Here is a 55293-nt window from a genome sequence, read left to right on the forward strand (position 1 = left end):
GGGGTGTGGACGCCGGCACGGGCGTTCACCTCCAGGCCGACGTTGGCGGAGGGGCTGTTGGGCATGAGCATGGGCACGGTGTGCGGGGAGACGCGGCGGACGCCGGACTCCTTCAGCACGTCGTACTGGTCGAGCAGGGTGGTGACACCACCGATGCCGGAGGCGATGACGGAGCCGAGCCGCTCGGGAGCGATCTGGGCGTCCTCGCCGGCCGGGGCGGTGTAGCCCGCGTCGGCCCACGCCTCGCGGGCCGCGATCAGCGCGAACTGCGCCGAGCGGTCCAGCTTGCGGGCCTGCGGACGGGGGAGCACCTCGGACGGGTCGACGGCGATCTGCGCGGCGATCCGCACGGGCAGTTCCGCGAAGCGTTCGCCTTCGAGGGGCCGGACGCCGGAGCGTCCCGCGAGGAGGCCCTCCCAGGTGGAAGCGGAGTCGCCACCCAGCGGAGTGGTTGCGCCGATACCGGTGACGACCACGGTGCGATTGGTCGAGCTCACAGGAATTCTTTCTCCATGTGTGTGATGGTCGAAAAACGGCGCCACCGCTGGGTGGCGGACCGGGTCAGCCGGAGGCGAGTCCGGCTGGGGCCGAATCAGGCCTGGTGCTTGAGGATGTAGTCGGTCGCGTCGCCGACGGTCTTGAGGTTCTTGACGTCCTCGTCCGGGATCTTGACGTCGAAGCGCTCTTCGGCGGCCACGACGACCTCGACCATGGACAGGGAGTCGACGTCCAGGTCGTCGGTGAAGGACTTGTCGAGCTCGACGTCCTCGACCGGGATGCCGGCGATCTCGTTCACGATCTCGGCGAGACCCTTGACGATCTCTTCCTGGGTGGCGGCCATGCTGGCGCTCCTTCTTGTGTCTGTGCTGAGGTAACGGGCTTTCCGGAGAGATCCGGAGTGCCTAGGGGAGAGTAACGACCGTCGCGGCGAAGACGAGACCCGCCCCGAAGCCGATGATGAGCGCCGTGTCGCCGCTCTTCGCCTTCCCGGTCGCCAGGAGCCGCTCCATCGCGAGCGGAATCGAGGCGGCCGAGGTGTTGCCGGTGGTCTCCACGTCACGGGCGACCGTGACGTGCTCCGGCAGCTTGAGCGTCTTCACCATCGAGTCGATGATCCGCATGTTGGCCTGGTGCGGGATGAAGACGTCCAGGTCGTCCGCCGAGATGCCGGCGGCGTCCAGTGCCTGCTGGGCGACCTTCGCCATCTCGAAGACGGCCCAGCGGAACACCGCCTGGCCCTCCTGCGTGATGGCGGGGAACTTGACCTCGCCCTTGTCGTTGAGGGGAAGCTTCGAGACGTCGCCGAGCTGGAACTCGTTCCACGGCACGGTCTGCTTGATGGTCTCGGACTTGTCGCCCTCCGAACCCCACACCGTGGGGCCGATGTGCGGCTCGTCCGAGGGGCCGACGACCACGGCGCCGGCGCCGTCGCCGAACAGGAAGGCCGTCGCGCGGTCCTCCAGATCCGTCAGGTCGCTCAGCCGCTCCACGCCGATCACGAGGACGTACTCCGCGGAGCCCTCGACGATCATGCCCTTGGCGAGCGTGAGGCCGTAGCCGAAGCCGGCGCAGCCGGCGGAGATGTCGAACGCGGCCGGCTTGCCGGAGCCGATCTTGTCGGCGATCTCGGTCGCCACCGCCGGGGTCTGCTTGAAGTGCGACACCGTGGAGACGACGACCGCGCCGATCTGCTCGGGGTCGATCCCGGCGTCGGCGATGGCCTTGCCCGCGGCCTCCACGGACATCGCCGTGACCGTCTCCTCGGGGGACGCCCAGTGACGGGTCGCGATGCCGGAGCGCGAACGGATCCACTCGTCCGACGAGTCGATCTTCTCGAGGATCACCTCGTTGGGCACCACACGGGTCGGGCGGTAGCCGCCGACACCGAGGATGCGCGCGTACGGGGCACCCTTGCTGGGCTTGATCTTCGCCATGCTTGTCGACACTCCTTGTCAGGCCGAGGCCGTCTCCGCGACGAGCGTGCGGGCCGCGTCGAGGTCGTCCGGGGTCTTCAGGGCCACGGTGCGGACACCGGGCAGGGCGCGCTTGGCGATGCCGGTCAGGGTGCCGCCGGGGCACACCTCGATCAGGCCGGTCGCGCCGAGCTCCTGGAAGGTCTCCATGCACAGGTCCCAGCGGACCGGGTTGGCGACCTGGCCGACCAGGCGGGCGATGACGTCCGCGCCGCCGGTGACGACCTTGCCGTCCTTGTTGGAGACGTAGGCCGTGGTCGGGTCCGCCGGGGACAGACCCTGGGCGGCCTCCTCCAGCTTCGCCACGGCGGGCGCCATGTGGTGCGTGTGGAACGCGCCGGCGACCTTCAGCGGGACGACGCGGCGGACACCCTCGGGCTTGTCCTCGGCCAGGGCGGCCAGCTGCTCCAGGGTGCCGGCGGCCACGATCTGGCCGGCGCCGTTGACGTTCGCGGGGGTCAGGCCCAGCTTCTCCAGGTGCGGGACGGTCACCTCGGGGTCGCCGCCGAGCAGCGCCGACATGCCGGTCTCCGTGATCGCGGCGGCCTCGGCCATCGCCAGACCACGGGACCGTACGAGACGCAGCGCGGCGGTGTCGTCGAGGACGCCCGCGAACGCGGCGGCGGTGAACTCGCCGACGCTGTGACCCGCGACCGCGCCGGGAGCGAGGTCGAGGCCGTCGGCGAGGGCGGCGGCGGAGAGCAGGCCCGCGGCCACGAGCAGCGGCTGGGCCACGGCGGTGTCACGGATCTCGTCCGCGTCAGCCTTCGTGCCGTAGTGGGCAAGGTCGAGCCCGATGGCGTCGGACCAGGCCGCGACGCGGTCGGCGGCACCGGGGATTTCGAGCCAGGGAGTCAGGAAGCCGGGCGTCTGAGCGCCTTGGCCGGGAGCGACGAGTACGAGCACCCTCACACTCTCTCTTGGGGACGGTCCCGGACGCCCGTGGGGACAAGGACGAAGAACCGTCGGGGGAATTGTTGGTGTTCGACAAAAGTCTAGGACTGCGTATCCGCGTCGGCCAAGCGCCCGAGGATGAGCGCGATCCGCAGGGTGAAGGCCGACCGGACGTCGGAGGGTGACCATCCGGTGACGTCGGTCACACGTCGAAGCCGGTAGCGCACGGTGTTCGGGTGCACGAAGAGCATCCGGGCCGCGCCTTCCAGGCTGCTCGCCTGCTCCAGATAGACACTCAGTGTTTCGAGGAGCGCCGAGCCCGCTTCTTCCAGCGGTCTGTAGATCTCCTCCACCAACTGCTCACGCGCCGAAGGGTCCGAGGCGATCGCGCGCTCCGGCAGGAGATCGTCCGCGAGCACCGGGCGCGGGGCGTCCTGCCAGGCCGAACACGCCTTGAGGCCCGCCGCGGCGGCCTGCGCGGACCGGGTCGCCGCGAGCAGGTCGGGCACCACGGGCCCGGCGACGACGGGCCCGGCCGCGTAAGGCCCGATCAGCGCCTTGGCGACGGCCAGCGGGTTGTCGTTGCCGCCGGCGATCACCACGAGCCGGTCGCCGAGCACACCGGTCAGCACCTGGAGCTTGGCGTGCCGGGCGGCCCGCCGGATCGCCTCGACGGTCAGCTCGCTGTCGCCGTCGGGCGCGGTCCCGAGCACCACGCACACGTTCTCCGGCGAGTTCCAGCCGAGGGCGGCGGCGCGGGACACGGCCCCTTCGTCGGCCTCTCCCGAAAGGACCGCGTTGACGACGAGCGACTCGAGCCGCGCGTCCCAGGCGCCCCGGGCCTCCGCGGCCTGCGCGTACACCTGGGCGGTCGCGAAGGCGATCTCCCGCGCGTACACCAGCAGCGCCTCGCGCAGCACCGACTCGTCGCCGGGCGCGGCGACCTCCTCGATCGCCGACTCCATGACCTCGATCGTCGTACGGACCATCTCCACGGTCTGCCGCAGCGTGATGGCCCGGGTCAGCTCGCGCGGCGCGGTCCCGAAGACGTCGGTGGAGATCGCCTGAGGGGTCTCCGGGTGCCGGAACCACTCCGTGAACGCGGCGATGCCCGCCTGCGCGACCAGCCCGATCCACGACCGGTTCTCGGGCGGCATCGCCCGGTACCACGGCAGCGTCTCGTCCATACGGGCAATGGCGCTGGCGGCGAGCCGCCCGGAGGACTGCTCCAGGCGCTTCAGGGTCGCGGCATGCGGGTGAGCGGCGTTCACGGGTTCAGACACGGGGACAAGACTGCCTTATCGGGACGGCGACGTGCGGGGGCGGGGCGGTTTCGCCGCCGTCGCGGCGGTGGCCGCGGCTACCGTGATCCCGTGATACGCATCCAGCGCGGCGGGGAGCGGTACCCCGGAGGCGACCCGGAAACCGGCATCGACACCCGGCACGCCTTCTCCTTCGGCCGCTTCTACGACCCCGACAACCTCCGCTTCGGCGCGCTGCTCGCCTGCAACGAGGAACGCCTGGCCCCCGGCTCCGGCTTCGACGAGCACCCCCACAGCCACACGGAGATCGTCACCTGGGTCGTCGAGGGCGAGCTCACCCACCGCGACTCGACCGGCCACGCGACCGTCGTCCGCCCCGGCGACCTCCAGCACCTGAGCTCGGCGGCCGGCGTCCGGCACGTCGAACGGAACGACGGCCCCGACCCGCTGGTCTTCGTCCAGATGTGGCTGGCCCCGACGCGACCGGGCGGCGACCCGTCGTACGCCGTGGTCCGCGGCATCGCCGACGCCACCCCGTACGCCCTCCCGGCCGCCGGCGCCATGCTCCACGTCCGCCACCTGGAACTCGGCGAACGCGCGGCGATCCCGGACGCCGACTTCGTATACGTCCACGTGGTCCGCGGCACGGTCCGCCTGGCGGGCGAGGAACTGGCGGCGGGAGACGCGGCCCGGGCGACTGGGGAGGAGGGACTGGCGCTGCTGGCTACGGCGGACGCGGAGGTCCTGGTCTGGGAGATGCGGGGCGTCTAGCGGACGGCGTCCACGAACGCCTGCCACGCCTGGGCGCCGAGGATCAGGACCGGGCCCGTGGGGTTCTTGCTGTCGCGGACGGGGACGGCGCCGGGGTGGCCGTCGGCGACCTCGACGCATTCGCCGCCGTTGGTGCCGCTGTACGAGGACTTCCGCCAGGCCGCGCCGTCTATGACGGTGCACTCGATGCAGTCGCCGCCGGTGTTTCCGCTGAAGCTGGACTTACGCCACCGCGCGTTCCTCAGGTCGGGACGGGTCTCCATAGCGTTCCTCCATCACGCGGGTGATCAGTGCCGCCGATTCCTCCACGGAGAGGGAGGAGGCCTGCAAGTGAGCGTAACGGAGCGCGCCTTCCCTGATGGTGTCGGGGTTGGCCGTCATATGGCCGGAGATCAGGTCCTCCGTGTAGACGATGTCCGGGTCGTCTTCGAAGCGGAGGAGGTTGAACGAACCTGCCAGGCTTGCGTGTTCACCGGCCCCGAAGGGCAGCACCTGGATGCGCATCCAGCGGTGGCCCGCGAAGTCCAACAAGTGGGCCAGTTGCCTGCGCATCACCTCGCGGCCGCCGATCGGGCGGTGCAGCACCGCCTCGTCGAGCACCGCCCAGGCGAGCGGCGGACGCTCCCGGTCCAGGATGCGCTGGCGTTCCATCCGCCCGGCCAGCAGGCCGTCGAGGTCGTCCGGCATACCGGTGGCCAGCACCGCTCGTGCGTACTCCTCCGTCTGCAGGAGGCCGTACACCACCTGCGCCTGGTAGGTCGAGATGTACGTCGCCTTGGCCTCCAGCGCCGCGTACGGCTGGAACCACGACGGCAGCTGGCTGCGCAGCACCAGTCCGATCAGGCGGGAGAACAGGCCGCCCGTGCCCAGTGCGGCGTCCACCCGTTCCGAGAACTCGCGGGTGGGGAGTTTCCTCGTGGTCTCGATCTGGCCGACCAGGGAGCCCGTGCCACGGGGGATCCTCCGGCCTGCGACGCGGCGTAGCCGCACGGCGTCTCGTTCCGCTCTGTCGCCGAGCGTAGTCGGCGCGTCACGGGCCGGTGGTGTGAATCGGATAAACCACCCGCAGGGGTGTTCAGCTGCCCGTAGTGCCGTCGAGGAGCTCGCGGATGATGTCCAGGTGGCCGTTGTGGCGGGCGGTCTCCTCGATGAGGTGCAGGAGGATCCAGCGGAGGTCCACCTCGAGGCCGCCGCGGATCGGGCGCTTGGCCTTCGTGTCCAGGTCGTGGTCGGCGACCAGGCGGCGGAAGCGGGCGCTCTGCTCCTCGTACTCGGCGAGGAGTTGGGGCAGCGGGATGTCGACCGCCGTCCGCATCTCGGGGTCGGGGTCGTCGTCGGTCGCCCCGGCGAGCGGGCCTTCGAGTTCGCCGTCCAGGAACACCACGTCCAGCCACCAGTGCTCGACCCAGCGCAGATGGCTGATCAGCCCGCACAGCGTCATCAGCGGCGAGGCGGGGAGGGGGGACTTGCGGGCGTCCTCCGCGGACACGCCCTCGCACTTGGCGATCGCCGTGGCGCGGGCGTAGTCCAGGAAGGTGGTCAGCTGCGTGCGCTCGTCCCAGGAGGGCGGCGTGTCGGTGCGTTGAGTCTGAGTCATCGGCGGAAGTCTGCCGTCGGCCCGAGGCGGTGTCGAACGGTTAATGCGGGGCCAGGGTGGCGAGTTCGTCGTCGGACAGGCGCAGCGCGCCGGCGGCGACGTTCTCGGCGAGGTGGTCGGGGTCGCCGGTGCCGGGGATGGCCAGGACGTGCGGGCCGCGGTGCAGCGTCCAGGCCAGCCGGACCTGGGCGGGGCTCACCTCACGGGCGCGGGCGATGGCCCGCACCGCGTCGCCGTCGTCGGCGGTCGCACCGGCCGTGCGTCCCTCGCCGGCGATCGAGTAGAACGGCACGAACGCGATGCCCTGTTCTCCGCAGAGGCGCAGGAGTTCCTCCTGCTCGGGCGACGCGCCGATGCCGTACATGTTCTGGACGCACACGACCGGGGCGATCGCCTGCGCCTCGGCGAGGTGGTGGGGGCGGATGTTGGACAGGCCCAGGTGGCGGACGAGTCCGGCGTCGCGCAGTTCGGCGAGTGCGCCGAAGCGTTCGGCGACGGAGTCGGTGCCGACGATGCGCAGGTTCACCACGTCGAGGTGGTCGCGGCCGAGCTGCCGCAGGTTCTCCTCGACCTGGCCGCGCAGCTGTCCGGGGGTGGCATGGGGCAGCCAGGTGCCGGAGGGGTCGCGGCCCGGTCCGACCTTGGTGACGATGACGAGGTCGTCCGGGTACGGGGCCAGGGCGTGGTTGATCAGCTCGTTGGCGGAGCGCAGCGGCGAGAAGTAGAAGGCGGCGGTGTCGACGTGGTTCACGCCGAGTTCGACCGCGCGGCGCAGCACTCGGACCGCCTGGTCGCGGTCGCGCGGGACCGCGTCGGGTGTGAGCGCCTCGCCGTGCTGGGCGAGGCGCATCGTGCCGAAGCCGATCCGGTGGACCGTGCGGTCGCCGAGCTTCCAGGTGCCGGACGCCGCCGCGGTGATGGTCTGTGAGGTCATGGCGGGATGATCCGTGCGCGGTAGGCTGGCCCGCCATTGATTCGGACATGCCTGAATCCATCGAGGAGTGGTCGTCCTGGCAGAGCTGGCGTTCTCGGCGGGGGACCTGGCACAGGTGCGGTTCGCCGTCTCTCCGATGTGGGAGGTCGCGCCCAGTTTCCGGCTGCTGACGTCCCGCGCCGGGCATCCGGTCCACCGGCCCTGGGCCGAGCAGGTGCGGCCGCGCGTGGTGGCCGCCGGGCTGCACGAGGGGTGGCTCGCCGAGCTGGTCACGCCCGCCGGCTACGTGCCCGACTTCCTCAACCCGGCCCCCGCCGGACCGGCCCCCGCGCCGGCGGCGGAGCTGCGGGCGATCCTGGCCTCACCCGCCGACCGGGTACGCGAGGACCTCGACCACCTCGCCCGTCACCAAGGGCACCTCGGCCCCCGGCTGCGGGCTCTGCACGCCGACCCGCCAAGTCGCCTCGCCAAGGTCGTCCAGGAGATCGAGAGGTACTGGGATCTGGCCCTGGCTCCCTACTGGGGGCGGGTGAAGGCCGTCCTGGACGCCGACATCCACCACCGGGCCCGCACGGTCGCCGAGCACGGCGCGGGCCGGCTCTTCGACGACCTGCACGACTCGGTGAGCTGGCAGGGCAGTGCGCTGCGGCTGGCCCGCCGCAAGCGGAACATGCCGCGTGACTCCACCGGTGCGGGGCTGCTCCTGATTCCTTCGGCGTTCACCGGACCCGGGCTGCGGACCCGGGTGCGACCGCCGGACCCGCCGCAGCTCGCCTACCCGGCACGGGGCACCGGCAGGCTGTGGGAGAGACGGCCCGCCGCCGGAACCCGCGCCCTCGCACCCGTCCTCGGCCGCTCGCGAACCCTGCTGCTGACCGAGCTGGAGACGCCCGCCTCCACGACGGAACTGGCCCACCGCACCGGTCTGTCACCGGCCGCGGTGTCCCAGTACCTCACCGCGCTGCGGGACGCCGGCCTGGTCAGCGCCCACCGTGCCGGCCGCTTCGTCCTCTACGCCCGCACCGCCGCCGCCGAAACCCTCCTGGAGGCCGCCTCCACCTGAGGCCGACAGCCTGTCGAACGGTTATCGCAGCGCGCTCTTCGCCTGCCAGGCGGACCACGACACGTTCCACGCCCCGTAGCCGTTGCCCTCCGCCACCGTGCCCTTCGTGTCCTCGCCCTTGATCTCGAAGGGGTCGCCGGGGCGGACCAGGTCGTAGAAGGACCTCGCCTGTTCGGTGCTCATGCCGATGCAGCCGGAGCTCTTGTTCGCGCGGCCGAAGTACGCGGCGTTCCACGGGGCCGCGTGGGCGTACATGCCCGACCAGGTCAGGCGCATCGAGTAGTCGACCATCTTGTCGTACGCGTCGCCGAGGCCGACCGTCTCCGAGTTCATGTTGATCGTGCCCTCCTTCGCCATGAGCACGGCCGTGCCCCGCCAGGAGCGCTTGTCGCCGCCGGGCGTGCCGCCGGAGACCGGGATGGTGCGGACGGTGCGGCCGTCGCGCTGGACGGTGAGCTTCTTGGTGTCCAGGTCGACCTTGACCACCTGCGCCTGGTCGGAGACGGTGAAGCCGGTGCGGTAGTCGCGGACGAACCAGCCGCCGCTGCCGCCCGAGTCGGTGCCGTCGAGCGTCGCCTCCAGGGTCACCTTGGTGCCCGGCTTCCAGTACTCCCTGGGCCGCCAGTCGACCCGGTCCTTGCCGGAGTAGTCCGTCAGCCAGCCCCAGGAGCCCTCGGTGGCGTTGGAGGTCGTGACCTTCAACTGGCGTTCCACGTCCGCCTTGTTCTTCACCGGGCGGTCGAACACGATCGACAGCGGCTGCGCGATGCCCACCGTGGTGTTCTTGCCGGGCGCCAGCGTCAGCTTGTTGACCGTGTCCGCCTCCGGGACCGCGTGCGTCGACCGGGACGTCGTCTCCTTGCCGCCGGCGCTGCGCGCGGTCACCTCGACCGTGTACGAGGTGCCCGGCGCGGCCTTGCGGTCCGAGGTCCAGGTGCCCCCGCCGGCAGCGGTACGGCCCGCGAGCTCGCCGCCCTCCCCGTCGACCACCTTCACCCGGGCAAGGGTGCCGCCGCTCGCCGTCACGGTCATGGGCCGGCCGGCCGCCGGAGGAGCCACGGTGACCTTCGCCGGGGTGTCCGGCGAGGCGGTGGCCGGGGGCCTGGCGTCGTCCGCCGTCGCCGCCGAACAGGCGGTCAGCGACACCGCCGTGAGAACGAGCAGGGATATGCGTATACGTGTCCGCAGCACGGGACAGACCTCCGCGGGAGGAGCGGGAAAGGTGGGATGAACCGGACTGTAGGCCGCCCCGCGCCGCTCGCGCCCCGCCCCCGCGCCATGTGACGGCGGCTGAAGAGAAACGGTCATCGTCCGGTCACATTCCTCGCGCGGACCGGTCAACACCGGCTGTGAGCCTGCTGTGCGCCCCACCACCGAACGGGGCGGAACAAGGAGGCTCCCCGTTGTGTCAGCGCTGCTCGTGACGCCCGCGTCCACACCGGCTCCCGCTCGCGCGCCGCGGCTCGGACCGGTCACACCCGAGGCGTACCGCGCCTTCCTCGCGACCCGCTCCACCGGCCCGGACGGGCCCAGCTTCCTCCAGCTCCCCGCCTGGGCCCAGGTCAAGGACGGCTGGACGCACCAACTCGTCGGCTGGGGGCCCGAGTCGGGGCAGCTCACCGGTGTCGCCCTGGTCCTGCTCCGTGCCTTCCCCGGCACCCGCAAGTACTTCGCCTACCTGCCCGAAGGTCCCGTCGCCGACTGGGCCGACCCCGACGTCGACGGCTGGCTCGACCCGCTCCTGAAGCACCTGCGGGCCTCCGGCGTCTTCGCCGTACGCATCGGGCCGGGGCCCGCGTACCGGCGCTGGACCGCCGCCACCCTCAAGGCGCACACCGGACCCGGGCGGCGCCTCGGCGACGTCCTCGCCAGCGAGGTCGACCCCCTGGGCTCCGCCGTCGCCGAACGGCTGCGCGCCCGCGGCTGGCGCAAGTGCGGCGGCGACTCCGAGGACGGCGCCGACGCCCAGCCCCGGCACGTGTACCAGGTGCCGCTCACCGGCCGCAGCCCCGACGACCTGTGGAACGGGCTCAACCAGGAGTGGCGGCGCAACGTCCGCAAGGCCCGCAAGAGCGGCGTCGAGGTCGTCGTCGGCTCGGCCGCCGACCTGCCCGAGTTCCACCGGCTGCTGCGGATCACCGAGGAACGCGACGGTTTCCGGCTCGGCCGCTCCCTCGCGTACTACGAGCGGCAGTACGCCGTCCTCAACGCGGAGCAGCCCGGACGCATGAAGCTGTACCTCGCCCGGCACGAGGGCGAGGTCCTCGCCGCCCACACCATGATCACCGTCGGTCGGCGGGTCTGGTACCAGACCGGCGCCTCCGCCGACCACCGCCGCGAGGTCCGCCCGTCCAACGCCCTGCAGTGGCGGATGATGCTCGACGCCCACGCCGTCGGAGCCGACGTCTACGACCTGCGCGGGGTACCCTCCACCCTCGACCCGGACGACCGCGCCCACGGGCTGCTGCGCTGGAAGCTCGGCACCGGCGGACAGGTCGTCGAGACCCTGGGGGAGTGGGAGATTCCGTTGCCCGGCACGACCAACCACACGCTGTACCGCGCCTTCCAGGCGTACCTGGCCCGCCGATGACGGCGAGCACCACCGCAACGCCCACCGGGGAGCCGGCCGGGGACGCGAACGGAGACCCGAGCGGGGACGCGGGCGGAGGCCCGAGCGTAGACCCGAGCCGGGACGCGGCCGCGGCCGGGGAGAAGGCCGCTCCCTCCGTGGCCCGCAGCGGCGCCCTCATGGCGGCCGGCTCGCTGGTCTCCCGCGCCACCGGCTTCGTACGGTCCGCGGTCGTCGCCGCCGCCATCGGCACCGGCTTCGTCGCCGACGGGTACGCCGTCGGCAACTCGGTGCCGACCATCGTCTACATGCTGCTGCTCGGCGGCGCCCTCAACGCCGTCTTCGTACCCGAACTGGTCAAGGCGGCCAAGGAGCACGAGGACGGCGGCGTCGCCTACACCGACCGGCTGCTCACCGTCTGCGTGCTCGCCCTCACCGTCCTGACCGCCGTCGCCGTCCTCGCGGCCCCCGCGATCGTCGACGGCTACACCGACTACACCGGCGCGCAGCGCGACATGACGATCGCCTTCGCCCGCTCCTGCCTGCCGCAGATCTTCTTCCTGGGCCTCTTCACCCTGCTCGGGCAGGTGCTGAACGCGCGCGGCCGGTTCGGCGCGATGATGTGGACGCCCGTCCTCAACAACCTCGTCGTCATCGGCGTCTTCGCGCTCTTCCTCGCCGTGTCCGACGGCGGCGACCTGACCTCCGGAGAGACCGCGCTCCTCGGCTGGGGCACCACCGCGGGCATCGCGCTCCAGGCCCTCGCGCTCCTGCCCTCGCTGCGGGCGGCCCGCTTCCGCTGGCGGCCCCGGCTCGACTGGCGTGGCAGCGGGCTCGCCGCGCCGCTGCGCGCGGCCGGCTGGCTCGTGCTCCTCGTCCTCACCAACCAGGCCGCGTACTGGGTGACGACCAAGGTCGCCACGGCGGCCGGCCAGCGCGCCGAGGGCGCCGGGCTCAGCGCGTACAACAACGCCTATCTGCTGTGGGCCGTCCCGCACGGCATCGTCACCGTCGCCCTCGTCACCGCCCTCATGCCGCGGATGAGCGGCGCGGCGGCGGACGGCGACCTCGCCGCCGTACGCCGGGACGTCGCCTACGCGCAGCGCACCACCGCGGCCGCCGTCGTCCCCGCCGCCTGCGCCCTCTTCGCGCTCGCCGTCCCGCTGATGGCCACGGTCTTCCAGTACGGGCGGACCGACGCGGGCGCGGTCCGCTCGATGGCCTGGATCCTGATGGCCCTCGCGCCCGGCCTGATCGCGCTCTCCGGCCAGTACGTGTGCACCCGCGCCTTCTACGCGATGCGGGACACCCGCACCCCGTTCCTGCTCAACCTGGTCATCGCCGGGCTCAACGCGCTGCTCGCGGTCGGCTCCTCCGCCTTCCTGCCCGCGCGCTGGGCCGTCGCCGGCATGGCGGCCGGCTACTCGCTCGCGCTGTGGGCGGGCTGGGGACTGACGGCGTACGTCCTCGGCCGCCGCCTCAAGGGCGCGGGGGCGCCGGGGGCGCGGGCGACGGGTCCGGAGACGGCGGGTGCCGAGCCCGCAGGCTCGCGGGCCGCAGATACGAGTGCCGCAGGCGCCGAGCCCGCAGGCGCGGGGGCCGGTCTCGCGCTCGTGCGACTGCTCGCCGCGGCTGCGCCCGCCGCCGGGCTCGGCCTGCTGACCGCCGACCTGAGCGCCCCGGCGGGCCCCGTGGCGGCGGGACTGACCGGCGCCGTCGTCATCGTCGCCGTGTTCGCCCTGCTCGCCCGGCCGCTGCGGCTCACCGAAGTGCGCTCGCTGATCGGGAACGTCACCGGCCGCGCCCGCCGTCTCGTACGACGGGGCTGACGCCACCCTCCCTCCGACCCGTCCCCGCCGGGCCCCCTCCCCGGCGGGGGCACCGCTCCGACCTTGGGATACTCCACAGATGCCACGCGTGCTGCTGATCGAAGACGATCCCTCCGTCCGCGAAGGCGTCGAGCTCGGGCTCCGGCGCCGCGGGCACGAGGTGCGGACCGCCGCGACCGGCGAGGCGGGACTCGCCGCCCTCCGCGAGTTCCGGCCCGATCTGCTGCTGCTCGACCTGATGCTGCCGGGCATGAACGGCGTCCAGGTGTGCCGGCTGGTCCGGGAGGGCAGCCAGCTGCCGATCATCATGCTCACCGCCCGCGGCGACGACTTCGACGTGGTCGTCGGCCTGGAGGCCGGCGCCGACGACTACATCGTCAAACCCGCCCGCACCGAGGTCATCGAGGCCCGCATCCGCGCGGTGCTGCGCCGGATCGAGGAGCCCGGCGGCGGGCGGCCCGCCGTGGAGTTCCACGGCGAGCTGGCCGTCGACCGGGCCGGGCTCACCGTCGCCAAGAACGGCGAACGGGTCGCCCTCGCCCCCTCCGAGCTGAAGCTGCTGCTGCACCTGACCTCCGCGCCCGAGCAGGTCTTCAGCCGCCAGCAGCTCCTCGAACACGTCTGGGAGCACAGCTTCCACGGCGACGCCCGGCTCGTCGACGCCTGCGTACGGCGGCTCCGCAACAAGATCGAGGACACCCCCGGCGAGCCCCGCTACATCCAGACCCTGCGCGGCTTCGGCTACCGCTTCGGCCCGCTCCAGTGAAGGCCCACGTGCCAGGCGACGCCGAACGGCCGCCGAGAAGACGCCGGCCGCGCCCCTTCGGGCTGCGCACCCGGCTGGTCCTCGCCTTCCTCCTGGTCGCCGCCGTCGGCTGCGGCACCACCGCCGCCCTCACCTACCGCGCCGCCCGCAACGCGATCCTGGAGCAGACCCAGGACACCGCCGTCACCGCCTTCCGGCAGCAGGTCGAGACCCTGAACACCGGACTGCCGATCGACCCCGAAGGCCTGCGCGGCGAGCTCCAGCGCATCGCCCGGCAGGGCAAGCCACGGCCCTGGCGGGTGTACGCGGAGTACGGCGACCTCCGCGTGTCGTCCACCGACCGGCCGGAGTCGAGCGTCCTCACGCCCGAACTGCGCCGCCGCGCCACGGCGGACGGCACCACCCACGGCAGCTTCCAGCGGGTCGTCAGGAACGGCACCCCGTACCTCACCGTCGCCGTCCCCGCCGTCTTCAGCGGCCGCGGCGGCTATCCCGCGAGCCGCCCCACCGGTCTCGTCGTGTACGCGGTGATGGACCTCGGCGAGGAGGAGGCCGACATCGAGGCGATGGTCCTCGCCGCCCGCGACGGCGCGCTGCCCGCGCTCCTCGTCGCCCTGGTCCCGGCGCTGCTCGCGGCCCGGGGCGTGCTGCGCCCGGTGCGGGAGCTGCGGCACGCCGCGCACAGCATGGGCCGGGGCCGCCTGGACACCCGTATCCACGCCAAGGGCAGCGACGAACTCGCCGACCTCGCCCGGACCTTCAACGAGTCGGCCGCCGAGCTGGAACGTTCCGTCGCCGAGCTGCGGCGGGCCGAGGCACGCGCCCGGCGCTTCGCCTCCGACGTCTCGCACGAGCTGCGCACCCCGCTCGCGGGCATGCTCGCGGTCACCGAGGTCCTGGACGAGGACGCCGGAGCGCTCGACTCGGACACCGCCCGGGCGGTCCGCCTGATCAGCGCGGAGACCGGCAAACTGGCCGTCCTGGTCGAGGACCTCATGGAGATCTCGCGCTTCGACGCGCGCGCCGCCGAGCTGCACACCGACGAGGTGGACGCGGCCGAGGCCGTCCGCAAGACGCTGATCAACCGCCACTGGACCGACCCGGAGCAGATCGTGGCCACCCTCACCGAGGGCATCCGGGTCCGGCTCGACCCGCGCCGCTTCGACGTGGTCGTGGCGAACCTCGTCGGCAACGCGCTGCGGCACGGCCGCCCGCCGGTGACGGTCCGGGTGTACGCCGAGGGGGACACGCTCGTCACGGAGGTGGCCGACCGGGGGCCGGGCATCCCGGACCACGTGCTGCCCCACGTCTTCGACCGCTTCTACAAGGCCGACGCGGCGCGGGCGCGATCCGCCGGCAGCGGTCTCGGCCTGGCCATCACCCAGGAGAACGTGCGGCTGCACGGCGGGACCGTCGTCGCCGCCAACCGTCCCGACGGCGGCGCCGTCTTCGCCGTCAGGATCCCGCTGTGAGAACCCGATGGACCGCCGCCGTCGCCGCGGCACTGTGCCTGCCGGTGCTCGCCGCGTGCGGCATACAGGGCAGCGACGTCGTGGAGGCCGGGGGCGCGGCCACGGTCGCCGTGCAGCCGACCAGTGGCACCAAGCTGCTGCTGTACTTCGTCGGCGCCGACGGGCGGCTCATGCCGGTCACCCGCAACCTCGGACTGGCCGTCGGGCCCGAGGGGGAGACCAGCCTCGTCGACGAGCACGGCCGCGTCATCCGGCCCACCCATCCGGTGGACGGCGGATACCGGATCGCGACCGACAAGGTGCTCGCCACGCTGCTGGAAGGCCCGGACGAGCGGGAACGCGCCGCCGGGCTCACCACCCGGCTCAGCCTGCACGGCGCGGGCCGGCCGCACGCGGAGCTCCAGAGGGCCCAGGACGGGCGCCCGGTGCTGACCCTCCGCCTCGCGACCCGCGTGCAGGACCTCGACGCCGTCGCCCACCAGCAGCTCGTCTGCACGACCGCCTACGCCGAGGGCCTCGGCGGTGCGGTCACGGTCCTGGTCACCGGCACGGACGGGCCTCTGCCGGCCACGCGCTGCGAGCCGGAGTAGGACCTCGCACGAGGGACGGGCGCGCGCCGAGAGCGCCCGCGACGCCGTGCGCGACCAGGCCTTGGACTCCGCGCCGAGAGCGCCCGCGACGCCGTGCGCGACCGGGCCTGGGACTTCGCGCCGAGAGCGCCCGCGACGCCGTGCGTGACCGGGCCTGGGACTCCGCGCCTGGCGCGCCCGCAGCTCCGTGCGCGACCGGGCCCGCGCCCCGCGCCTAGCGCGCCCGCAGCTCCGCCAGGACCGCGTCCGTGAACGGCGGCCACGCCTCGATCGCCCACGGCCCGAACGGCCGGTCCGTCAGCGCCACGCACGCCGCGCGCGCGTCGGGGTCGATCCACAGGAAGGTGCCTGCCTGACCGAAGTGCCCGAAGGTGCGCGGCGAGGACGTGGCGCCGGTCCAGTGGGGCGACTTGCCGTCGCGGATCTCGAAGCCGAGACCCCAGTCGTTCGGCCGCTGGTGCCCGTAACCCGGCAGGATCCCGGTGAGCCCGGGGTACGTGACGGTCATCGCGTCCAGGACCGTGCGCGGGTCGAGCAGCCGCGGCGCCTGCACCTCGGCGGCGAAGCGCACCAGGTCGTCGACGGTCGACACGCCGTCCTTGGCGGGCGAGCCCTCCAAGGTCGTGGAGGTCATGCCGAGCGGCTCCAGGACGGCCTGGTGCAGGTACTCGGCGAAGGGGATGTCCGTGGCCTTCGCGACGTGGTCGCCGAGCACCTCGAAGCCGGTGTTCGAGTAGATCCGGCGGGTGCCGGGCGCGGACATCACCCGGTTCTCGTCGAAGGCGAGACCCGAGGTGTGGGCGAGCAGGTGCCGTACGGTCGCGCCCTCGGGCCCGGCCGGCTCGTCGAGGTCGACCGCGCCCTCCTCGTACGCGACGAGGACCGCGTACGCCGCGAGCGGCTTGGTGACGGAGGCGAGCGCGAAGCGGCGCCCGGTCGGGCCGTGGGATCCCGCCACGGTGCCGTCCGCACGGACGACGGCCGCCGCCGCGGTCGGGACGGGCCAGTTCTCGATCGACGCCAGGGACACCAGGCCGGGCACACTGCTCTGCTGCATGCTGCCGAGCCTACTTGCTTCGAGTGCACTCCAACCTTTTAGCGTGGTGGTCATGAGCGTGATCGAGAGCACGAGCACGAGCACGGCGGCGGCCACCACCACGGCGGCTCCCGTTTCCCAGGAGCGGTTCACCATCAGCGAGGTCGCGGCCCTGACCGGCCTGTCGGCACACACCCTGCGCTGGTACGAGCGGATCGGCCTGATGCCGCACGTCGACCGGACCCACACCGGCCAGCGCCGGTTCACCCGGCGCGACCTGGACTGGCTCGCCTTCGTCGGCAAGCTGCGGCTCACCGGCATGGCGGTCGCCGACATGGTGCGGTACGCGGAGCTGGTACGGGAGGGCTCCCACACCCACGACCAGCGGCGCGCGATCCTCGAAGGCACCCGCGACGACGTCGTCGCCCGCATCGCCGAACTCCAGGACGCCCTCGCCGTGCTCGACCGCAAGATCGATCACTACGGAACCATCTGCGGAGGCACCCCTTCATGACCGCGTTCACGACCCCGCTGACCGGCAGGATCGACACCGTGCGCCTCGGCGGCCCGGACGGGCCCGAGACCGGTGTCCAGGGCTTCGGCGCGATGGGCATCAGCGAGTTCTACGGAGGCACGGACGAGGCCGCCGCCCGCGACACCCTCGACGCGGCCCTGGAGGCCGGCGTCACCCTCATCGACACCGCCGACGTCTACGGGCAGGGCGCCAACGAGGAGTTCCTCGCCCCGTTCGTCGCCGCGCACCGCGACGAGATCGTCCTCGCCACCAAGTTCGGCATCGAGCGGCGCGCCGACGACCCCCGCTACCGCGGCGTCAACAACTCGCCCGCGTACATCCGGCGTTCGGTCGAGGCCAGCCTGCGCCGGCTCGGCGTCGAGACGATCGACCTCTACTACATGCACCGCGCCGACCCGGACGTGCCGTTCGCCGAGTCCGTCGGCACCATGGCCGAGCTGGTGAAGGAGGGCAAGATCCGGCACATCGGGCTGAGCGAGGTCACCGGGGCCGAGCTGCGCGAGGCGCACGCCGTCCACCCGGTCGCCGCCCTCCAGTCCGAGTGGTCGCTGTTCTCCCGGGACGTGGAGCGCACCGCGGTCCCCGCCGCGGCCGAGCTCGGCGTGACCTTCGTGCCGTACTCGCCGCTGGGCCGCGGCTTCCTCACCGGCGCGTTCGCCGACGCGTCGAAGGAGCTCGCGGACGACGACTTCCGCCGCCACCAGCCGCGCTTCAACGGCGAGAACGCCGAGCGGAACGCGGCCCTGCTCCAGCCGCTCCGCGCGATCGCGGAGGCCCACGGGGCGACGCCCGCGCAGATCGCGCTGGCCTGGGTCCAGCAGCGCGCGGCCGTGCACGGCCTGACGGTCGTCCCCATCCCGGGCACCCGCAAGCGCGCCCGCCTGCTGGAGAACGCGGCCGCCACCCGGATCACGCTGAGCGACGCGGAGCTCGCCCTCCTGGAGCCGATCGCCTCGCAGGTCACCGGCGACCGCTACCCCGACATGCGCTTCACGTCGGCGGCGCGGGAGGGCTAGGCCGTCTCTTCCGGATCTTGGCCGGGTCCGCGGCGTCTGGCACGGCACCTCGCCGCGTTGCCGAAGCGCCCCGATAGCTCCTTCCCCAAGCTCTCGGCTTCGCTCGAGCAGGGGAGACCCCATTCGCGACGCTCCGGCGCCTTGCGATGCTTCCCCTCGGCCCTGGCGGGCCTGGGGAGACCCCATGCACCAGACGCCGCGGCCTGTCCGGCCCTGATCCGAAAGAAACGGCCTAGGTCCCTCCGTCCGGATCCTGGCCGGGTCCGAAAGAGACGGCCCGGGCCGATGCTCCCGGATCCTGGCCCGGTCCGCGGCGGTCCGGCCGCCGGGGTCCGATCGCCGGAGTCCGGCCGCCGGAGTGCGGGGCCGTCTCACGCGAGCCCCAGTGCCCCGGTCCGCGGCCGTCCGGCCGCCGGGGTCCGGCCGCCGGAGTGCGGCCTCCGTAGTCCGGGGCCGTCTCACGCGAGCCCCAGCGCGAACACCGCGAAGCCCGCCGCGAGGACACCCGCCAGCGCGCGGCGGGCAGCGCCCGTCCGCGTCCACGGGGGCTCGAAGCCGCGTGCGTAGCGCCCGATGAGGACGAGCAGGGTGGCGAACACCGGCATCCAGGCCAGGCGGGCCAGGATCCAGCCGACGGAGTCGGGCGACCCGACGAGGCCGGCGACCTCGCCCGCGTACGAGGCGGGGATCGCGGCGGCCAGCATGGCGGTCTGGTGCCAGCACAGGATCGTCATCGCGGACAGGTTGATCACCACGACCGGCGCCCACAGCGCGCGCCGGCGCAGCAGCCGGCCGAGCCGGTTCCGCAGCAGGATCGCGGCGCCGCTCTGCGCGGCGGCGAGGGCCAGGACCAGCAGGGACGGCGGGTGCGAGTTGGTGCGGGCCTCGCCGGGGACGCCGACCATCGACGCCGGGTAGCCGAAGTGGAGGAGCAGCGCGGCCAACAGGGCGGCGCCGCCGAGCAGCAGGCCCCACGCGTGGCGGCGGGTGACCCGGCCCTCGCCCCAGGAGACGCCCAGCTGATAGGCGAAGAGCCAGCCCGGCAGGATGTTGAGGACGCTCAGCCAGGACGGCATCGCGTCGGCGTACGGCCCGTAGCGCAGGACGTCGACCACGGCGACCGAGCCGAGCAGCGGGGCCGCGGCCCACACGCCGAGCCGGCGCGCGGCCCGCACGCAGTACGGCGTCAGCGCGGTGACGACCGTGTACACGCCGACGAACCACAGCGGCTGGACGACGAGCGTGGACGCCGTCCGCAGCGTGTCGGCCGGCACGCCGAAGCCGTGGTGGAGGAGGGGCAGCAGCGCCGCCCACACGGCCGTGACGCCGAGCACCGGTCGCCCGAGCCGGGCCAGGCGACCCTTCAGCCACTCGGCGGTGGAGCCCTGGTGGCGGCGGAAGGACAGGACGGAGGCGTAGCCGCCGACCAGGAAGAAGATGCCCAGCATCTGGAGGATCCAGCTGACCGGCGCGAGCCCGCCGAACGCGGACAGCGGGCTCGCGTTGTGGATCGCGCCGTCGGCGGAGAGCGTGAACCCGCCGAGCAGCCAGTGCCCGGTGGGCACGGCGAGCAGCGCGAGGGCACGCAGCCCGTCGATCGCGCGGTCGCGGTGGGCGGGGGTGCGGGACTCGATCTTCTCGACCGTGGCGAGCAGCTGCTTCATCGGAGTTCCCCCTCGGCGATCGCGGCGAACGTACGGAGGGACTCGGTGCCGGGCGCGAAGTAGCCGTCGTGGCCCTGGGCGTCGCCGGCCGGCACGGCACGCGCGCCGAACTCGGGGCTCGTCGGGTCGGTGCCGTGGCCGAGCCCGGCGAACTCGACGTTCGGCACCCGGTCGATCCAGTCCGTCGGATCCTTCGCCGCCCACACCCGCGCCGAGGTGCCGAGCGCCGCCACGTCGTCGGCGCGCATCCCCGGGGACGCGACGGCGACCAGGTCCCTGGCCTTGAGCTCGTGCGCGGCGAGCCCGCAGACCACCGAGCCGTAGCTGTGGCAGAACAGGGCGGGCTCGGCGGCGCCGACGGCCGCGAGGCCGTCGGCGAAGCGGACGAGCCGCCGGGCGCCGGCCTCCGCGAGGTCGGCGGACGCGGCGTCGAGACCGACGCCGACGGGCGTGGTGTAACCGGCCCAGGCGACGACGGCGGTCCGCCCGCCGGTGGCCTCGCGCAGGGCGGTGGCCTTGCGGGTGAGCGGCGCGAGGTTCCCGGCGTCGACGTCCGAGCCGGGCACGATCACGGCGACGTGCTCGGCGTCCACCAGGTCGCCGTAGACCAGCACGGCCTGCCCGCGGCCCCGCGGGTCGTACGCGAGCACCTGCTGTCCGGCGAACCGGCCGTCGGACGCCCGGGAGTTGGCGGCGTAGCGGAGGGCGGGCGGGACGCCGTCGAGGTTGCCCACGACGTCCGGGTGCTCGCGCAGCAGCCGTTGCTGCTCCGCCCTCGTCAACCCGTCGAAGTACGCGGCCGTCTGAGCGGGCGTCATCCGCTCCGGGTCGGGCAGGCCGTCGGCCCGCCAGGCCGCCGTACCGGCCGGCGCCCCGGTCACGGCCTGCTGGGTGCTCCCGGACGCCCAGCCCGCGGTGCCCGCCATCACGGTGGCGGTGAGTGCGGTGGCGAGCAGGGTCCTCGTGAACCGGTGCATCGGCCACTTCCCTTCCGTTCCTGTTCCTGTCGTCGTGAGCGAGAGGAAGGTAGGAAGCGGACGGGTGACGGCACGTCACACCGGGGCGCCAACCGTGAAGTGATACCGGGGTAGGGGGCGGACGAGCGGCCTGCCCCAGGACGGGGGTGGGGGTTTCCCCCGCCCAGGGCCTGGGACAGACCCCGGCCGGCTACTGGCCGCCCGGCGTGACCAGGCCCGACTCGTACGCGAAGATCACCGCCTGCGCCCGGTCGCGCAGGTCCAGCTTGGCGAGCACCCGCCCGATGTGGGTCTTCACGGTCTGCTCGGCCAGCACCAGGTGGTCGGCGATCTCCTGGTTCGACAGGCCGCGGGCGATCAGCTCCAGGACCTCCGTCTCGCGCGGGGTGAGCCCGTTCAGACGCAGGGCGGCCCGGTCGCCGCGCGGCGCGGGCCGGGACGCGGCGAAGTCGGCGATCAGCCGCTTCGTGACGGAGGGCGCGAGCAGCGCCTCGCCCGCCGCGACCACCCGCACCGCGGCGATCAGGTCGGCCGGCGGCGCGTCCTTCAGGAGGAAGCCGGAGGCGCCGGCGCGCAGCGCCTCGTACACGTAGTCGTCCACGTCGAAGGTGGTGAGCATGAGGACCTTCGGCCGGTGCACGACGCCCGGCGGAGGGTCGAGGATCTCCCGGGCCGCCGCGAGCCCGTCCATCTCGGGCATCCGCACGTCCATCAGGACCACGTCCGGGTGGGTCGTACGGGCCACCTCCACGCCCTTCCGGCCGTCGGGCGCCTCGCCCACCACGTCGATGTCGGTCTGCGCCGAGAGCAGGGCGGCGAAGCCCGCCCGCACCATGGCCTGGTCGTCGACGATGATCACGCGGATGGTCACGGGGCGCCCTTCGGGGTCGTCAGCGGTTCGGCGGGGCTCGTCAGGGAGGTGTCAGCGGCAGCCGTGCGGCGACCCGGAAGCCCCCGTCCGGCAGCGGCCCGGTGTCCAGCGAGCCGCCGGTCAACCGTACGCGCTCGCGCATCCCGACGAGGCCGTGCCCGGTGCCCGAGCCGCCCTCCAGCGGCGAAGTCCGCTCCGCGGCGGGCCCGTTGACGACCAGGACGTTCAGCCAGCCCTTCCCGTCGGCCCGCACGGACACCCGGGTCACGGCGCCCGGCGCGTGCCGGACGACGTTGGACAGGGCCTCCTGCACGATCCGGTACGCCGACAGGTCCACGGCCTGCGGCACCTCGACGGACTCCCCGAGGTCCGCCGCCATCGACAGCTCGGCCGGAACCCCCGCCCGTACCGTCGCCTCCACCAGCTGCTGCAGCCGGTCGAGACCGGGCTGCGGCGCCCGCTCGCCCTCCGTGCCCTCGCTGCGCAGCACCGCGAGCAGCCGCCGCATCTCGGCGAGCGACTCGCGCGCCCCGGACGCGATCGACGCGAACTCCTCGCGGGCCGCGTCCGGCAGGTTTGGGATGCGGTACGGGGCGGAGTCCGCCTGCACGGTGATCACCGACATGTGGTGGGCGACCACGTCGTGCAGCTCACGGGCGATCCTGGCCCGCTCCTCCAGGAGGGTGCGGCGGGCCCGCTCGGCCTCGCTGATGGTCTCCTGCTCGACGAGGCGCCGTTCCGCCTCGCCGCGCCCGCGCAGGGTCGCGGTGAGGAGCAGCAGGATCCCGCTGATCACGAACAGCAGCACGATGATGCCGTCGCCCGGGCGGCCGGGCGAGACGAGTTCGAAGACGGCTCCCGCCGCACCGGTCACCAGCCACACGCCCACCAGGGCGCGCCGGGACTCGCGCAGTCCGAGGGCCAGCATCAGGAAGAGGTAGCCGACGACGACCGTGGGCGTCCACGGCCAGGGAAGCTGGTGGTAGTCGGAGCCGAGCAGCACGAAGCCGCCCAGGACGTCCGCCGCGACGATCACCCACCAGGCCTGGAGCGGCCGGGTGACGGCGAGCAGCAACGGCACGGTCTGCGCGGTCGCGAGGGCCCCGGCGACGGCGCCGTTGACGTGGTACTCGTTCACCAGCACGGCGACGGTGACGGGCAGCAGGGCCGCGACCAGCACGACGGCGACGCCGTACGGCAGCAGGCGCACCCATCGGGAGGACGCCCGGGCGAGCAGCGGCTCGCCGGGTCCGGTGGGCGTCGCGAGGGCGGTCCCGAAGCCGCGGAGCAGCTCCTGGGCCCGGGCGCCGGACGTCCGCGCCGGACGCGCCGGCGTCCGGGCTGTGGCTCCGGGCGTCCGCGCCGGACGTGCCGGCGTCCGGGGTGTGGCTCCGGGCGTCCGCGCCCGGGCTCCGGACCGTGGCGTGCGCGGCTGTTCCTGTTCCTTTTCCATGGCCCGCCCAGCGTAGGCAGCGGGGGCGGGCGGGAACGTCATACCGGAGTGGGGGCCGGTGGGTCATACCGCGGTACGACCCGGGGAACTACAGCTCCGCGAGCAGTTCCGCCTTCTTCGCGGAGAACTCCTCGTCCGTCACGAGCCCCGCCTGATGCAGCTCGCCGAGGTGGCGGATCCTTTCCGCAACTCCCGCCGGGTCCCGGTGCGGCGCCGCCTGCACCGCGACCGGCACCCGGTCGGAGGCGCCGCGGATCGCGGCGAGCACGGACGCGGCGAACGGCAGGGACTCGTGCACCGGTCCGTAGCCGAGGCCGAAGACGACGGAGGCCGGGTCGTGGTCCGGCTGCACCGGGCGCGCGTCGTGGCCGTCGCGGCGCACGAGCCGCAGATAGCCGTCGAGGATCTCGGGCGAGCGCCACTCGACGCCGCTGAGCTCCCGCACCCGGAAGGTCTGGTCGCCCGCCTTCCACTTCTCCGAGGAGGCGCCCGTCCAGAACCAGCGGAAGGAGACCTCCGCCGTCCCGTCGAAGCTCGCCTTCCCGTCGTACGCCTTGAAGGACTGCGGTCCCTCGGGCGCCGCCACCAGGAAGCGGTCGGCCGGTCCCAGGTCCTCGTACGGCGCGATCGCGGTGCGCAGCTCGTCGCGGTAGTACTCGGCGAGCGTCTCCCGCTCGGCGGGCAGCACGAGACGGTAGGGGTCGCTGCCGTCCTTGAGCTGGCCGGCGGCCGCTTCCATCAGCGGATCGGCGCCGTCCCGCGGCACGGCGTGGAGCACGACGGTGCCCCGCTTCCCGGGGGAGAGCGTCACCGATGCCAGCGCCTCGTGCGGGATGCGCCGTTCGCGCAGCGCGTTGAGGAGCTTCGGCGTTCGGATCCCCCGTTCGAAGCGGATGACGACTGCGTCGCTCTCGAACTCCCAGGTGGCATGAATTCCGGCCAGCACATCACCCATACGCCTCATCGTATGTGGCGTATGCCCCGGCGTCGCCCCTTCGCGACCACCGTAAATCCGCCGGGATCTACGCGCGTCAGACGGCCGCACCGCCGGAAATTCCGTCGAGGCAAGCGCTGTCGGCGCTCGCGCAGGTCAGCGTGCCGTACGCGCCGACCCCTATCGCGGCGAAGTTCCGCAGGCTGCTCGTACCCGGCTCGAAGTAGCCGGCGTGACCGGCGGCGCCCTCCGCCGAGAGCAGTCGCGCACCGAACTCCGGCGCCACCGGATCGGCGCCGTGGCCGACCCCGCCGAGCTCCATGTGGGGCACGTCCGCGATCCAGTCGTCGGTGTCCCGCATGGCCCAGATCCGGGCCCGGGTGCCGAGGTCGGCGGCCCGTTCGGCCCGCATGCCGGGGCTGCCGGCCACGACCAGGTCGGTGACCCGGGCGGGCAGCCGGGGCGCGGCGACGCCGCACAGCACGGAGCCGTAGCTGTGGCAGAAGAGGGTGACCGGGGCGTCGCCGGGGAGGGCGGCGGTCAGGTCGACGAGCCGTACGGCGCCGTTCGCGGCGAGCCGCCCGATGGCGGCCTCGATGCCGACGCCGACGGGCGCGGTGTAGTCGGCCCAGGCGATGACGGCGGTACGGGTGCGGGGGTCGGCCCGGCGCTCGGCGGCGTACAGGGCGTCCGCCATGCCGGCCGGCGCCGAGTAGCGGCGGGCGGTCTTCTGGAAGGTCAGCAGATTGGTGTCGACGCCGGGCACGATCACCGAGATCCGCCGGGCCCGCTCCAGGTCGCCGAGCACCTCCGCCGTCCGCCCCGTGCCCGTCGGGTCGAAGGCGAGGATCTGCCGGCCCGGCCGCATCAGGCTGGTGAAGCGGTGCACCCGGCGGACGGCCTGGTGGCGGCCCTCTGCGGTGAGCCGCGGGTCGTCCACCCGGTCGCGCTCGGCGGCCAGGGCGCGGGACAGGGACTCCCGGTTGGCGCGGTAGCGCAGGGTGACGGGGACGCCGTTGAGGTTGCCGACGACGAACGGATGGGTGTCGGCGAGCCGGGCGCCCTGCGCCGGGCCGATCGCGGCGAAGAACGCGGCGACCGTCCGGGCGGGCGCCTTCGGGTCGGGCAGCGCGCGGCGGCCGATCCGGTCGTGCGTCCACGAGAGGAGCGCCTCCTCCCGCGTCGGCCCCGGCGTGCGCTGATGCCGGATCGTGGTCCACCCGGTCGTCGCGAGGAGCACGAACACCACGGCGAGGGCGAGCAGCATCCGCCAGGCGGTGAGGGTGGGGGAGGAGTCGAAGGAAGGCATTGGCCGCCACCCTAGGGGGCGGCGGGGCAGGCCCGTGCGGCGAGTGACGCGGATCACTCCGCCCGGAGTGTCGGGGTGACGGTGCGTGTGCGTGGCGGTACGTGGAGCTCGCTCGGGGGCGACGTCCGGAGCCCGCCCGGGGCGAGATCGGGAAGGGGCGGCCTAGGCCGTCTCTTCCGGATCTTGGCCGGGTCCGCGGCGTCTGGCACGGCACCTCGCCGCGTTGCCGAAACGCCCCGATAGCTCCGCTATCGCGACGCCCCGGCGCCTTGCGATGCACCGCACCAGACGCCGCGGCCTATCCGGCCCTGATCCGAAAGAAACGGCCTAGCGCCAGTGCGGCTCCAGCGCCGGCGCCAGGTGGTCCAGGTAGTGCTCGGTGAGGGCGCGGATGGACTCCAGGGTGGGGTTCTCGCTCCGGCCCCACAGCTGCCCGGTCACCCGCATCACGCCGCTGAACGCGGCCACCGCGATCCGGGGCCGCGGGTCCTCGTCCACGTCCAGGCCCTCGCGCTCGGCGATCAGCCGGGCGATGGTGTCCTCCATCTCCGTGGAGCGGCGCAGGTGGACGGCGAGGAGGGCGGGCGTCGCCTCGATGCTCTGGAAGGTGCGCAGGTACAGCTCGACGGGCACGACCTCGACGATCGCCTCGCCGATGGTGTCCCAGGCGCCGAGGACCGCGTTGCGCATCGCGTCGAACGGACCCTCCTCGGGCGGGCGTTCGGCGAGGGCCCGGACGAAGCGTTCCTCCACCATCTGCTGGACGGCGAAGGCCACGTCCTCCTTGGTGGCGAAGTAGCGGAAGAAGGTGCGCTGGGAGACGTCGACGGCGTCGGCGATCTCGTCGACCGTGGTCCGCTCGAAGCCCTGGGTGGTGAACAGTTCGAGGGCGACCCGGATCAACGCGTCGCGGGTGCGCTGCTTCTTGCGCTCGCGCAGGCCGGGAACGGTCATGGTCGGGCCCTCTCCGCGCTGCTTTTTCGCCACTTCGTCCGGCTCAGGGTACCTGTGAGCTACGTGACAGTTACCGGCGCGTGAATCGCTTTGTCAATTGTCAGTGACTGACACTAGCCTCGATCGCATGACTAGTCAGATCACCGTGGAAAAGGCCCCGCAGGGTCAGGGGGGCGGCCGGGCGCCCGAGGCGGCCCCGGCGAAGGGACTGCGCGGCCACCCATGGCTGACCCTGCTCGCCGTGGCCGTGGGCGTGATGATGGTCGCGCTCGACGGCACGATCGTCGCGATCGCCAACCCCGCCATCAAGGAAGACCTCCAGGCGTCGCTCGCCGAGGTCCAGTGGATCACCAACGGCTATCTGCTCGCGCTCGCCGTCGCGCTGATCACCGCCGGCAAGCTCGGCGACCGCTTCGGCCACCGGCAGACCTTCCTCATCGGCATCGCCGGCTTCGCCCTCGCCTCCGGCGCGATCGGCCTGTCGGACTCCATCGGCCTCGTCATCGCCTTCCGCGTGCTCCAGGGCCTCTTCGGCGCCCTGCTGATGCCGGCCGCCCTCGGCCTGCTGCGCGCCACGTTCCCGGCCGAGAAGCTCAACATGGCCATCGGCATCTGGGGCATGGTCATCGGCGCCTCGACCGCCGGCGGCCCGATCGTCGGCGGCCTGCTCGTCGAGCACCAGAGCTGGCAGTCGGTCTTCTTCATCAACGTGCCGGTCGGTATCCTCGCGCTGGTCCTCGGCCTGGTGATCCTCAAGGACCACCGCGCCGAGAACGCCCCGCGCTCCTTCGACGTCCTCGGCATCGTGCTGCTCTCCGCCGCGATGGCCGCCCTCATCTGGGGCATCATCAAGGCAGGCGAGTCCTGGGGCTGGGGCAGCGGCAGGACCTGGGGCTGTCTGATCGGCGCCGTCGTCCTCTTCGCGGTCTTCGCCCTCTGGGAGACCAAGGTGAGGGAGCCGCTCATCCCGCTCCAGATGTTCCGCTCCGTGCCGCTCTCGGCCGGTGTGGTCCTCATGGTCCTGATGGCCTTCGCCTTCATGGGCGGCCTGTTCTTCGTGACCTTCTACCTCCAGGGCGTGAAGGGTCTCAGCCCGGTCGACAGCGGGCTCGCGCTGCTGCCGCTGACGGGCATGATGATCGTCTCCTCGCCGCTGGCCGGCGCGCTGATCACCAAGTTCGGCCCGCGGGTCCCGCTGGTCGGCGGCATGGTCTGCACGGCCGCCGCCATGTTCGGCATGCTCACCCTCACCGCCGACACCGGCAACCTCGCGATGTCGCTCTGGTTCGGGCTGCTCGGCCTGGGCCTGGCCCCGGTCATGGTCGGCGCCACCGAGGTCATCGTCGGCAACGCCCCGCTGGAGCTGTCCGGCGTGGCCGGCGGTCTGCAGCAGGCCGCGATGCAGGTCGGCGGCGCGCTCGGCACGGCGGTGCTGGGTGCGGTCATGTCGTCGAAGGTGTCGAGCGCCTTCGCCGAGAACTGGAAGGACGCCGGCATCCCGGTGCCCGCCGACCCGCGCCTTGAGCAGGCGGCCGAGTTCGGCATGGTGCCGCCGGAGCTGGCCAAGGCGCCGGGCATGACGCCGGAGCTGTTCCAGACCATCGGCAAGGTCATCCACGACACGTTCATGGACGGCATGGGCCTGGCCTTCACCGTCGCCGGCGTCGTGGCCGTCGTCGCGGCGCTCGTCGCCACGCTCACCAAGCGCGGCGAGAACGCGGAGGCGGGCGCGGGCGCGGCGCACATCTGACGTCTCTCAGGGTTCCCGTAGGGGGCCGTCACCCGTTCGTGGGAACGGGGGCGGCCCCTCTTCCGTCCTTCGGATCTCTTCGCCATGCTCGTGATTACGGAGAGTTACGAGACGGGGGTTCACCTGCATGTACACGAAGACGTTCCTCGCCGCGGCGGCCGTTCTGACCGCCGTGCTCACGGCCCCGGCGACCGCCGCGGCACCGGCCACAGCGACCGCCGCCGCCCCGGCAGCGGCCCCGGCAGCCGTCAGGGCCGCCGGACCGGTGGCGGCAGCGGCGCCGGCCGCCGTCGTGGCCGCCGCACCGGCAGCGGCACCGGCCGCAGGGACCGGCACGGTGCTCGGCGCCTGCGGTCCGGGCCAGCTGTGCCTGTGGCCCAAGGCCGACTTCAAGGGCCGCGCCCAGGCGCACGAGCTGGCCGCGGTCGACATCGAGAGCTGCGTCGCCCTGCCGGCCGGGACGAGCGCCCAGTCCCTGGCCAACCGCACGGGCCGGCCGGTCACCACGTACCAGTCCCCGACATGCGCGGAGACCGGGGAGTTCGAGACCTACCCGGGGCGCGGCACCTGGGTGCCGCAGACGCCCTACCAGGTGCGGGCGTTCAAGATCTGGGAGAGATAGGGGCGGGCAGCTCCGGTCCGTCGGGGGTGCCGGAGGGCGGCGCCGAGAGGCGCGCGACCTCGGCCCGCAGCTCCCGCACCTCCCGGGTCAGCGCCTCCAGCAGCTCGGTCTGCCGGCGTTCGACCTCGTCGTCCCGGTCGAAGCGCGCGATGAACCAGGCGGCGATGTTGGCCGTCACCACACCGAGCAGCGCGATGCCGGACAGCATCAGGCCCACCGCGAGCACCCGGCCCAGACCGGTGGTCGGGGCGTGGTCGCCGTAACCGACGGTGGTCATCGTGGTGAAGGACCACCAGACCGCGTCCCCGAGCGTCTTGATGTTGCCGTTCGGCGCGTCCCGCTCCACATGGAGCACGGCCAGCGAGCCGAACATCATCAGTCCGACCACCGCGCCCGCCACATAGGTGGTGAGCGTTATCTGCGGGGCCATCCGGGCCCGACGGCCCACCAGGAGGAGCGTGGAGACCACACGAAGCAGCCGCAGCGGCTGCACCATCGGCAGCAGCACCGCGAGCAGGTCCACCGGATGGCTGCGCACGAAGGCCCAGCGGGCCGGGGCGAGCGCGAGCCGTACGAGGTAGTCCAGGGCGAACGCGGCCCACACCGCCCACTCGACATGGGTGCACAGCCGGTGCACCCAGGGAGCGGCGTCCGGTGCCACGATCGGTACGGCGTAGGCGATCCCGAACGCCACGGCCAGCAGCAGCAGCGGCGTCTGGGTGCGCTCTTCCCAGCGTTCCTTCATCCCGGCATCGTAAGGAACGCCGAAGGGCGGCGGGACCATCGGTCCCACCGCCCTCACCAGGTGATACGGGTCCTCGGCAGGTCGTGCGCGCTCTGCTGCCGTCGCCGCGTGACCGGACCCGCCAGGCGTCGCGGCCGCGGGACCGGGGTCCCCGGCCGTCGGCCAGGCGCCGCCGACCGCCGGCCAGGGGTCGCCCCCGGCCTGCTAGGCGTCGCCGCCCGCGGGGCCGGGGTCGGCGGCCGAGACGTCGAGCAGCTGGTAGCGGTCCACGGCCTGCTTCAGGGCCGAGCGGTCGACCTTGCCGTCCTGGGCCAGTTCGGTGAGGACCGCGAGGACGATCGACTGGGCGTCGATGTGGAAGAAGCGGCGGGCCGCGCCGCGGGTGTCCGCGAAGCCGAAGCCGTCCGCGCCGAGCGAGGTGTAGCGGCCCGGCACCCAGCGGGAGATCTGGTCCGGCACCGAGCGCATCCAGTCGGAGACGGCCACGAACGGGCCCTGGGCGCTCTGCAGCTTGCGCGTCACGTACGGCACGCGCTGCTCCTCGTCCGGGTGGAGCAGGTTGTGCTCCTCGACGGACACGGCCTCGCGGCGCAGTTCGTTCCAGGACGTGGCGGACCAGACGTCGGCGCGGACGTTCCACTCCTCGGCGAGGATCCGCTGGGCCTCCAGGGCCCACGGCACGCCGACGCCGGAGGCCATGATCTGCGCGGGGATCGCGCCGGTCTCGCCCTTCCGGTAGAGGTGGATGCCCTTGAGGATGCCCTCGACGTCCACGTCCGCGGGCTCGGCCGGGTGCTGGATCGGCTCGTTGTAGACCGACAGGTAGTAGAAGACGTCCTCGGCCTCGGGGCCGTACATGCGGCGCAGACCGTCCTGGACGATGTGCGCGATCTCGAAGCCGAAGGCCGGGTCGTAGGCGACGCACGCCGGGTTGGTCGAGGCGAGGAGGTGCGAGTGTCCGTCGGCGTGCTGGAGGCCCTCGCCGGTGAGCGTCGTGCGGCCGGCGGTCGCGCCGAGCACGAAGCCGCGGGCGAGCTGGTCGGCCATCTGCCAGAACTGGTCGCCGGTGCGCTGGAAACCGAACATCGAGTAGAAGACGTAGACCGGGATGAGCGGTTCGCCGTGCGTGGCGTACGCGGAGCCGGCGGCGATCAGGGAGGCGGTGCAGCCCGCCTCGGAGATGCCGTCGTGCAGCATCTGGCCGGTCGGGGACTCCTTGTAGGCGAGGAGCAGTTCGCGGTCCACGGCCTCGTACTGCTGGCCGAGCGGGTTGTAGATCTTGGCGCTCGGGAAGAACGAGTCCATGCCGAAGGTGCGGTACTCGTCCGGCGCGATCAGCACGAAGCGCTTGCCGATCTCCTTGTCCCGCATCAGGTCCTTGAGCAGCCGGACGAAGGCCATCGTGGTGGCGATGGACTGCTGGCCCGAGCCCTTCTTCACGGCGGCGTAGGTCTTGTCGTCCGGCAGCACCAGCGGCTTGGAGCGGACCACGCGGGTGGGCACGTACCCGCCGAGCGCCTTGCGGCGGTCGTGCATGTACTGGATCTCCTCGGAGTTCCGGCCCGGGTGGTAGTAGGGCGGCAGGCCCTCCTCCAGCTGCTTGTCCGTGATCGGGATGTGCAGCCGGTCGCGGAAGCCCTTGAGGTCGTCGACCGTCAGCTTCTTCATCTGGTGGGTGGCGTTGCGGCCCTCGAAGTTGGGACCCAGCGTCCAGCCCTTGACGGTCTTGGCGAGGATCACCGTCGGCTGGCCCTTGTGGGCCTTGGCCGCGGAGAACGCCGCGAAGATCTTCTTGTGGTCGTGACCGCCGCGGCCCAGGTGCAGGATCTGGTCGTCGGTCATGTTCTCGACCATGGCCCGCAGCCGCTGGTCGTCGCCGAAGAAGTGGTCGCGGATGTAGGCGCCGGTCTCCGTCGCGTACGTCTGGAACTGGCCGTCCGGCGTGGTGTTCATCTTGTTGACGAGGATGCCGTCGCGGTCCTGGGCGAGCAGCGGGTCCCAGGAGCGGTCCCAGATCAGCTTGATGACGTTCCAGCCGGCGCCCCGGAAGACCGACTCCAGCTCCTGGATGACCTTGCCGTTGCCGCGCACGGGGCCGTCGAGGCGCTGCAGGTTGCAGTTGACGACGAAGGTGAGGTTGTCGAGGTTCTCGCGGGCCGCCAGGGTCAGCTGGCCCAGCGACTCCGGCTCGTCCATCTCGCCGTCGCCGAGGAAGGCCCACACGTGCGACCTGGAGGTGTCGGCGATGCCGCGGGCCTCCATGTAGCGGTTCATCCGGGCCTGGTAGATCGCGCCGAGGGGACCGAGGCCCATCGACACCGTGGGGAACTCCCAGAAGTCCGGCATGAGCCGCGGGTGCGGGTAGGACGACAGGCCGTTCGGGTACTTCGACTTCTCCTGGCGGAAGGCGTCGAGCTGCGTCTCGTTCAGCCGGTCGAGCAGGAAGGCGCGGGCGTAGATGCCGGGGGAGGCGTGGCCCTGGAAGAAGATCTGGTCGCCGCCGTCGCCCTCGTCCTTGCCGCGGAAGAAGTGGTTGAAGCCGACGTCGTACAGCGAGGCGGAGGACGCGAAGGTGGCGATGTGGCCGCCGACGCCGATGCCCGGGCGCTGGGCGCGCGAGACCATCACGGCCGCGTTCCAGCGGGTGGCGTTGAGGACCTTGCGCTCGATCTCCTCGTTGCCCGGGAAGAAGGGCTCGTCACGGGTGGCGATGGTGTTGACGTAGTCCGTGCTGCGCATCTCGGGCACGGCCACGCGCTTCTCGCGGGCCCGCTCGATCAGCCGCAGCATGAGGTAGCGGGCGCGCTCCCGGCCCCGCTCGTCGACGGCGGCGTCCAGGGAGTCGAGCCATTCCCGGGTCTCTTCCGGGTCGAAGTCCGGGACCTGGCTGGGAAGGCCGCCAATGATGATCGGGTTGCGATCGGATGCGGAAGCCACGCTGTTCCTTCGCTGGTCGGTGGAGCCCACGGGACGGAAACCCCGCCGGGGCCGGGATGTTCATCGTGTACCCCGCCGACGGCAAACGTCATCTTTACCGAGCGGTAACCCTCGCGGGGTGCCTTGTCCGGTCAAATCGCAACCTTACGCCCATCCCGCGCATGCGTTCCGCCAGTCCGTTCGGCAGACTGAAGCCGCAGAGACACACAAAGCGGGGCGAAGAGTGAGTGCCTTGTCACGGAGCGCGACGGGTCCTCGCCGGAAGTTGCGGCGAGACGGCCCCAAACGTCACCGTTTCGGCGGTCTCATCGGCCGGGTACTTGCGCGATCCGCCCCGGCACGTGTGGACTACGGCCAGCGCCGCGCGCCCGCGCGTGGCGAGGCATTTTCCGATACATGAGCAGGAGGCAAGCCGTGAGCGCGACCGCGGACCACGCGGAGGAGCGGACCAACCCGGCGGCGAGGCTGGGGTTCGAGCCCGGACAGGTGGTCCAGGAGATCGGCTACGACGACGACGTCGACTTCGATCTCCGTGAAGGCATCGAGTCCCTTATCGGCCAGGATCTCGTGGACGAGGACTACGACGACGTCGCCGACGTCGTGCTGCTGTGGTTCCGTGACGAGGACGGTGACCTCACCGACGCCCTGGTGGACTCCATCGGTCTCCTCGAGGACAGCGGCCACATCGTGCTGCTGACGCCGAAGACGGGCCGCGACGGCTACATCGAGCCGAGCGACATCAACGATGCCGCGCAGACCGCTGGTCTCTCCCAGACCAAGAGCATCAGCGTCGCCAAGGACTGGACGGGCACCCGCCTCGGCACTCCGAAGCGCTGATCCCCCTACGCTGCGCAGAGCCCCCGCCGATCCCGGCGGGGGCTCCCGCGCGTCAGGGCCCGGCCGGGCGCGGCCACCCCTCCCCTTAGGGTGGGTTTCACCGTTTCGGCCCAAGGGCCGGCCCGTCCGCGAAGGGATGCGTAAGCGATGGCGATCGAGATCGGCGCCGAGGCCCCCGACTTCGAGCTGCGGGACAACCACGGCCGGACCGTGCGGCTGTCCTCGTTCCGCGGCGCGAAGAACGTCCTGCTGTTCTTCTACCCCTTCGCCTTCACCGGTGTGTGCACCGGCGAGCTGCGCGCGCTGCGCGACCGCCTCGACGAGTTCGTCAACGACGACACCCAGCTGCTCGCCGTCTCCAACGACTCCATCCACACCCTGCGCGTCTTCGGCGAGCAGGAGGACCTGGAGTTCCCACTGCTCTCCGACTTCTGGCCGCACGGCGCGGTCTCCCGCGCGTACGGCGTGTTCGACGAGGACAAGGGCTGCGCGGTGCGCGGCACCTTCGTCCTCGACAGGGCCGGCGTGGTCCGCTGGTCGGTCGTCAACGCCCTCCCGGACGCCCGCGACACCGACGAGTACGCCAAGGCCCTGGCGGCCCTCTGAGGCCCCGTCCAGGGGGATCGCCCGCCAACACTCGGGCGAAACGTCTGTTTCGACTGGGAACCCGTCACTAGGATCCAGTCGTTGATCCGATGCCAACGCACGACTGGGGGCGCTGCCCCTGGAAACCAATGGAGGGACTCGTGGGAGTCAGCCTCAGCAAGGGCGGCAACGTCTCGCTGACCAAGGAGGCCCCTGGCCTGACCGCCGTCACCGTCGGTCTGGGCTGGGACGTCCGCACCACCACCGGTACGGACTTCGACCTCGACGCCAGCGCCATCCTGGTGAACGAGGCGGGCAAGGTCCGCAACGACCAGGACTTCGTCTTCTTCAACAACCTGAAGAGCGCCGACGGCTCCGTCGAGCACACCGGTGACAACCTCACCGGTGAGGGCGAGGGCGACGACGAGCAGGTCAAGGTCAACCTGGCCGGCGTCCCCGCCGATGTCGCCAAGATCGTCTTCCCGGTGTCCATCTACGACGCCGAGAACCGCCAGCAGTCCTTCGGCCAGGTCCGCAACGCGTTCATCCGCGTCGTGAACCAGGCCGGCGGCGCCGAGATCGCGCGGTACGACCTCTCCGAGGACGCCTCGACCGAGACCGCCATGGTCTTCGGCGAGCTCTACCGCCACGGCGCGGAGTGGAAGTTCCGCGCCGTCGGCCAGGGCTACGCCTCGGGCCTGCGCGGCATCGCGCAGGACTTCGGCGTCAACGTCTGAGCCGACGCACCGCATCCCGTCCGGCGCCGCACCTTCCGTGCGGCGCCGGACGCGCCTCATCGCGCATCCGCAGAACCCCGGGGAGGAACCACCGTCATGGGCGTCACGCTCGCCAAGGGAGGCAATGTCTCCCTCTCCAAGGCCGCACCCAACCTCACCCAGGTGCTCGTGGGTCTCGGCTGGGACGCGCGCTCCACCACCGGAGCCCCCTTCGACCTCGACGCCAGCGCCCTGCTGTGCCAGTCCGGACGGGTGCTCGGCGACGAGTACTTCGTCTTCTACAACAACCTCAAGAGCCCCGAGGGCTCCGTCGAGCACACCGGTGACAACCTCACCGGCGAGGGCGACGGCGACGACGAGTCGCTCATCGTCGACCTCACCAAGGTCCCGGCGCACTGCGACAAGATCATTTTTCCGGTGTCCATCCACGAGGCCGACAATCGCGGCCAGACCTTCGGACAGGTCGCCAATGCCTTCATCCGCGTGGTGAACCAGGCGGACGGTCAGGAACTCGCGCGCTACGACCTCTCCGAGGACGCCTCCACCGAAACCGCGATGATCTTCGGGGAGCTCTACCGCTACAACGGCGAATGGAAGTTCCGGGCCGTGGGTCAGGGGTACGCGTCCGGCCTTCGGGGCATCGCTCTAGACTTCGGGGTCAACGTTTCGTAAAGCCGCGTACTTATCACGATGAGGTAGACAGTGGTTCTGAAAACCTTCGGCTGGTCGTTCGCGATCACCGCGCTCGGCCTGGTCGCCGGCGTGATCTACGGGGGGTGGGAGGCGTTCGGAGTCGTCGCGATCCTCTGCATCCTCGAGATCTCGCTCTCCTTCGACAACGCGGTGGTCAACGCCGGAATCCTGAAGAAGATGAATGCCTTCTGGCAGAAGATCTTCCTCACGATCGGTGTGCTCATCGCCGTCTTCGGCATGCGTCTGGTCTTCCCCGTCGTGATCGTCGCGATCAGCGCCAAGATCGGCCCGATCGAGGCCGTCGACCTGGCGTTCAACAACCCGGACAAGTACCAGGAACTCGTCACCGACGCGCACCCGTCGATCGCCGCCTTCGGTGGCATGTTCCTGCTCATGATCTTCCTCGACTTCATCTTCGAGGAGCGTGACATCCAGTGGCTGCGCTGGATCGAGCGCCCGCTGGCCAAGCTCGGCAAGGTCGACATGCTGTCGGTCTGCATCGCGCTCGTCGTCCTGCTGATCACCGCGATGACCTTCGCGACCCAGGCCCACCAGCACGGCGGCGCGCACGTCGACAAGGCGCAGACGGTGCTCATCTCCGGCGTCGCCGGCCTCATCACGTACCTCGTCGTCGGCGGACTCTCCGGCTACTTCGAGAACAAGCTGGAGGAGGAAGAGGAGCGCGAGCACGAGGCCGAGGAAGAGGCCAAGCGCAGCGGCAAGAAGGTTTCGGCGGTCCAGCTCGCCGGCAAGGCCGCCTTCTTCATGTTCCTCTACCTCGAAGTCCTCGACGCGTCCTTCTCCTTCGACGGCGTCATCGGTGCCTTCGCCATCACCAACGACATCGTCCTGATGGCCCTCGGCCTCGGCGTCGGCGCCATGTACGTCCGTTCGCTCACGGTCTACCTGGTCCGCCAGGGCACCCTCGACGACTACGTCTACCTGGAGCACGGCGCCCACTACGCGATCGGCGCCCTGGCCGTGGTCCTGATGATCACCATCCAGTACGAGATCCCGGAGATCGTCACCGGCGGCATCGGCGTCGCCCTGATCGCCTGGTCCTTCTGGTCCTCCGTCCGCCGCAACAAGGCGCTCGCGGCGGCCGAGGGAAAAGCTGACGCCTCGGACGACAAGGCCGAAGTGACGTCCGGGGTGTGACACCTCAGGCAAACGGGGTGTGACCACCCCGGCAATGAGGAACGCTTCACTGCGGGGCGGCCGGGAGCACCCGGCCGCCCCGCGGCGTGTGAGCGCGGCACAGGACAGGGGTGGACCGAGCGTGGGGGGTGCGGAGCCGTGGGCTTCTTCGACAATCTCTTTCCGGGACGGGGAGAGCCGTTCGACTCGGGGGACTCCGGCGGTTCCATCGACCTGACCAGACGCCGTCCGACGGTCTCCCTCACCAAGCAGGGCGCCGCCACGGGCAACCTCCGGGTCAACCTCTCCTGGCGCATGCGGAGCTCCGACATCGAGGACCGCCGCCGCCAGTCCACCAGTCTCCTCCGCCACCCCTCCCGGCTCTTCAAGCCCGAGGAGGTCCAGGCCCACACCCAGGGCATGGTCAACGTCGACCTCGACCTGGGCTGCCTGTACGAACTGGCCGACGGCAGCAGGGGCGTGGTGCAGCCGCTCGGCGGCTTCTACGGCGAGCTGAACGAGCCGCCGTACGTGAAGCTCAGCGGCGACGACCGGTTCGGCTCCGGCTCCGGCGAGACGATCTTCGTCAACCTCGACCACCGCGACGCGATCAAGCGCCTGCTGTTCTTCGTCTACATCTACGACCAGACGCCGGCCTTCGACCGCACCCACGCCAAGGTCACGCTCTACCCGAGCAACGGCCCGCGCATCGAGATCGAACTCGACGAGGACGCCCCGCAGGCCCGCTCCTGCGCCGTCTTCTCCGTCGACAACGTCAAGGGCGAGCTCATGGTCCGCCGCGAGGTGCGGTTCGTGTACGGCTTCCAGGCCGAACTGGACCGGCTGTACGGCTGGGGCATGCAGTGGGGCCGCGGCTACAAGTCCAAGACCTGACCCTCACGCGGGCCGGCCGTGCGACCGGCCGTGCGCCGGCCGCGCCTCAGGGCCTGGCGAACTGCGGACCCATCGGCGGCATCCGGAACTCCGGGGCCGCGTGCGGGTAGCCGTACGCGGGAGCGCCGGCCGGTGCGCCGGTCGGCTGCGGATAGCCGTAGGCGGGTGCCGGAGCCGGAGGCGCCGTGGGCTGCGGCGGCACGGGCGGCGGCGGAGGCGTCGAGGGCACGCCGGGAGCGCGGACGACCGTGGCGTCCGGGTCGTGCGCCGCATCCTGGCCGGAGTCGGAGCCGGTGGCCGCGGAGGCGGCCTGGGACGCGTCCGTGCCCGAAGCGGCGGCCTGGTCCGGGCCGGACTCCGCGGCCGGACCGCCCTCCGCCGCGTCGTCCACCGACACGCCGAAGTCGGTGGCGAGCCCGACAAGACCGGTCGGATAGCCCTGTCCCACCGCGCGGAACTTCCAGCCCTCACCGCGCCGGTACAGCTCGCCGCAGATGATCGCCGTCTCCTCGCCGGTCTCCGCCGACACGTCGAACACCGCGAGCGGATCGGCAGCCGCGCCCGGCGTCGCGTCGTACAGCAGGATCCGCAGGTCGGAGACGGCGCGGAAGGTGCCGCCGTCCGAGGAAGCGGCGATCACCACCTGGTCGACCGCGGCGTCCAGCCGGCCCAGGTCGGCCTCCACCGTGTCCGTCAGACCCTCCGGGCCGCGCTGCTTCGCCAGATGGCGCACCAGACCCGAGGGATGCCGCGGCTGGTTGTAGAAGACGAAGTCCTCGTCGGACCGCACGCGCCCGTCCGGACCCACCAGCAGGGCCGAGGCGTCCACGTCGGGCACCCCGGATCCCGGCGTCCAGCGGAGCACGGCCCGTACGGCCGCGGTGTCGAGCGGGACGTTGGAGCCCTTCAGCATCGCGTGCGTCATGCCCGTCATCTTCCCTGCCCGGCCGCCTTCCGGACAACGCGGGGGGCCGGATGCGGACGAGTTACCTGAACTTCACGCACGCGGGGAACTACGGACACCCTTACCTACGTACTATTACCGGCCACATGTCGTCAGGGGCCGTTCCGGCAGTCGGGGGAGAAACATGCGTCATTTCGGGCACATCCCGGCCGCCGCGCGAGCCGCGCTGTTCCACCAGGAGCCCGCCGTGTTCACGGCGGACTCGCCCGCGGACACGCTCGCCGTGGCGCTCGGCGCCACGCTCTACAGCCCGGCCACGCGGCCGAGGCTCGCCGACGACGTGCGCAAGCAGGGCGCTCGCGGCGTGGCCTCGATGGTCCTCTGCCTCGAGGACTCGATCAGCGACGCCGAGGTGGAGGCGGGCGAGGCCAACCTGGTCCGCCAGTTCGCCGACCTCGCGGCGGGCACCGCACAGGGCGCGTCCACCGGGGCACGGGACGGGGCCGGCGAGGGACCGGCGGGCGGTGACGACGCCGTCGACGGGGCCGGAGGCGACGGGGGCGAGCTGCCGCTGCTCTTCATCCGGGTCCGTGAACCGCGGCAGATCACCGACCTCGTCGCCCGGCTCGGCGACACGGTTCGACTGCTGTCCGGATTCGTACTTCCCAAGTTCACCGAGACCCGCGGCCGGCCCTTCCTCGAAGCGCTCGCCGTCGCCGAGCGCGACTGCGGCCGCCGGCTCTTCGCGATGCCCGTCCTGGAGTCGCCCGAGCTGCTCCACCTGGAGACCCGGGCCGAGACCCTGGCCGGCATCGCCGCCCTCACCGGGAAGTACCGCGAGCGGATCCTCGCGCTCCGCCTCGGCGTCACCGACTTCTGCTCCAACTACGGCCTGCGCCGCTCGCCCTTCATGACCGCCTACGACGTCCAGATCGTCGCCGCCGTCATCGGCGACGTCGTCAACGTCCTCGGCCGCGCCGACGGCACCGGCTTCACCGTCACCGGACCCGTGTGGGAGTACTTCCGCCCCGGCGAGCGCATGTTCAAGCCACAGCTGCGCCGCAGCCCCTTCCTGGAGGGCCGCGCCGAGGACCTGCGCACCACGCTCATCGAGCACGACCTCGACGGACTGCTGCGCGAGATCGAACTCGACCGCGCCAACGGCCTCCTCGGCAAGACCTGCATCCACCCCACCCACGTGGTGCCGGTGCACGCGTTGTCCGTGGTCAGCCACGAGGAGTTCAGCGACGCCCAGGACATCCTGCGGCCGGAACGAGGCGGTGGCGGAGTGCTCCGCTCCGCGTACACCAACAAGATGAACGAGGTGAAGCCCCACCGCGCGTGGGCCGAGCGGACCCTGCGGCGCGCCGAGGTCTTCGGCGTCGCCCGCGAGGACGTCGGCTTCGTGGAGCTGCTCACCGCGGGACTCGCCGGCTGACGCCGGCCGACGAAGGGACGACAACGACGTGGTGTGGACCGGAACCTGGGTCGCGGAGCGACTGGGCGTCGAACTGATCGGCGACGAGGCGCTGCCCGACCTGCTCGGCCTCGCACTGCGCCGCAACCCCAAGCGGGCCCACCTGCTGGTGTCCAACGTGCTGGGCAAGCACGTGCCGCAGCGACCGGGCGTCGTGTACGCGGCGGGACACGACCTGGGCGTACGGGTCCGGCGACTGCTCGGCGACGAGGAGGCCGCCCGGGCCGTCGTCCTCGGCTACGCCGAGACCGCGACGGGCCTCGGCCACAGCGTCGCCGACGGCCTCGCCCTCGCCCCGTACCTCCACTCCACCCGGCGCCCGGTCGCCGGAGTCGCCACCGCCGGCGGCTTCGAGGAGTCCCACTCCCACGCCACCTCCCACCTGCTCCTCCCCGAGGACCCGAAGCTGCTCGCGGGCGACGGCCCGCTGGTCCTCGTCGACGACGAGTTCTCCACCGGGAACACGGTCCTCAACACCATCCGCGACCTGCACGGCCGGCACCCCCGCGAGCGGTACGTGATCGTCGCCCTGGTCGACATGCGCTCGGCGGCCGACCGGGACCGTCTCGACGCCTTCGCCCGGGAGATCGGCGCCCGCATCGACATGGTGGCCGGTGCGACCGGCACCGTACGGCTGCCCGACGAGGTCCTGGCCAAGGGCCAGGCGCTCGTCACCGCCCACCAGAGCGCCCACCCCGCGGTCCCGCCGCAGCGGACGCCGGGGAACGCACCGGTGCGCGTCGAGCTCGGCTGGCCCGCCGCCGTACCCGACGGCGGCCGGCACGGCTTCACCACCGCCCACGCGGCGGCGCTGAACGACGCGCTGCCCGCCATGACCGAGCGGCTGACCGACGCCCTCCGCGGAGCCCGACGCGTGCTCGTCCTCGGCTTCGAGGAACTCATGTACGCGCCGCTGCGGCTCGCGCTCGCGCTCGAACGGGCCGGGAGCGACGTGCGCTACTCGACCACCACCCGCTCGCCCGTCCTCGCCGTCGACGACCCGGGCTACGCGATACGGACCCGGCTGGTGTTCCCCGCGCACGACGAACCCGCCGACGGGTCCGGCGAGCGCTACGCCTACAACGTCGCGGGCGGCGGCTTCGACGCGGTCGTCGCCGTCGTCGACTCCGTCGCCGACACCCCGCAGCTCCACGCACCGGACGGCCTCCTGGCCCAGCTCGCCGCGCACGTCCCCCACGTCGTGCTGGCCGTGATCCCGTCCTACACACCGGGGACGACCGACCACGCCCCCGGGCAGGTCTCCGCCCAGACCGGCCCGCAGGTCTCCGACCAGGCCGCCGGGCAGGCTTCCGACTACGTCGCCGGGCAGGTCTCCGCCCAGACCGGCCCGCAGGTTTCCGGCCACCCCACCGGGCAGGTCTCCGCCCAGACCGCCGGCTCGCAGGTTTCCGACCACGTCGCCGGGCAGGCTTCCGATCAGGCTGCCGGCCAGACCTCCAAGCAAGCTCCCGAAGCCCTCGAAGCTCCCGAAAGGAGCTCCATGCTGCCCGAGCCCCTCCGCGGCCCCGCCTTCTCCTCGTACGCTCCGGAGGAGGTCGGCTGGCTGCTCCAGGACCTCTCGGACGTACGGCTGGAGGCCCCGACCGAGGAACGCGAGGAGGCCATCCAGAGCGGCGGCGCGCACTACGCCGAGTCGCTGCCCGTCGAGTACCAGCCCAACGCGCGCTACCAGGAGCTGTTCCACGCCGCCCTGGACGCCTCCGCCGACCGCGTCGCCCGCGCCGTCGGCACCGTCACCGAGACCGTGCTCGCCGAGCGTTCCCCGCGCCCGGTCCTCGTCTCGCTGGCCCGCGCCGGCACGCCCGTCGGCGTCCTGATGCGCCGCTGGGCGCAGGCCCGCCACGGCCTCGACCTGCCCCACTACGCCGTCTCCATCGTGCGCGGCCGCGGCATCGACGCCAACGCCCTGCGCTGGCTCGCCGAGCACCACGACCCGGCCGACGTGGTGTTCGTCGACGGCTGGACCGGCAAGGGCGCCATCACCCGCGAACTCGCCGACGCCCTCCGCGACTTCCCCGGCTTCTCGCCGGAGATCGCGGTCCTCGCCGACCCCGGCTCCTGCGTCCGCACGTACGGCACCCGCGAGGACTTCCTCATCCCCTCCGCGTGCCTCAACTCCACGGTCTCCGGCCTGATATCGCGCACCGTGCTGCGCTCCGACCTGGTCGGACCGCACGACTTCCACGGCGCCAAGTTCTACCGTGAGCTCGCCGGCGCCGACGTCTCCGGCGCGTTCCTCGACGCCGTCGCCGCCCGCTTCGACGAGGTCGCCGCCACCGTCGACGCCGACGTCAAGGAACTCCTCGCCGCCGACCGGACCCCCACCTGGGAGGGCTGGGCCGCCGTCGAGCGGATCAGCGAGGAGTACGGCATCCACGACGTCAACCTGGTCAAGCCGGGCGTCGGCGAGACCACCCGGGTCCTCCTCCGCCGCGTGCCGTGGAAGATCCTGGCCAAGCGGGGCGCGGGCGCCGCCGACCTCGCGCACGTACGGCTGCTCGCCGAGCAGCGCGGCGTACCGGTCGAGGAGGTCGACGAACTCCCGTACAGCTGCGTGGGCCTGATCCACCCCCAGTACACGCGCGGGGCGACCGGCGCCGACGGCAAGGCGGTGGTGTCCCAGTGAAGACCTCGACCGCATCCGCCACCGCCGCGACCGTCCTCGTCGCCAGCGACCTCGACCGCACCCTCATCTACTCCAGCGGCGCCCTCGCCCTCGGCATGCCCGACCCGCAGGCGCCCCGGCTGCTGTGCGTGGAGGTCCACGAGGCCAAGCCGCTCTCCTACGTGACCGAGCGCGCCGCCGACGAACTGCGCGCGCTCGCCGCCGAGACGGTCTTCGTGCCGACCACCACCCGCACCCGCAAGCAGTACCAGCGCATCCGGCTCCTCGGCGGCACCGCCACGGCACCCGCACCGGCACCGAAGTACGCGATCTGCGCCAACGGCGGCCACATCCTCGTCGACGGCGTCTCCGACCCGGACTGGCACGCCGAGGTGCTCCGCAGGGTCGGCGACGCGTGCGCGCCGCTCGCCGAGATCCGCGCGTACCTCACCGCCACCACCGACCTCTCCTGGGTGCGCAAGCACCGCGTCGCCGAGGACCTGTTCGCCTACCTCGTCGTCGAGCGGGAACGGCTGCCGCAGGACTGGCTCGACCGCTTCACCGAGTGGGCGGGCGAGCGCGGCTGGACCGTCTCGCTGCAGGGCCGCAAGGTCTACGCGGTGCCGAAGCCGCTCACGAAGAGCGCGGCCATGCGCGAGGTCGCCCGGCGCACCGGCGCCACCCTCACGCTGGCGGCCGGCGACTCGCTCCTCGACGCCGACCTGCTGCTCGCCGCCGACCTGGCCTGGCGGCCGGGCCACGGCGAACTCGCCGACTCGGGCTGGACCGCGCCCCACGTGACGGCGCTGCCCGACCGGGGAGTGGCGGCGGGCGAGGAGATCGTCCGCAGCTTCCGCGCGGCGGCGCGAGCGCACGCCTCGCCGTCGCCGTCGCAGTCGCCGTCGCTCAGCGGCGCGCCCGCGCCCGCGCCCGACGCGCTCCCGGACCCGGCCTGACCGTCCGTACGAGGGTCCTGGCGGTCCTGAGATACCTGGACAGCCAGGGGCGTCTCCGGCAGCAGCCGCAGGGCGGCAGCAGCCTCAGCGGCAGCAGTCGCAGGGGAAGCAGCAGCGGGGAGCAGCCGCAGGGAGGGGGCAGCCTCAGCGGCAGCGCAAGGCAGCAGCCTCAGCGGCCCCAGCAGCCTCAGCCGCACCGCTGAGCAACCGCAGCAACCGCAACGGTCTCAGCCGCAGCAGCCGCCACCGCAGCACCCGCCGCCTCCTCCGCCACCAGAAGCGGCGGGTGCGGCCTTGGTCCCGCCCACGGCGATGGCCGAGAGCAGCTTGACGGTGTCGTCGTGGCCCGCGGGGCAGGCGGCGGGGGCGGAGGACTCGGCCATCGGACGGCTGAGCTCGAAGGTGTCTCCGCAGGTGCGGCAGCGGTACTCGTAACGAGGCATGGCCCCAGGTTACGGCGTGCCGCTCACGGCCTGCCGCGCTCCTCGCGGATCCGCTCGACGACCTGGCCGGCGGTCGCGCGGATGGCCTCGAGCTCGGTGAGGAAGGCCCAGTAGTCGGGGTGCCGGCCGCTGTCGAGTGAGCCGACGGCCCGGTCGAGCCGGGCGACGGCATCGTCGAGGGGCCGTGCGTGGCGGGGGTCGGGCGTGTTCCGCCCGGCCATCGCGAGCCGCTGGGCGTCCCGCACGGTGAAGCGGGTGCGGTCGATCTCGGCCTGGGGGTCCTTGGCGACGGCGTTGAGGCGGCGCAGCCGGTCTCCGGCCGCGGCGACGCCCTCGTCGGCGGTGTTGAGGAGGGCGCGGACGGTGGAGAGCAGGGCGGTGGCGTCGGGCCAGCGCTGCTCGGCGCGGGCCTTGGCGGCCTCGGCGAGCCGTTCCTCGGCCTGGCGGGCGGCGGTGTCGGCCTGCTCGGGCACGTGCTGGAGGTCCTGCCAGCAGGCGGCGGCGAAGCGCCGCCGGAGCTCGGAGAGGATCGGCTCGACGCCGGCGGCGCGGGTGGCGAGGGCCTGTGCGCGGGTCCGCAGGGACACGAGCCGCTTGTCGATCTCGGCGGCCCGCTCGGGGAGGCGCTCGGCCTCGGCCCGCACGCCCTCGGCCTCGCGGAGCACCGTGTCGGCCCGCTGGAGCGTCTCGCTCACGCCGTGGCGCCCGGCCCCTTCGTTGAGCCTGGTGAGCTCGGGGCCGAGTGCGGCGAGCCGGCCGGCGAGGTCGTCGGCGCGGAAGCCGGCGTCGCGGGTGGCGTCGAGGGCGGTGCTCGCGGCGCGGAGCGCCTGTCGGGCCCGCTCGACGGCGGGCGCGAGCCGGGCGAGCTGGGTCTCGGCCCGGCCGAGCAGCGGCGCGAGCCCCTGCTCGAACCGGTCGAGCTCCTCCTTGACCCGTACGAGCTCGGCCTTGGCCCGCTCGAGGTCCGTGCGGGCCCGGCCGGCGGTGGCGGCGTCCAGCTCGACGCGATCGAGATCATGGGCGTCGACAGCAGTGATGTACGCATGACTGACGTCGTCGATCCGCCGCCCCAGTGCCGCGAACCCCTCGACGGCGCGGCGGGCGTCGGCGGAGTCGTCCACGGCCGTGATCGTCTCGATGGAGATCTTCAGCCCGCGCTGGGCGGTGTCGAGCTCGTAGAAGGCGGCCGCGGCGGCGTCCTTGGCCGCCTGCGCCTCCGCCCGCCGGCTCTCGTCCCGCCCGCCGAACCACCGCCGCCCGCCGCCCCCGCCGCCGGCGAGGGCCTGCGGCAGCAGCGCGGCGACCAGGAGCGGGAGCGCGAGGGAGACCCGGAGCGTGCTGGTGATCCCGGACGTCGCCCTGCCCCTGCCGTCGCTCGCCGCCACGATCCCTCTCCCCGTGCTGTCTCCGCCGCCTGCCCGGTCGGTCCATTCTCCCACCCGCTACAGACGAAGACACGCCTCCACCGGTTCACCACCCCGCCCCCCCGCCCTATCGGTTTGCGGTCCCCACCCGTCGGCCATGTACGCTGTTGTTTCCTTCCACGGGTGCGTAGCTCAGGGGTAGAGCGCTGCTCTTACAAAGCAGATGTCGGCGGTTCGAAACCGTCCGCGCCCACCAGTAGGTAGTGAGACGAGGCCCAGGTCACCGGTACTGAACCGGGAACCTGGGCCTTGCCCGTTCCCCGGCCGGGAAGGCGGGGGAGAGGCGTCGTGCCAGCTAGATCAGCGCGGCCGCACCGACGAGTGCCCCATCCGCTGCATGAGCTCACGCGTCGCGGCGCCGCCGGTCGTGGCGAGGGTGTTCCCGGTGTGGCGCAGATCGTGGAAGTGGACGTCTCGGAGGCCGGCGGTCTTCAGAGCCCTGCACCACAGCCGACGGAAACTGCTTACTGACCGACGCTCATAGCCCAGCGCACCGTACTGGGCGCCTGCACGCTCACAGAGGCGGATGTCCGCTCGTGCTTGAGTTCGATCTGGTTGTAAGTGGTGTTGACCTGGCCTTCCACGCAGTTCAGCGGGAATGACAGCCCGGACGGGGCGAAGGTGACATTGACCGTGCCCTTGCCCTGGCACGAGACGATGATGCCCAGGGGGCCTCTATGTACCCCGCCCTTGAGGTCCACCTCTCTGTTGCCCTGGGCATTGGCCACCTCGGCCAGACTTGTTCCGTCTGGGAGCTTCGGGGCCGTTTCCACGGAGCCCGAAGGTGTTTCCTGGCTGGGTACGGGGGATGGCGGAGAAAAGGTCGGTGTGGCCGGTTTCCGGCTTTCTTTTGTCTCGTCGGCCGTGCAGCCGACGGAGAGGAAACCGAACGCTACTCCGATGCCCGCCATGGCAACCTTCAGCCCCAAGGACGGGCCGCAACGGTGCTTTACCGCTCCCACAGGTACCACCCCACGTACCACGGCGTGAAGCTGGTCACGGTGCTCTTCGCCGAGGTGTGACAGTTGCTGTAGATCGTGTAGCTCGTGCCGCTGTTCTTCATGCGCCACACGCCGTACTTTCCGTAAGTGGTCTTCCTCGCCGGGGTGTCCACCTGGATCTCATTGCCGAGCTTCGCGGTGAGCTTGACCGAAAGATCGACGCCGAACTTCGTCTCAAGCTCCGCGACGAGGACGCTTGCGGAGGCCTTCAGTTCGCCACTGTAGGTGAGTGAGACCTCCCCGCCCACCTCGGCCTTGAACCAGGAGCGGGCTGTCCTGGGGGTGTCGTTCCAGTTGGCCTGGGTCGCCCCGATGCCCCAGTGACTCTTACCCAGGTTGGCCGTCGGTTTGTAGACATTCCTGGGCTGGCAGTACTCGGCGTCAGGCCCGTCCTTGGGCTTGGACACCGGCGGGAGCTCCGCCTCCTCCGTAGGTGCCGGCAGGAATCCGGTCTCATCATCCACGGGTGGCGGTCCGGGCTGCAGAACGCCTTCCTCGATCGGCACAAGGTCAGCGGATTCGGCGGACGCGGCGGAGTTCATTCCTCCCGCAACGGCTATCGCGGTAGCAGAAACCACTAAGAGCTTTCGAGTCATCACTTCAATTCCCCCTGCTTTGTGGCCGCTTGGTCAGGGCGACCCATCGCGCTAAACCTAACCGCCTAGACGCGACCCTGCGATCAAACGGCGGAAGCCCTGAGGGAGATTTGAGAGTGAGAACTGATCATTCCGGCGATCGATCAGGCATTATTCGGTGCAACCCAGGACACAGGTGTCGCCGACTGGGCAGGGCTTCACCGGCGGCTCTGATGAAGTTTGTCAGGTATCAATTCTCCGCTCCCGGCGTGGTGGCGGGCATCCTCGGCGGAGAGGGCGTTCGCTGCGTTGGCGAACTGGGTCAGGACACTGCCAGGTTGGAGGTCCGGCAGGAGCGGTACGCGTTCTGTGACGCCGGGCATCAGCCTCAGCCACGGGCTGTCGAGACGCAGCGTGGCGACGACACCGATCTCCCCTTCTGAAGGCTGCCTCCCTGGTCTGCACCGGCGACACTGGGCCGTACTTCCTCAACCTCGGCCACGGTGCCGGGTACGCCTACCTCAGCCCTGACGGCCTTGAAGAGATGTCGGCGGTTCGAAACCGTCCGCGCCCTTCGGCATGTCCTTCTCGGGGTGACCGACGGCGACCAGCAGTGGCAGGTCGGCCGCGAGGGCGGCCGGGGTGGCTGCTTCTTACCGTGACGGCAGGCTAAGTGGCTCGTGGTGGTGCCAGATGAGGTAGCGGTCCTCGCGGCGCAGCTCGGCGGAGCCCCACTCGATGCGCGTCACGCCCTGTGCCATGGAGCAGGCGTAGGCGACGAGGACCACCTTCACGTCCTCCGACAGCAAGGCGAGATCGGGATGCGGGTCTGGCTCGTCGGGTTCGTCGAGGCCCAGGTCGAAGGACTGCTGCATGGGCTCGGGGCCATGCCGGCGTATCAGCTCGGCACGCAGGCCGGTGGCGCGTCGTAGTCGTGCCGCCGTGACGGGGACGTCCTTCTTCGCGTAGCGGAACGGGTAGATCATGTGGTTGCCGAGGACCATGAAGGTGCGGCCTTGTGAGCGCACCGGGCTCGCACCCGGGAGTGTGGAGAGGCTGACTTCCAGTTCCTCGTACTGGGCGGCGTACAGCCCGTGTCCGTACGCCTCCAGCGTCTGGGTCTGCACCCCTTCGTGCGCGCTGCGGGCCCGGTCATGCGCTCGCACCAGGCTGGCGGGGATCAGGTCAGCCAGCCGGCCGGCGGCGCTGCCAAAAGCTCTTTCCGCCCACGATGTCACGGTCCCCACGGCCTACCGCCCTTCCCCCTTGTGGCACCTGAGTGCCGAGCAGCATTCAACAAAACCGTGCAGTCTGGGTGCGAGCCGTGCAAGAGGGCATGCGTTGCACGACCGGGCGCACGGTACCCGTGTTGGTGGAAGCACGCAGCTGACCGGCGTGCCGCGGAAGTCATTGCCCGGCCCCGTAGGGCCGCTGACGAGCAGATGCCGAGACCGTGACGCACATCCATGGCGAGTCCGGTCGCGAAGTCGCTCGCTGTACGGTGACCGCGTGGACGACGAACCAGTGGTCATCCGGCTCACGCGTGATCAGGCATTCGTTCTGTCCGACTGGCTCTACGACGTCATGATGCGGTCGGACAAGCTGGATGCCATCGTCCCGGACAGAGCGGTCTGGTCGGGTATCTACGCGATCTCCGGAACCCTCGAGACGACTCTGGTCGAGATCTTCATGCCCGACTACGCCGACCGCCTGGAACAGGCGAGGCAGCGTCTGCTGGAGGCCTTGGGCGGCGGCGAAGACGATGAAGGCGGGGAGTGAGGGAATCGGGGGCGCTCGCACGTGTCTTCAGGGGCGGATTTTGACGGCTTGACGTGTTCGCGCACAGGGCGGTGTACTCCGCGCATGGAAGACGTGGGGGACGCGCCTGAAGTGCAGGCGCCCAGTGGGCGGATGACCGCGCAGGCGTACATCGACGAGCGGCTCGCGCAGTATCAGGAGTGGTACGACCGCAAGGCGACCAGGATGAAGGCGATGCATCTGCGGATGCGGACCGTCTCGGTGGTCGGCGGAGCGCTCGTGCCCGTGCTCGTGAACCTGGATCTGGGGTTCGCGCGGGTGACCGCGACCGTGCTCAGTCTGGTCGTGGTGGCCTCGGTGTCGTTGGAGAGCGTGTACCGCTATCGCGAGCAGTGGAAGAACTATCGGTCCACCGAGCAACTCCTCGGCCACGAGCGGGTGTACTTCGCCGCGCGCGTCGGGCCGTACCACGGGCAGTCCGACCGGGACGCGTTCACGACGCTCGTCGCGCGCGTGGAGAAGGCGATCGCCAGCGAGAACTCCGCCACGCTCAACGTCATGACCCTCGGCGGGCAGGTCAACGCCGAGCTGCAGCAGTACGGGATCCCCGCCCAGCGCCAGGAGGAGGCGGAGGCCGGCACCAAGTGAGCCGGGGGTCCTCCTCGCGCCGGGCAGGCATGGCGTTCGGCGGGGTGGCCGGTGCCTGCGTGCGGGCCGGGTGGGGGTTCGTCGTCAGGCGTCGAAGTCGTACTCCAGGACGTACGACGCCGAGTCCAGTGTCATCTCGTTGAGTTCGACCGCGACTCCCTCCTCCGTCAGCGCCGTCCGGCCGATCAGGATGACCGGCGTCCCGAACTCCAGCGAGAGCCGGGCCGTTTCCTCGGACGTCGGCATGCGGCAGCGGATCTCCTCCCGGAAGTGCACGGGGCGGTGGCCCAGTTCGGCGAGGCGTGCGTACGTGCCGCCGGGGCCCGTGTCCGGTTCCGTGATGGCGGTGCCCTCGGCGAGCGCGGCCGGCAGGTACGAGACGGAGAGCAGCACCGGCCGGTCGTCGAGCACGAAGCGCCGGCTGCGGACGCACACCGGCTCGTCCGGGGAGGACAGGCCGAGGACCCGGGCCACCCGCGCGCCCGCCGGGGCGGCCGCGGTCACCTCGATCTGGTCGACCACCAGCGCGCGGTCCTCCGCGATGTCCGCCGACCAGACCGAGCGCCCGCTGCCCCAGTGGCCGTGGGCGAGCCGGGGGATACCGCGGCGGCGCAGCGGGCGGAAGGAGCGGACGAAGACGCCCGCGCCCTTGCGGGCCTCGGCGAGGCCTTCGTTACGCAGGACCGACAGGGCCTGGCGGGCGGTCATTCGGGCCACGTCGTAGGTGGACATCAGGTCGTTCTCCCCGGGGAGCCGGTCGCCCGGCGCGAAGGTGCCCGCCTGGATCGCGGTTCTCAACTCGTCGGCGATCCGCTGGTACTTGGGCCGACGACCGCTTTCCGGGTCAGTCATGAGTGGACCACTCCCTTCCGTCTGCGGGACACCCTACGGCGCGCCTCTCGGGGGCGAAGACCATCGGTGGGCCGCCCCGCGCGGGTGATCCATCCTTCGGGGGACATCTCTAGAGATGCGTTGACAGAGGGCGATCCCGCGGCTTCGCTGGGTGTATCCGTCTGGGATGGACCGACTGATGGGCCGACCGATGGACGGACCGATGGACGGACTGATGGACGGACCGATGGACGGAGGGATGCGTGCAGTCAGTGCCCGAGAAAGGTGACCTCGTCCGCGACGCCGCCACCGGACAGGTCGGCTTCTACGTCGCCAGCGTCGCCGGACGGTTCCTCATCAGATGCGTCAACGGCGGCGGCGAGTGGGAGGCCGACCCCGCCGACGTCCAGCTCGCCACGCCCCTGCGGGAGCTCCGCGCCCGCGCCGCCGAGATCAACGCGCGCAGCCGCAGGGGTCTGGGGACCTGAGCCTGTTCCGGGGCGGGCGGTCGAGGGGCCTGCCCCGGGGGATCGATCCCTGCCGGCCTCGGCCGTTGTCAGTGGGGCGCGTCACACTGGAGGCATGTGCCGCAGCATCAAGACCCTTCGCCCGCCCGCCCTGCCCCACGAGGCCACCGGTGACGACATCCACGCCGCCGCGTTGCAGTTCGTGCGCAAGGTCTCCGGTTTCCGCGCGCCCGCCGCACACAACCGCGAGGTGTTCGACCGGGCCGTGGAGGAGGTGGCCGAGGCCACCGCGCGCCTTCTCGCCGACCTGGAGATCCGCGGGGCGCACCCGGTCAGGACGCCGGAGCCGGAGCCCCAGCCGGACGCCGTATGACGTAGGCCGCGAGCGAGCCCGCCAGGAAGAGCGCCAGGACCGGCACGCAGGCGCCGAGCCAGGTCGCGCCCAGCCAGCGGCCGCCGAGCCAGCCGAGCCCCACCCCGTACGTCGCCCACACCGCGGCCGCCAGCGCCGACCACGGCAGGAAGTCGCGCAGCCGGCGCCCGGTCGCGCCCGCGCCGAGGGAGACCACGGAGCGGCCGGCGGGCGCGAAGCGGGCGAGGACGACGAGCAGTCCGCCGCCCCGCGCGAGTGTCTCGCCGAGACGTTCCTGCGCCGCGGTCAGGCGGCGCGAGCGGGCCACCGCGTGCCCGAACCGGGTGCCGCCGCGCCGGGCCAGGTGGTACGCGGCGAGGTCGCCGAGCATCGAGGCGGTGGCCGCGCAGAGCAGCAGCGGGAGCAGCGCGGGGGCGTACGGGACGTACGCGGCGGCTTCCCCGCCGGCCGCCGTCGCCGAGGCGGCGGTGGCGGCCGTGACCACGAGGATGCCGCTCGGCAGCACCGGCAGGAAGACGTCGAGGAGGATCGACGTCGTCACCGCCGCGTAGATCCACGGGCCCGCGGTCAGCGACTGCAGTGACCACCCCGTGCCGTCGAGCACGTTCACGGGCCCAGAGCCTACGCGGCGGCCCGTGCCCGGACGCCGACCGGGGCCGGAAACCGCCTACGCGGTCCCCGGCCCCGGTCGGTACACGGGATTCGGCGGGCTCCGGCCGGCCACCGGTGCCTGGGGCCCCGGTGAGGCTTCCGCCTCGGCGGGGCTTCGGTCTTCGGCCTGACTTCGGGCTCGGCCCGGCTCAGACCCCACCGGCCTCGGTGCCTGGCTTCGCTCCGGCTGCCGGCCGACTCCGCGCTCTTACGCGGCGACCGTCGTCGCCCGCTTCTCCTCCGAGCTCTCCGCGGCCGTGCCGCGCGTCCCGAAGAGGCCGCCGAGTGCCAGGGCGCCCGGCCCGGTGAAGACGAGCAGCAGGAACACCCAGGCGAACAGCGCCGCGGACTCGCCGCCGTTCTGGAGCGGGAACAGGGCCTGGGACTGGTGGACGTCGAAGTACGCGTACGCCATCGAGCCGGAGGCGATGAACGCCGCACCGCGCGTTCCCAGGCCCAGCAGGACCAGGCCGCCCGCGACGAGCTGGATGACAGCCGCGTACCAGCCCGGCCAGGTGCCGCTCGGGATGGTGCCGCCGTTGCCGTCGGCGCCGCCGATCCAGCCGAAGAGGGAGGCGACGCCGTGGCAGGCGAAGAGCAGGCCGACGACGATCCGGAAGAGGCCGAGCGCGTAGGGCTGGGCCTGGTTGAGGCGGCTCGCAAGCGAGTTCATGGGGGAAGGACTCCTTCGGTCTGGCCCGTGCCGGAAGGCGCGGGCCGTGGGGGGACGGGAACCGAGGTCCTTAGGTTAGGCACCCCTCACTATTGCTTGCAAGTTCAACAACATATCCGGCGGGGCCCGACGGCCTTGCGGGCCGGGTCGCCGCCTTTTCAGCAGCCGTTGAGGACCGACTGGAGGGCGCTCTTCTCGGCCGAGTCGACGCTGAGGCCGTAGTAGTACTTCACCTGCACCCACATCCGGGCGTACATGCAGTGGTACGACGTGCGCGGCGGCATCCACTCGCCCGGGTCCTGGTCGCCCTTCGACTGGTTCACGTTGTCCGTGACCGCGATCAGCTGCGGGCGGGTCAGGTCGTTGGCGAAGCCCTGACGCTTGCTGGTGGTCCAGGAGTTGGCGCCCGAGCGCCAGGCCTCGGCGAGCGGGACCACGTGGTCGATGTCCAGGTCGGAGGCGACGGTCCAGGTGGCGCCGTCGTACTCCGAGAACCAACTGCCGCTGACCGCCGCACAGCTGGAGTCCTGGACGACGTTGACGCCGTCGCGCTTGAGGACCACCTCGCGGGTGTTGCAGGTGCCGGACTGGGTGATCCAGTGGGGGAAGAGGTCCCGGCTGTATCCCGTGGAGGAACCTTCCGCCTTCACCGTGAGGGAGGCGAGGTAGGTGCGGGCGGTGGAGGCGGTGACAGGAGTGGGGGGAGAGGCCTGGGCCGCCGGGGCGGTGGCGAGCAGGCCGGTGACGGTCAGGGCGGCGGAGGCGGCGAGGACTGCTGTGCGACGCGCGTAGACACGGGCGGCGGGCATGCGAACTCCCTTGTGGTGGGGGGACCTTGACCGGTTCCGGCCGTCAGGGCCGGGCCCCGGGCGCCGGGTGGCCCGGTCATCGTGGCGGCGCCTGGTTTCCGTGAGGGATGCGCCAGGTAACAGAGTGGCGACATGTGCACGTCACATCAAGGGGTGTGACATGCCTCGGACGTGCGGGAGTTGGGCACGTCGAGGGCAGGGTGTGTGGGGAAGTGGGTGGATGCGCGCGGGTACGCGAACGGCTCCGCGGCGGCGCGTCACGAGGGACGCGTCGCCGCGGAGCCGTTGGTCAGGGGCGCCGTGGAGCCGGTGTCAGGGGTGCCGCGGAGTCGGTGGTCAGGGGCGCCGCGGAGTGGTCCGTGCGCCTTGCTCGCGTGTTCGTGCGCCTTGCCGCGTGCGTACAGGGTCGGTGGTCGGGGGTCCGTGGTCCCGGACCCGCGCGGCGTCAGTCCGCGGCGGTGCGCACGCCTACGCGAACGTCAGGGTCAGCGTGCCGTCCACCGTCGGCTCGATCCGTATGCCCGTGAGGTCGGAGACGTGGACGTCGGGGGCGAAGGCCGCGGCCCGCGGCCCGACGCCGACCACGCGCATGCCCGCCGCGCGGCCCGCCTGGATGCCGGCCTCGGAGTCCTCGAAGACCACGCAGTCGGCCGGCTCGAAGCCCAGCGCCGCCGCGCCCTTCAGGAAGCCCTCCGGGTCCGGCTTGCTCGCGCCGACGCTCTCCGCGGTGACCCGGGTCTCCGGCATCGACAGGCCCGCCGCGCCCATCCGGGCGCGAGCCAGTGCCTCGTCGGCCGAGGTCACCAGGGCGTGCGGCACGTCCGTGAGCGCGGCCATGAACGCCGGTGCGCCCGGCACCGGCACGACCCCGTCGAGGTCGGCGGTCTCCTCGGCGAGCATCACCCGGTTGTCGGCGTGGTTCTCCTCCATCGGACGGTCCGGGAGCAGCACGGCCATCGTGGCGTAGCCCTGGCGGCCGTGCACCACCTTCAGGACCTCTGCCGGGTCCAGCCCCTGCCGCTCCGCCCAGCGCCGCCAGCAGCGCTCCACGACGGCGTCGGATTTGACGAGCGTGCCGTCCATGTCGAGCAGGAGGGCACGTGCGGTGAGCGACGCCGGGGTGCTGGCGGTCATCAGGGATCTCCAGGAGGGTGGTCGGAGATGAGGCGTGACGGTACGAAGCGGTCCCGCCCGCCGGTCAGGGAGTGCGAGCGGGGCCACTTTGTTCCTCCACGATACAAAACGGCTCCGCGCCCCGCCAATCCCGTCCGCATCGCGGAATCCGCCCTGGTCGGTCGGGGCCTAGGGTCAGCCCTCCGTCTCCGCCTCCAGGGCCTCCCTGGTGTACGGGCCGTAGACGCCCTGCGGGTCCTCCTCGATGTACTTGTACGACTGGTAGCGCTCGACCGCGCGTTCCACCTTCCGGTTGTACGAGCCGTTGATCGGGCCGTCGTAGAGCCACAGCTCCCGCAGCCGGCGCTGGAGCTCCGACACCTCCGCGCCCGAGGAGCCGAGGCTGAGCGTCGGGCCGTCGGTGGCCCCGCCGGTGGGCGAGGTCGCGCTCGGGCGGGTCGGCGCGGCCGTGGTCTGGGACGGAGCGGCCTGACCGGTGCCCGAGCCCCCGGACCGGGTGGCCGTCGGGGACGGCGACACGGACGCGGAGGCGGAGGCGGATGTCGGGGACGGGTCGGCGGAGGTGGACGCCGAGCTGGAGGGAGTGGTGGTCGGCGCCTCGGACACGGCCACGTTCTCGGACGCGCTGGTGGTGACCTCCGGGACGCCGGCCCGGTCGTCCGTGCCGTCGTCACCGCCGATCAGCGCGGCGGCCAGGGCGGCCGTACCCACCACCGCGGCCGCGACCATGCCCGCGATCACCGCACCCCGCCCGCGGCGCCGCCCGGCCCCAGGCCCGTCCGGGGCGTACGCGAGGGTCAACGCGGGACCGTCGTCGTCCGGATGGCCGTGGCGGAACCCGTCCGGACGGCCGTTGGGGAACCCGTCCGGGTGGGTGCGGGGGATCCCGTCCGGGTGCGGGTGGGAGAACCCGTCCGGGTGGCCGACCGGAGGAGCCTCCGGGTAACCACCCGCGTAGGCGCCCGGACGGTCACCCGCGTGCTCACCCACGTGCTCACCCACGTGGCCGACCTGGTGCCCGCCGTACGGGTTCTCGTACGCCGCCGTCTGCGCCGCCCCGGCCATCCCGGCCCCGGCCGCCCCGGCCACCTCGGTCACGCCGGTCGGCGCCATCCCCGTCGGCGCCATCCCCGCCGC

The 55293-nt window shown here is 72.2% G+C and carries 56 protein-coding genes, 1 tRNA gene and 1 pseudogene (2 of these 58 only partly in view); 25 read left to right on the plus strand and 33 right to left on the minus strand.

From position 1 onward, the window contains the following. The 5 genes from fabF to fasR all read right to left on the minus strand — a co-directional run. Positions 1–497, minus strand: partial view of a beta-ketoacyl-ACP synthase II gene (gene fabF, locus ACFVGS_RS10855; RefSeq protein ID WP_384417399.1) — the start only. Its footprint begins 766 nt before the window's first position; only the first 497 of its 1263 coding nucleotides appear in the window; the start codon lies at positions 495–497; its stop codon lies off the left edge, out of view. 95 nt (positions 498–592) lie between these two features. Continuing rightward, positions 593–841, minus strand: coding sequence for an acyl carrier protein (locus ACFVGS_RS10860; RefSeq protein ID WP_384417396.1), 249 nt, complete (start codon positions 839–841; stop codon positions 593–595). A 61-nt stretch (positions 842–902) separates the two neighbouring features. Continuing rightward, positions 903–1934 (minus strand): ketoacyl-ACP synthase III, encoded by a 1032-nt coding sequence (locus ACFVGS_RS10865; RefSeq protein ID WP_384417393.1) that lies wholly within the window; start codon positions 1932–1934, stop codon positions 903–905. 18 nt (positions 1935–1952) lie between these two features. Beyond that, positions 1953–2879: an ACP S-malonyltransferase gene (locus tag ACFVGS_RS10870; protein WP_385692247.1), complete on the minus strand. Its 927-nt coding sequence runs from the start codon at positions 2877–2879 to the stop codon at positions 1953–1955. Between the two features lie 89 nt (positions 2880–2968). After that, the gene (gene fasR, locus ACFVGS_RS10875) at positions 2969–4150 is read right to left on the minus strand and encodes a fatty acid biosynthesis transcriptional regulator FasR (protein ID WP_384417387.1); all 1182 of its coding nucleotides are present in this window, start codon (positions 4148–4150) and stop codon (positions 2969–2971) included. 93 nt (positions 4151–4243) lie between these two features. On the opposite strand from fasR, the gene ACFVGS_RS10880 reads away from it, so the two are divergent. After that, complete coding sequence (locus ACFVGS_RS10880; RefSeq protein WP_385692405.1) at positions 4244–4900, plus strand: pirin family protein; 657 nt, start codon at positions 4244–4246, stop codon at positions 4898–4900. On the opposite strand, the gene ACFVGS_RS10885 is transcribed toward ACFVGS_RS10880, so the two are convergent. The 4 genes from ACFVGS_RS10885 to ACFVGS_RS10900 are packed head-to-tail and all read right to left on the minus strand — an operon-like array spanning position 4897 to position 7431. Further along, the gene (locus ACFVGS_RS10885) at positions 4897–5163 is read right to left on the minus strand and encodes a DUF397 domain-containing protein (protein WP_385692249.1); all 267 of its coding nucleotides are present in this window, start codon (positions 5161–5163) and stop codon (positions 4897–4899) included. The genes ACFVGS_RS10880 and ACFVGS_RS10885 overlap by 4 nt on opposite strands. After that, positions 5123–5956, minus strand: a complete 834-nt coding sequence (locus tag ACFVGS_RS10890; RefSeq protein WP_385692406.1) for a DUF5753 domain-containing protein — start codon at positions 5954–5956, stop codon at positions 5123–5125. Before ACFVGS_RS10890 ends, ACFVGS_RS10885 begins: the two co-directional genes overlap by 41 nt. Positions 5957–5975: 19 nt before the next feature. Then, positions 5976–6497 carry a DinB family protein gene (locus ACFVGS_RS10895; protein ID WP_384417381.1) on the minus strand — a complete coding sequence of 174 codons (522 nt, stop codon included), beginning with the start codon at positions 6495–6497 and terminating at the stop codon, positions 5976–5978. 40 nt (positions 6498–6537) lie between these two features. After that, complete coding sequence (locus ACFVGS_RS10900) at positions 6538–7431, minus strand: oxidoreductase (protein ID WP_384417378.1); 894 nt, start codon at positions 7429–7431, stop codon at positions 6538–6540. Positions 7432–7498: 67 nt separating this feature from the next. Between ACFVGS_RS10900 and ACFVGS_RS10905 the strand changes: the two genes are divergently transcribed. Further along, complete coding sequence (locus tag ACFVGS_RS10905; protein WP_385692251.1) at positions 7499–8494, plus strand: ArsR/SmtB family transcription factor; 996 nt, start codon at positions 7499–7501, stop codon at positions 8492–8494. A 21-nt stretch (positions 8495–8515) separates the two neighbouring features. Here ACFVGS_RS10905 and ACFVGS_RS10910 read toward each other — a convergent pair whose 3' ends face one another. After that, positions 8516–9685, minus strand: a complete 1170-nt coding sequence (locus tag ACFVGS_RS10910) for an Ig-like domain-containing protein (protein WP_385692253.1) — start codon at positions 9683–9685, stop codon at positions 8516–8518. Between the two features lie 214 nt (positions 9686–9899). Between ACFVGS_RS10910 and ACFVGS_RS10915 the strand changes: the two genes are divergently transcribed. The 5 genes from ACFVGS_RS10915 to ACFVGS_RS10935 all read left to right on the plus strand — a co-directional run bounded on the left by ACFVGS_RS10915 (position 9900) and on the right by ACFVGS_RS10935 (position 15720). Beyond that, positions 9900–11084 carry a lipid II:glycine glycyltransferase FemX gene (locus tag ACFVGS_RS10915; RefSeq protein WP_384417369.1) on the plus strand — a complete coding sequence of 395 codons (1185 nt, stop codon included), beginning with the start codon at positions 9900–9902 and terminating at the stop codon, positions 11082–11084. Beyond that, positions 11081–12892, plus strand: coding sequence for a murein biosynthesis integral membrane protein MurJ (gene murJ / locus ACFVGS_RS10920; protein WP_385692255.1), 1812 nt, complete (start codon positions 11081–11083; stop codon positions 12890–12892). The genes ACFVGS_RS10915 and murJ overlap by 4 nt, the downstream gene beginning before the upstream one ends. Positions 12893–12971: 79 nt before the next feature. After that, the gene (locus ACFVGS_RS10925) at positions 12972–13658 is read left to right on the plus strand and encodes a response regulator (protein WP_384417364.1); all 687 of its coding nucleotides are present in this window, start codon (positions 12972–12974) and stop codon (positions 13656–13658) included. Between the two features lie 8 nt (positions 13659–13666). After that, positions 13667–15130 (plus strand): ATP-binding protein, encoded by a 1464-nt coding sequence (locus ACFVGS_RS10930; RefSeq protein WP_385692257.1) that lies wholly within the window; start codon positions 13667–13669, stop codon positions 15128–15130. Further along, on the plus strand, positions 15127–15720 hold the full coding sequence (locus ACFVGS_RS10935; protein ID WP_384417359.1) for a hypothetical protein: 594 nt from the start codon (positions 15127–15129) through the stop codon (positions 15718–15720). Before ACFVGS_RS10930 ends, ACFVGS_RS10935 begins: the two co-directional genes overlap by 4 nt. Positions 15721–15934: 214 nt before the next feature. Here ACFVGS_RS10935 and ACFVGS_RS10940 read toward each other — a convergent pair whose 3' ends face one another. Next, positions 15935–16777 (minus strand): serine hydrolase domain-containing protein, encoded by an 843-nt coding sequence (locus tag ACFVGS_RS10940; RefSeq protein ID WP_384417356.1) that lies wholly within the window; start codon positions 16775–16777, stop codon positions 15935–15937. A gap of 52 nt (positions 16778–16829) precedes the next feature. Here ACFVGS_RS10940 and ACFVGS_RS10945 point away from each other — a divergent pair, with 52 nt between their 5' ends. Next, positions 16830–17270, plus strand: coding sequence for a MerR family transcriptional regulator (locus tag ACFVGS_RS10945; RefSeq protein WP_384417353.1), 441 nt, complete (start codon positions 16830–16832; stop codon positions 17268–17270). Next, positions 17267–18307, plus strand: coding sequence for an aldo/keto reductase (locus ACFVGS_RS10950; protein ID WP_384417350.1), 1041 nt, complete (start codon positions 17267–17269; stop codon positions 18305–18307). The genes ACFVGS_RS10945 and ACFVGS_RS10950 overlap by 4 nt, the downstream gene beginning before the upstream one ends. 458 nt (positions 18308–18765) lie before the next feature. On the opposite strand, the gene ACFVGS_RS10955 is transcribed toward ACFVGS_RS10950, so the two are convergent. The 7 genes from ACFVGS_RS10955 to ACFVGS_RS10985 all read right to left on the minus strand — a co-directional run bounded on the left by ACFVGS_RS10955 (position 18766) and on the right by ACFVGS_RS10985 (position 26469). Continuing rightward, positions 18766–19971, minus strand: a complete 1206-nt coding sequence (locus ACFVGS_RS10955; RefSeq protein ID WP_385692260.1) for an acyltransferase — start codon at positions 19969–19971, stop codon at positions 18766–18768. Further along, positions 19968–20948: an alpha/beta hydrolase gene (locus ACFVGS_RS10960; protein WP_385692262.1), complete on the minus strand. Its 981-nt coding sequence runs from the start codon at positions 20946–20948 to the stop codon at positions 19968–19970. The genes ACFVGS_RS10955 and ACFVGS_RS10960 overlap by 4 nt, the downstream gene beginning before the upstream one ends. Positions 20949–21138: 190 nt before the next feature. Then, positions 21139–21819, minus strand: coding sequence for a response regulator (locus ACFVGS_RS10965; RefSeq protein ID WP_384417343.1), 681 nt, complete (start codon positions 21817–21819; stop codon positions 21139–21141). A 40-nt stretch (positions 21820–21859) separates the two neighbouring features. Next, entirely contained in the window at positions 21860–23272 is a 1413-nt protein-coding gene (locus ACFVGS_RS10970; RefSeq protein WP_385692264.1) for a sensor histidine kinase, read from the minus strand. A gap of 88 nt (positions 23273–23360) precedes the next feature. Then, positions 23361–24227 carry a DUF4429 domain-containing protein gene (locus tag ACFVGS_RS10975; RefSeq protein ID WP_384417337.1) on the minus strand — a complete coding sequence of 289 codons (867 nt, stop codon included), beginning with the start codon at positions 24225–24227 and terminating at the stop codon, positions 23361–23363. Positions 24228–24303: 76 nt separating this feature from the next. Further along, a complete protein-coding gene (locus ACFVGS_RS10980; RefSeq protein WP_384417334.1) occupies positions 24304–25515 on the minus strand; it encodes an alpha/beta hydrolase in 1212 nt (403 codons plus the stop codon). A gap of 327 nt (positions 25516–25842) precedes the next feature. Next, entirely contained in the window at positions 25843–26469 is a 627-nt protein-coding gene (locus ACFVGS_RS10985) for a TetR/AcrR family transcriptional regulator (protein WP_385692266.1), read from the minus strand. A 127-nt stretch (positions 26470–26596) separates the two neighbouring features. Here ACFVGS_RS10985 and ACFVGS_RS10990 point away from each other — a divergent pair, with 127 nt between their 5' ends. Together ACFVGS_RS10990 and ACFVGS_RS10995 are read left to right on the plus strand one after the other, a co-directional pair. Further along, positions 26597–28219 carry an MFS transporter gene (locus ACFVGS_RS10990; protein ID WP_385692268.1) on the plus strand — a complete coding sequence of 541 codons (1623 nt, stop codon included), beginning with the start codon at positions 26597–26599 and terminating at the stop codon, positions 28217–28219. Between the two features lie 127 nt (positions 28220–28346). Next, positions 28347–28841 carry a peptidase inhibitor family I36 protein gene (locus ACFVGS_RS10995; protein ID WP_385692270.1) on the plus strand — a complete coding sequence of 165 codons (495 nt, stop codon included), beginning with the start codon at positions 28347–28349 and terminating at the stop codon, positions 28839–28841. Here ACFVGS_RS10995 and ACFVGS_RS11000 read toward each other — a convergent pair. Then, a complete protein-coding gene (locus ACFVGS_RS11000) occupies positions 28822–29586 on the minus strand; it encodes a potassium channel family protein (protein WP_384417322.1) in 765 nt (254 codons plus the stop codon). The two genes, ACFVGS_RS10995 and ACFVGS_RS11000, sit on opposite strands and share 20 nt — an antisense overlap. A 204-nt stretch (positions 29587–29790) precedes the next feature. Next, positions 29791–32523, minus strand: coding sequence for a pyruvate dehydrogenase (acetyl-transferring), homodimeric type (gene aceE / locus ACFVGS_RS11005; protein WP_385692272.1), 2733 nt, complete (start codon positions 32521–32523; stop codon positions 29791–29793). A 414-nt stretch (positions 32524–32937) separates the two neighbouring features. Between aceE and ACFVGS_RS11010 the strand changes: the two genes are divergently transcribed. The 6 genes from ACFVGS_RS11010 to ACFVGS_RS11035 all read left to right on the plus strand — a co-directional run bounded on the left by ACFVGS_RS11010 (position 32938) and on the right by ACFVGS_RS11035 (position 37406). After that, positions 32938–33360 carry a DUF3052 domain-containing protein gene (locus tag ACFVGS_RS11010; protein WP_384417316.1) on the plus strand — a complete coding sequence of 141 codons (423 nt, stop codon included), beginning with the start codon at positions 32938–32940 and terminating at the stop codon, positions 33358–33360. Between the two features lie 147 nt (positions 33361–33507). Beyond that, positions 33508–33966, plus strand: coding sequence for a peroxiredoxin (locus tag ACFVGS_RS11015; protein WP_385692274.1), 459 nt, complete (start codon positions 33508–33510; stop codon positions 33964–33966). Positions 33967–34106: 140 nt separating this feature from the next. After that, positions 34107–34682 (plus strand): TerD family protein, encoded by a 576-nt coding sequence (locus ACFVGS_RS11020; RefSeq protein ID WP_384417313.1) that lies wholly within the window; start codon positions 34107–34109, stop codon positions 34680–34682. A gap of 96 nt (positions 34683–34778) precedes the next feature. Further along, positions 34779–35354 carry a TerD family protein gene (locus tag ACFVGS_RS11025; RefSeq protein ID WP_384417310.1) on the plus strand — a complete coding sequence of 192 codons (576 nt, stop codon included), beginning with the start codon at positions 34779–34781 and terminating at the stop codon, positions 35352–35354. A 30-nt stretch (positions 35355–35384) separates the two neighbouring features. Then, complete coding sequence (locus tag ACFVGS_RS11030) at positions 35385–36533, plus strand: DUF475 domain-containing protein (protein ID WP_384417307.1); 1149 nt, start codon at positions 35385–35387, stop codon at positions 36531–36533. Positions 36534–36671: 138 nt separating this feature from the next. Continuing rightward, entirely contained in the window at positions 36672–37406 is a 735-nt protein-coding gene (locus ACFVGS_RS11035) for a Tellurium resistance (RefSeq protein WP_385692277.1), read from the plus strand. A 46-nt stretch (positions 37407–37452) separates the two neighbouring features. On the opposite strand, the gene ACFVGS_RS11040 is transcribed toward ACFVGS_RS11035, so the two are convergent. Beyond that, positions 37453–38340: a TerD family protein gene (locus tag ACFVGS_RS11040; RefSeq protein WP_385692279.1), complete on the minus strand. Its 888-nt coding sequence runs from the start codon at positions 38338–38340 to the stop codon at positions 37453–37455. Between the two features lie 154 nt (positions 38341–38494). On the opposite strand from ACFVGS_RS11040, the gene ACFVGS_RS11045 reads away from it, so the two are divergent. Genes ACFVGS_RS11045 through ACFVGS_RS11055 form a run of 3 tightly spaced genes read left to right on the plus strand, consistent with a single transcriptional unit; the run spans position 38495 to position 43369 of the window. Then, positions 38495–39748, plus strand: a complete 1254-nt coding sequence (locus ACFVGS_RS11045; protein WP_384417298.1) for an HpcH/HpaI aldolase/citrate lyase family protein — start codon at positions 38495–38497, stop codon at positions 39746–39748. Between the two features lie 31 nt (positions 39749–39779). Continuing rightward, positions 39780–42434 carry a phosphoribosyltransferase gene (locus ACFVGS_RS11050; protein WP_385692407.1) on the plus strand — a complete coding sequence of 885 codons (2655 nt, stop codon included), beginning with the start codon at positions 39780–39782 and terminating at the stop codon, positions 42432–42434. Further along, entirely contained in the window at positions 42431–43369 is a 939-nt protein-coding gene (locus tag ACFVGS_RS11055; RefSeq protein ID WP_385692281.1) for an HAD family hydrolase, read from the plus strand. Before ACFVGS_RS11050 ends, ACFVGS_RS11055 begins: the two co-directional genes overlap by 4 nt. 227 nt (positions 43370–43596) lie before the next feature. Here ACFVGS_RS11055 and ACFVGS_RS11060 read toward each other — a convergent pair whose 3' ends face one another. Then, positions 43597–43812 carry a zinc ribbon domain-containing protein gene (locus tag ACFVGS_RS11060; RefSeq protein WP_385692283.1) on the minus strand — a complete coding sequence of 72 codons (216 nt, stop codon included), beginning with the start codon at positions 43810–43812 and terminating at the stop codon, positions 43597–43599. Positions 43813–43835: 23 nt separating this feature from the next. Continuing rightward, positions 43836–45158, minus strand: coding sequence for a hypothetical protein (locus tag ACFVGS_RS11065; RefSeq protein ID WP_385692408.1), 1323 nt, complete (start codon positions 45156–45158; stop codon positions 43836–43838). 199 nt (positions 45159–45357) lie between these two features. Between ACFVGS_RS11065 and ACFVGS_RS11070 the strand changes: the two genes are divergently transcribed. Further along, positions 45358–45432 (plus strand) — tRNA-Val (locus tag ACFVGS_RS11070). 113 nt (positions 45433–45545) lie between these two features. Here ACFVGS_RS11070 and ACFVGS_RS11075 read toward each other — a convergent pair. The 4 genes and pseudogenes from ACFVGS_RS11075 to ACFVGS_RS11090 form a co-directional block, all read right to left on the minus strand. Then, a pseudogene (locus ACFVGS_RS11075) lies at positions 45546–45701 on the minus strand (tyrosine-type recombinase/integrase); the annotation flags it as partial. Then, positions 45701–46147, minus strand: a complete 447-nt coding sequence (locus tag ACFVGS_RS11080) for a hypothetical protein (protein WP_385692410.1) — start codon at positions 46145–46147, stop codon at positions 45701–45703. The pseudogene ACFVGS_RS11075 and the gene ACFVGS_RS11080, both read right to left, overlap by 1 nt. Before the next feature lie 38 nt (positions 46148–46185). Further along, entirely contained in the window at positions 46186–46833 is a 648-nt protein-coding gene (locus tag ACFVGS_RS11085) for a hypothetical protein (protein WP_385692285.1), read from the minus strand. 632 nt (positions 46834–47465) lie between these two features. Next, positions 47466–47939, minus strand: coding sequence for a hypothetical protein (locus tag ACFVGS_RS11090; protein WP_385692287.1), 474 nt, complete (start codon positions 47937–47939; stop codon positions 47466–47468). Positions 47940–48321: 382 nt separating this feature from the next. Between ACFVGS_RS11090 and ACFVGS_RS11095 the strand changes: the two genes are divergently transcribed. Continuing rightward, positions 48322–48591 (plus strand): hypothetical protein, encoded by a 270-nt coding sequence (locus ACFVGS_RS11095; RefSeq protein ID WP_385692288.1) that lies wholly within the window; start codon positions 48322–48324, stop codon positions 48589–48591. Positions 48592–48723: 132 nt separating this feature from the next. Next, the gene (locus ACFVGS_RS11100) at positions 48724–49218 is read left to right on the plus strand and encodes a DUF4231 domain-containing protein (RefSeq protein WP_385692290.1); all 495 of its coding nucleotides are present in this window, start codon (positions 48724–48726) and stop codon (positions 49216–49218) included. Between the two features lie 84 nt (positions 49219–49302). Here ACFVGS_RS11100 and ACFVGS_RS11105 read toward each other — a convergent pair whose 3' ends face one another. Beyond that, entirely contained in the window at positions 49303–50070 is a 768-nt protein-coding gene (locus ACFVGS_RS11105) for a GntR family transcriptional regulator (protein WP_385692292.1), read from the minus strand. Positions 50071–50312: 242 nt separating this feature from the next. Here ACFVGS_RS11105 and ACFVGS_RS11110 point away from each other — a divergent pair, with 242 nt between their 5' ends. Together ACFVGS_RS11110 and ACFVGS_RS11115 are read left to right on the plus strand one after the other, a co-directional pair. Beyond that, positions 50313–50537, plus strand: a complete 225-nt coding sequence (locus ACFVGS_RS11110; RefSeq protein WP_384417267.1) for a hypothetical protein — start codon at positions 50313–50315, stop codon at positions 50535–50537. A gap of 94 nt (positions 50538–50631) precedes the next feature. Further along, positions 50632–50889, plus strand: a complete 258-nt coding sequence (locus tag ACFVGS_RS11115) for a DUF2277 domain-containing protein (protein ID WP_384417264.1) — start codon at positions 50632–50634, stop codon at positions 50887–50889. Here the strand turns inward: ACFVGS_RS11115 and ACFVGS_RS11120 are convergent. The 5 genes from ACFVGS_RS11120 to ACFVGS_RS11140 form a co-directional block, all read right to left on the minus strand. Continuing rightward, positions 50849–51499, minus strand: a complete 651-nt coding sequence (locus ACFVGS_RS11120; protein WP_385692294.1) for a DedA family protein — start codon at positions 51497–51499, stop codon at positions 50849–50851. The two genes, ACFVGS_RS11115 and ACFVGS_RS11120, sit on opposite strands and share 41 nt — an antisense overlap. A 249-nt stretch (positions 51500–51748) precedes the next feature. Next, positions 51749–52213, minus strand: a complete 465-nt coding sequence (locus ACFVGS_RS11125) for a DoxX family protein (protein ID WP_385692296.1) — start codon at positions 52211–52213, stop codon at positions 51749–51751. A 158-nt stretch (positions 52214–52371) separates the two neighbouring features. Then, complete coding sequence (locus ACFVGS_RS11130; RefSeq protein WP_385692298.1) at positions 52372–53022, minus strand: HNH endonuclease family protein; 651 nt, start codon at positions 53020–53022, stop codon at positions 52372–52374. A gap of 468 nt (positions 53023–53490) precedes the next feature. Beyond that, positions 53491–54156 (minus strand): HAD-IA family hydrolase, encoded by a 666-nt coding sequence (locus tag ACFVGS_RS11135; protein ID WP_385692300.1) that lies wholly within the window; start codon positions 54154–54156, stop codon positions 53491–53493. Between the two features lie 174 nt (positions 54157–54330). Further along, positions 54331–55293, minus strand: partial view of a peptidoglycan-binding protein gene (locus ACFVGS_RS11140; RefSeq protein WP_385692302.1) — the 3' portion only. Its footprint extends 21 nt past the window's final position; the window shows 963 of its 984 coding nt (coding positions 22–984); its start codon lies off the right edge, out of view — the gene reads right to left on this strand; it ends in the stop codon at positions 54331–54333.

Origin of the sequence: Streptomyces sp. NPDC127114, assembly GCF_042677525.1 — a bacterium.
GTDB lineage: Bacteria > Actinomycetota > Actinomycetes > Streptomycetales > Streptomycetaceae > Streptomyces.

Excerpts from the sequence above, each read along its gene's own strand:
- ACFVGS_RS10860 (WP_384417396.1), bottom strand. The coding sequence starts at position 841 with ATGGCCGCCACCCAGGAAGAGATCGTCAAGGGTCTCGCCGAGATCGTG.
- ACFVGS_RS10865 (WP_384417393.1), bottom strand. The coding sequence starts at position 1,934 with ATGGCGAAGATCAAGCCCAGCAAGGGTGCCCCGTACGCGCGCATCCTC.
- ACFVGS_RS10885 (WP_385692249.1), bottom strand. The coding sequence starts at position 5,163 with ATGGAGACCCGTCCCGACCTGAGGAACGCGCGGTGGCGTAAGTCCAGC.
- ACFVGS_RS10895 (WP_384417381.1), bottom strand. The coding sequence starts at position 6,497 with ATGACTCAGACTCAACGCACCGACACGCCGCCCTCCTGGGACGAGCGC.
- ACFVGS_RS10900 (WP_384417378.1), bottom strand. The coding sequence starts at position 7,431 with ATGACCTCACAGACCATCACCGCGGCGGCGTCCGGCACCTGGAAGCTC.
- murJ (WP_385692255.1), top strand. The coding sequence starts at position 11,081 with ATGACGGCGAGCACCACCGCAACGCCCACCGGGGAGCCGGCCGGGGAC.
- ACFVGS_RS10925 (WP_384417364.1), top strand. The coding sequence starts at position 12,972 with ATGCCACGCGTGCTGCTGATCGAAGACGATCCCTCCGTCCGCGAAGGC.
- ACFVGS_RS10940 (WP_384417356.1), bottom strand. The coding sequence starts at position 16,777 with ATGCAGCAGAGCAGTGTGCCCGGCCTGGTGTCCCTGGCGTCGATCGAG.
- ACFVGS_RS10945 (WP_384417353.1), top strand. The coding sequence starts at position 16,830 with ATGAGCGTGATCGAGAGCACGAGCACGAGCACGGCGGCGGCCACCACC.
- ACFVGS_RS10950 (WP_384417350.1), top strand. The coding sequence starts at position 17,267 with ATGACCGCGTTCACGACCCCGCTGACCGGCAGGATCGACACCGTGCGC.
- ACFVGS_RS10955 (WP_385692260.1), bottom strand. The coding sequence starts at position 19,971 with ATGAAGCAGCTGCTCGCCACGGTCGAGAAGATCGAGTCCCGCACCCCC.
- ACFVGS_RS10960 (WP_385692262.1), bottom strand. The coding sequence starts at position 20,948 with ATGCACCGGTTCACGAGGACCCTGCTCGCCACCGCACTCACCGCCACC.
- ACFVGS_RS10970 (WP_385692264.1), bottom strand. The coding sequence starts at position 23,272 with ATGGAAAAGGAACAGGAACAGCCGCGCACGCCACGGTCCGGAGCCCGG.
- ACFVGS_RS10975 (WP_384417337.1), bottom strand. The coding sequence starts at position 24,227 with ATGGGTGATGTGCTGGCCGGAATTCATGCCACCTGGGAGTTCGAGAGC.
- ACFVGS_RS10980 (WP_384417334.1), bottom strand. The coding sequence starts at position 25,515 with ATGCCTTCCTTCGACTCCTCCCCCACCCTCACCGCCTGGCGGATGCTG.
- ACFVGS_RS10985 (WP_385692266.1), bottom strand. The coding sequence starts at position 26,469 with ATGACCGTTCCCGGCCTGCGCGAGCGCAAGAAGCAGCGCACCCGCGAC.
- ACFVGS_RS10990 (WP_385692268.1), top strand. The coding sequence starts at position 26,597 with ATGACTAGTCAGATCACCGTGGAAAAGGCCCCGCAGGGTCAGGGGGGC.
- ACFVGS_RS10995 (WP_385692270.1), top strand. The coding sequence starts at position 28,347 with ATGTACACGAAGACGTTCCTCGCCGCGGCGGCCGTTCTGACCGCCGTG.
- ACFVGS_RS11000 (WP_384417322.1), bottom strand. The coding sequence starts at position 29,586 with ATGAAGGAACGCTGGGAAGAGCGCACCCAGACGCCGCTGCTGCTGCTG.
- ACFVGS_RS11015 (WP_385692274.1), top strand. The coding sequence starts at position 33,508 with ATGGCGATCGAGATCGGCGCCGAGGCCCCCGACTTCGAGCTGCGGGAC.
- ACFVGS_RS11025 (WP_384417310.1), top strand. The coding sequence starts at position 34,779 with ATGGGCGTCACGCTCGCCAAGGGAGGCAATGTCTCCCTCTCCAAGGCC.
- ACFVGS_RS11040 (WP_385692279.1), bottom strand. The coding sequence starts at position 38,340 with ATGACGGGCATGACGCACGCGATGCTGAAGGGCTCCAACGTCCCGCTC.
- ACFVGS_RS11045 (WP_384417298.1), top strand. The coding sequence starts at position 38,495 with ATGCGTCATTTCGGGCACATCCCGGCCGCCGCGCGAGCCGCGCTGTTC.
- ACFVGS_RS11060 (WP_385692283.1), bottom strand. The coding sequence starts at position 43,812 with ATGCCTCGTTACGAGTACCGCTGCCGCACCTGCGGAGACACCTTCGAG.
- ACFVGS_RS11080 (WP_385692410.1), bottom strand. The coding sequence starts at position 46,147 with ATGGCGGGCATCGGAGTAGCGTTCGGTTTCCTCTCCGTCGGCTGCACG.
- ACFVGS_RS11085 (WP_385692285.1), bottom strand. The coding sequence starts at position 46,833 with ATGACTCGAAAGCTCTTAGTGGTTTCTGCTACCGCGATAGCCGTTGCG.
- ACFVGS_RS11100 (WP_385692290.1), top strand. The coding sequence starts at position 48,724 with ATGACCGCGCAGGCGTACATCGACGAGCGGCTCGCGCAGTATCAGGAG.
- ACFVGS_RS11105 (WP_385692292.1), bottom strand. The coding sequence starts at position 50,070 with ATGACTGACCCGGAAAGCGGTCGTCGGCCCAAGTACCAGCGGATCGCC.
- ACFVGS_RS11115 (WP_384417264.1), top strand. The coding sequence starts at position 50,632 with ATGTGCCGCAGCATCAAGACCCTTCGCCCGCCCGCCCTGCCCCACGAG.
- ACFVGS_RS11125 (WP_385692296.1), bottom strand. The coding sequence starts at position 52,213 with ATGAACTCGCTTGCGAGCCGCCTCAACCAGGCCCAGCCCTACGCGCTC.
- ACFVGS_RS11130 (WP_385692298.1), bottom strand. The coding sequence starts at position 53,022 with ATGCCCGCCGCCCGTGTCTACGCGCGTCGCACAGCAGTCCTCGCCGCC.
- ACFVGS_RS11135 (WP_385692300.1), bottom strand. The coding sequence starts at position 54,156 with ATGACCGCCAGCACCCCGGCGTCGCTCACCGCACGTGCCCTCCTGCTC.